The organism is Kitasatospora sp. NPDC001132 (assembly GCF_053598415.1).
Genome location: NZ_JBSFKF010000047.1, coordinates 1 through 50,947, shown reverse-complemented (window position 1 = coordinate 50,947; position 50,947 = coordinate 1). Strand labels below are relative to the sequence as shown.

Sequence of the window (50,947 nt, the reverse complement as noted above, 5' to 3'; positions counted from 1 at the left end):
TGACCGGGAGCCGACGTCGAGACGGAACCCGGCGCCGTGACCGGGGCCCGGCGCCCAACTCATGGCCGGGGCCGCCGAGCACAGACCCAACCGTCTGCTGTGCAGGAAGTCGGCGGGGCCGACTTCCTGCGCTCATGGGCGGGTGGCTTGGGTGCGGCAGTGGGTGAGGGCGTAGGTGATGCGGCGGTCGGAGGGGAGGGTGGTGGCGAGGAGTTCGCCGGCGGTGACGAGGGTGGTCCAGTAGAGGGCGGGGTTGCCGGTGTGGGGGAGGGGGTGGGCGGCGGTGAGGGAGAGGTAGGCGGTGGTGAGGTTGCCGGTGGTGAACCAGCGCTGGAGGCCGTGGCGGTGGCCGGGGCGGATGCCGCCCATGGCGTCCATGGCGACCAGGAAGTGTTCGACGACGGCGAGTTCGGTGTCGGTGAGGGATTTGGGGACGTCGAAGACGCCGAGGGCTTCGAGGAGTTCGCCGGTGTCGCTCGCGGAGTCCGGGTGGTGGTCGGCGAGGAGGGCGTCGTAGCAGTCGGCCAGGCGGCGGCTGGTCTCGGCGCGGGGGATGTCGAGGGCGAGGCAGACGGCGCGGGCGACGGGCAGGGGCCTGTGGCCGAGGCGGGCGAGGAGGGCATACGTCGCGGCGGGGGTGGCGCCACGGGAGAGGGTGTGGCGGGCGAGGGTGGCGAGGTTCACGACGATGGTCCTTCAGACGGCGGGGGCGATGAGGGCCCAGACGAACTTGCCGATGCCACAGGGGCGGGAAGCGCAGCCCCAGCGTTCGGCCAGTTCGCTGACGCGGAACAGCCCGCGCCCGTGCTCGTCGTCGGGGGCGGCGGCACGGAGAGTGGGGTGGTTGGTGCCGGCATCGTGGACTTCGAGCCGCAGGCGGGAGCTGACGAGGGCGAAGCGGATTTCGATGCGCCGGTCGTCGGGCGCGTCGGAGTGCTGAACCGCGTTGGCGAAGAGTTCGCCGAGGAGGAGTTCGGCGGTGTCGCGATAGCGATCCCCGGAGGGCAGCCCGGAGAGATAGGCCCGGAGCAAGTAGCGGGCCAGCGGCGTGGATTCGGTCCGCGAGTCGAGGCGCGCGACGAACATGCGAGGACGGCGAGACGTGAGCATGAGGGAACACCTCGAAAGGGGCGGGAGAGGGAAGCAGTCGCACCACTGCTGGTGATTGAGCGATGACGAACAGTCAACCGACCTGCCCTGTGATCGGCTATGGTCGAGCCGAGCCAGGGCGTTGAAACCCTTGAAATCCGCCTGCAAGGGGAACTTTCGTGCGAACCCACCGTGCGCCGAACCACAAGCTCGCCTCGTTGATGACCGAAGCAGCATGGGGAAACGGCGAGTTGGCACGGGCCGTCAACCGGACCGGCACCGAGACCGGGCAGCGGCTGAAGTACGACGCTTCGGCCGTCTCCCACTGGCTCGGCGGCACCTCGCCTTCGGTGAAGGCCCTGCCGGTGGTGCTGGAGACGCTGGCGCGGAGGCTCCGGCGGCCGATCACCGCCTTCGAGGCCGGATTCCGCGAGATGCCTACGCCCGTTGACCAGTCGCCGGATACGGTGTCAGGACTGATTGACCTGGGGAGCCTCGACATGGACCCATCCCGGCGCGGAGTACTCACGGCCAGCCTCTACTCGGCGGCCCTGACCATTCCGAACTGGCCCGACCTGGTGGGCCGCTTCGAGAGGCTGCGGACCGACCCGCACCTACGGATCGGCATGGCGGAGGTCCAGACCGTCACGGCGATGACCGAGCGCATCAGCGACCTGGACGACCAGTTCGGCGGCCGATTGGCCCGCCCGATGGCCGCCTCGTTCCTGGTGAACACGATCGTCCCGTACCTGCGGGCGGACGCAAGCGAGGACGTCCGCAGGGCGATGCTGTCGGCTGCCGCCGACCACTGCTACCTGACCGGCTACATGGCCATGGATGAACGCCACGACTCCCTGGCCCAGCGCTACTACCTGAAGGCTCTGGAGCTGGCCGGGCACGCGGGCGACCACCTCACGTACTGCACCACCCTGCGGGGCATGAGCGTCCAGGCCGTCGATCTCGGCCACGGCAGTACCGCCCTGCGGTTCGCGGACGCCGCCTCGGCCGCTTCGCCACAGGCCGGCCCCCGCATGAGGGCCTTCCTCGCCGGCCAGCAGGCGCATGCCACCGCCCAGACCGGGGACAAGGCCGGAGCCCTGTACCACCTGCGGATAGCGGAAGTCGCGATGGAGCAGGCCGAGTCCAAGGCAAAGGCATTCGGCTCCTACGATCCGTCCTCCCTCGCGTACCACGAGGCCAAGGTCCGCTGGGAGCTCGGGGACAAGGCCGGTGCGATCACCGCGATGGAGGCATCCGACCGCTTGCGGTACTCCGTGTACGTGCGCAACCGGGTGCGGATGACCGGCATGCTCGCAGAGTGGAAGTTGCAGGCCGGCCGGCTCGAAGAAGCCTGCGCGGACTGGCACCGGGCCCTCGACGACTACCCACACGTCCAGTCCGGCCGAGCCGACGACCGCTTCCGCTCGATGCTCTCCGCGACCAGGCCGCACCGCCGCAACCCCCATGTACGCGGGCTCCTCGAGCGCGCCCGCCCCATGGCGGGCCGCCAAGGGTCAACGCGAACGGTACGGGAGGCCATGGCATGACCAGCGATGAACCGAGCGCGCCCGTGCAGGCCGCACCTGCTCCCACGGGTGAGGACTACTCGGGGGTCTGGATCAGCCACTACGAGTTCTTCAGCAGCAGCCGGGAGAACACGTTCACCGGCCTGCACCACGTCGTCCTGTCCCAGCGCGGGAACCGGATCACCGGCCGGTCCCTCCCCGGCGCGTCGTCCAATCCCGATTCACCGCTGTCGTTCGACCTCACTGTCGACCGGAACGTCGTGACGGGCTCGTGGGTGGAACAGACCGCGCAGGACGGCTACTACCAGGGGGCCAGGTACCACGGCGCCATTCAGCTGCTGGTCGATCCGACCGGGCGCCGAATGGCCGGCAAGTGGGTCGGCTTCGGCAAGGAGTTCGACGTCAACTCCGGGCCCTGGGAGCTGCGCCTGCTGGACAGGTCCACGGCTGACGACGTCCTGGGCCGCTACAGCGTGCCGCCGGAGGCGTAGCACCCCAGGAGGAACCGGCATGGCGATCGAGGCGGAGCTCAAGGCCGTCGTACGCGACCCCGAACTCGTCCTCGCACGATTGGAGAAGTCGTACGGCGCCGGGCGCGCCGAGGTGTACCGCGACACGTACTACGACGCCCTGGACGGCAGCCTGATGGGAGCCGACCGCGAGCTGCGGATCCGCACTGTTCACGGGCCCGACGACACTCGCACCGTGCTCACGTACAAGGGCGCGCGGGTGGACGAGGCGTCCGGGTCGAAGTGGGAGGCCGAGACCCGGGTGGAGGACGCCGAGGCGGCCGACGAGATCATCCGGGGCCTCGGCTTCACCCCACGCATCCGGTTCGAGAAGCGGTGCCGCAACTACGACTTCGAACGCAGCGATCGGCACTTCCTCGCCACGCTCGTCCGCGTGCCGGAACTCGACGCGACATTCATCGAGGTCGAGACCGCTACGTCAGCCCAGGACGGCCTCGAAGCAGCGCTGGACGCCGTGCGGGCCGTGCTGGCGGACCTCGGGATCAGCGAGGACGACCTGACAACGGAGCTTTACACGGACGCGGTGGCCGCCGCTCGTACCTGATCCCGGGGGAGCGCGGGCGGCCAGTGCGTGTCACGCCTGCGGGCTGTCGTACGCCGCCCTACTGGCTGGGGCCGCCATACCCAACGTTCGCACTCCGTGTAGCCGGTATGCTACTTTCCGCATCATCAACAGAACATAGGAGACCCCGGCGGTGATGGAACACCCCGGGGTCGGGCACCAGGAGCTGGAACTCCAGATGCAGATTCATCGTAGCGCGCACGCGCGCGCGTTCACCGTTCTTCCGAACGGCCTGTTGCAGGATCGTCGGCTCAGTTACACCGCTCGTGGCCTGCTCGCCGACCTCCTTTCCCGCCCCGACGGGTGGCGGGAGGACGGGCGGCAGATGGCGGACAGCAGTCCGCAGGGGCGGGGCGCCATCCGGCGGGCGCTCAAAGAACTCAAGGACGCCGGGTACTACCGGGTCGACACGGTCCGGCTGGCCGACGGAACGGTCCGGTCCGAGGCCCACGTCTTCGACACCCCGCACCCCGCACCGGCTGCCACCCGCCCGGCTTCCGGTGGGCGAGGGACCGGCGGCGCTGTCGCCCCTCCCGTAAAGGACCCGGGACAAGAACCCACCCTCCCGGATGAACGGACGCGGGCGGCCGTGGCGACCCTGTTCCGGGTGATCCGGCCCGAACCGCGCCTGCGTCTCGGTGAGGCCGAGGCGCAGGCGCTGGCACCGCTCGTCGCGCAGTGGCTGGAACGAGGCTGCAGCGAGGCCGAGTTGGCGAACGCCCTGATCCCCGGACTGCCGCAGCCGATGCACTCCCCGGCGGCGATCCTCCGCGACCGGCTACAACGCAAGCTGCCACCGGAACGCCCCGAAGCCCCGCCCGCCTCCTACGCCGAGTGCGGCCGCTGCCACGATCCGGTGCCCCGGCCCGGCATCTGCCGCGCCTGCGCGGGCCTCGGCACGAGGGGCATCGCGGTCGGCAGCGGGGCGCGGGCCACCCCCGAGGGCGTCGCCCGTGCCCGCGCGGCCCTGCGCGGGCGGCTTCAGCCGGCCTGAGGCCGTTACGGGCGGGTGCCAAGTGCGTTGACGAGGGCTCGGCGGAGGACGGCCGTCTGGCCGGTGACGTCGCCCTTCTTGGCGGTCGTGCCGTCGGTGAGGGCGACGGTGTGCTCGCCGAGGAAGGTGTAGTCGGCGCGGTCGAAGATCCACTGAACCCGGACCCGTCCGCGCGACCGCGACGCCCGCCGCCACGGCGCCGACACCCCCACCACCGCCCGGCAGGCCTGACCCCGCCCACCCGCCGCCGGACTGTCAGTGCCGACCGCCATGATTCCCCCATGACCGAGACCGCCGCCCCGCTCACCTCGCCGTCCGCGTACGCCGACGCCGTCACCACCGCCGTGCAGGCCGCCGCCGCGTACTACGCCGACGGCTCCACCCCGCTGGGGGACGACGAGTACGACGCCCTGCTGCGCGACATCGCCGCGTACGAGAGCGCCCACCCCGGCGAGGTGCTGCCCGAGTCGCCGACCGGCAAGGTGGCCGGCGGCGCCGCCACCGGCGACGTCCCGCACAGCGTGCCGATGCTCTCCCTGGACAACGTGTTCTCCGCCGAGGAGTTGGAGTCCTGGGCCGCCGGCCTGGAGCGGCGCCTGGGCCGGCCCGTCGCCGCCTGGTGCGTGGAGCCCAAGCTCGACGGCCTCGCCGTCGCCGCCCGCTACCGCGCCGGGCGTCTGCAGCAGGTGATCACCCGCGGCGACGGCCTGGCCGGCGAGGACGTCACCCACGCCGCCGACGCCATCCTCGGCCTGCCCGCCGAACTGACCGAGCCCGCCGACATCGAACTGCGCGGCGAAGTCCTGCTCACCCAGAGCCAGTTCGAGCACGCCAACCGGGTGCGCGCCGACCACGGCGCCACCCCCTTCGCCCACCCCCGCAGCGGCGCCGCCGGCACCCTGCGCGCCAAGGACCGCCCCTACCGGATCGAGCTGACCTTCTTCGCCTACGACGCCGTCGGCCCCGGCGACCTCGCCCACAGTGCCCTGCTGGAGCACCTCGCCGCCCTCGGCGCCCACACCGCCGCCGCCACCGCGGCCGCGCCGCGGCACTGCGCGGACATCGCCGACGTCCAGCGGCGGATCGACGAGATCGCCGCCCTGCGCGCCGAACTGCCCTTCGGGATCGACGGCGTCGTCGTCAAGGCCGACCTGGCCGCCGACCGCGCCGAGGCCGGCTCCGGCTCGCGCGCGCCACGCTGGGCGGTGGCCCGCAAACTGGCCGCCCAGCACAAGGTCACCCGGCTGCTCGAGGTCGAGTGGAACGTCGGCCGCACCGGCATCATCGCCCCGCGCGCCGTCCTCGAACCGGTCGTCATCGACGGCGTCACCGTCACCTTCGCCACCCTGCACAACCCCGCCGACATCGAACGACGCGGGCTGATGATCGGCGACCAGGTCTTCGTCTACCGCGCCGGCGACGTCATCCCCCGGGTCGAGGCCCCCGTCCTCGACGCCCGCACCGGCGACGAGCAGCCCATCGCCTTCCCCGAGGCGTGCCCGCGCTGCGGCGACGCCATCGACACCACCGAACAGCGCTGGCGCTGCATACGCGGCCGCAACTGCCAGGCCGTCGCCTCCGTCCTCTACGCGGCCGGCCGCGACCAGCTCGACATCGAGGGCCTCGGCGGCACCCGCGCCGTCCAACTCGTCGAAGCAGGACTCGTCGCCGACCTCGCCGACCTGTTCACCCTCACCCGCGAGCAGCTGCTCACCCTGGACCGGATGGGGGAGACCAGCGCCGACAACCTGCTCGCCGCGATCGCCACCGCCCGCACCCAGCCGCTCAACCGGGTCTTCTGCGCCCTCGGCATCCGCGGCACCGGACGGACCATGTCCCGCCGGATCGCCGCGCACTTCGGCAGCATGACGGCGATCCGGGCCGCCGACGCCGAGACCCTGGCCGGCGTCGACGGCATCGGCACCGAGAAGGCCCGCGTCGTCGCCGCCGAACTCGCCGACCTCGCCCCGCTGCTGGACCGCCTCGCCGCCCTCGGCGTGGGCACCGCCGTCACCACCCCGACGGCCCCCGCGGCGGCGGGGGAGAGCGGCACCACCGAGGCGGGCCCGCTGGCCGGCGAGGCCGTCGTCATCACCGGCAGCATGACCGGCGCCCTCGCCGACCTCTCCCGCAACCAGATGAACGAACTGATCGAACGCGCCGGCGGCAAGGCCTCCTCCTCCGTCTCCAAGCGCACCACCCTCCTGGTCGCCGGCGAGAAGGCCGGCTCCAAGCGCGCCAAGGCCGAGGAACTCGGCATCCGCATTCTCACCCCCGAGGAGTTCGCCGCCCTGGTGGCCTCCCACCTCCCCGCCTGACGCCCCGGCCGGCGCTTCCCGCCCCACCCGGGGGTCCGGCCCCGCGGGGCCGGACCCCCGGGCTCACTCCGCGGACTCGGCCGACTCGGCGGACTCCACGAGGCGGAACACCCCGACCTCCCAGCCGAACCCGACCACCAGCCGGTCCGCCGCGGCCGTGGCCAGCGCGCCGACCGGCAGCGGCAGCACCAGGTCGGGGCCGACCGGGGCGAGGGTGGCCAGGTCCCAGGTCCGGACGGTGCCGTCGTCGCCGCCGGTGACGAGGACCGGGCGGTCCGCGACCCGGGCGGTGGTCAGCGCGGGGGTGTCGTCCTCGGAGGCGCGCAGGGGCGGGCCGAGCAGGGCGCGGGTGGCCAGGTCCCAGACGTGCACCAGGCCGTCGTCGCAGGCCGCCGCCACGACCGGGCGGCCGTCGACCACCGCCGTGGCCAGCGCCTCGACGACCGATCCGTCGCCCTCGTCCTCGTCCTCGTCGTCGTCCCAGTCCTCCTCGCCGTCCGCCTCATCCGCCTCGTCCGGGGCCGACGCCTCGTCCCAGTCCTCCTCGTCGTCCTCGTCATCCGCCTCGTCCCCGCCGCGCGGCGAGGCGCCCGGGAGGTCGATCGGCTCGCCGAGCGCGGTGCCGGTGGCGAGCTCCCACACCCGCAGCGTCACCTCGTCCGCGGTGACGGCGACCGGCCGGCCGTCCAGCACCGCCGTGGCCACCGCGGTCACCTCGGACTCGTGCCCGGCCAGCGGCCCGTGGAGGACCTCCCCGGCGGTGAGGTCCCAGACCCGGACGAGGCCGTCGGCGCTCCCGGTGACGGCGAGCGGCCGGCCGTCCAGCACCGCCGTCGCCACGGCGCCCACGGTGTCGTCGTGGGCCAGCGGCGAGCCCGCCGACTCTCCGGTGGCCGGATCCCACCGCCGGACCGCCTTGTCGTACGGCTCGACGGTGAGCACCACGGGTCGGCCCCCGACCACCGCCGTCGCCACCGCCTCCACCGGCTCTCCGGACTCGGCGAAGGGCGTGTCCGCCTCGGCGCCGGTGGCCAGGTCCCACAGGCGCACCGAGCCGTCCTGGGCGGTGCTGACCACCAGCGCCCTGCCGTCGACTTCGACCGTCGCCGCGGCGGTCACCTCGTCGCCGTGCCCGGGCCGCGGGTTGCCCACGGAGCCGCTGTCGACGGCCGGGTCCCAGCGGTGCACCCGGCCGTCGTCGGTACCGACGAGCACCACCGGCCGCCCGTCCGGCGTCACGGTCGAGGCCAGCGCCCGGGTCCGGCCGCGGGGACCGGCGAAGGCCTGGGCGAACTGCCGCCCGGCGACCGGGTCCCACAGCCGCACCATGCCGGAGTCGTCGCTGACGGCGACCGCCGCCCCGGCCCCGGTGGCCACCGCCGCGACCTCCTGCGGCCACTCGTGCGCGGCGACGAGGCGCTCGCCCACCGGGCGGGCCGTCGCCAGGTCCCACAGGCTGGTCGTGCCGTCCCAGGCGCCGACGGCCACGGTCGGGCGGCCGTTGACGTCCACCACGGCCAGCGCCTGCACCGCGCCGCCCCCGGTCTTCACCGGCGGCAGGAACTGACGCCCCTTCGCGAGGTCCCACACCCGGACGACCCCCTGGAAGTCGCCGGTCACCGCCACCGGCCGGCGCAGCACCACCGTCGTCACCAGCGCCGTCGGCCGGCCCGTCCGGCGGTCGGCGGGGCCGGAAGGGTCGCGCATCGGCTTGCCGACCGGCTGGCCGGTGGCCAGGTCCCAGACCCGCACGCTCAGGTCGTCGCCGCAGGTGACGGCCACGGGACGGCCACGCACCACCGCCGTGTCCACGGCGGTCACCCAGTCGAAGTGCCCGGCCAGCGGAAAGTACAGCAGCCGGTGCGTCGTCAGGTCCCAGACCCGTACGACCTCGTCGGTCCCGACCGACACCGCCACCGCCCGGCCGTCCAGCTCGGCCGCGGCCACGGCGCGCACCTGCCCGGTGTGGTCGGCCATCGGCCCGCCGACCGCCTCGCCGGTGGCCAGGTCCCACAGACGCACGGTGCCGTCGTCCCCGCCGGTGACCACGACCTCGCGGCCGTCCACCGGCACCGGGACCGCGGCGAGCGCCGACACCCCGTCCCGGTGGCCGACCACGCTCCAGCGGCAGCCGCCCAGTTGGGCGCCGCTGGCCCACTCGGCGCGCCGGCGCGGGAAGCGCTCGTCCGCCACCGGAACGGCCTCGATCCGCGCGGCCAGCTTGCCGTCCCCGTACCGGAGGGCATCGAGTGCCAGCAGCTGGCGGCGCACCGCGGGGCCGGCCTCCCGGTGGCGGTGGGAGGAGGCCTCGTACACCGCGGCGCCCACCCGCCCGAAGCCCCACGCCTCGGGGAGCAGGGCCAGCACGGTCGCGGGATCGGCGTTCACCAGGAACGCGCCGTCGGCGAACGGGATGGAGCCCAGGTAGACCGCGACGGAACGGCGCAGCTCGGGATCCGGGCCCCGGGCGGCGCGCAGCCACAGCTCCACGGCCTCCCCGACGTCGCCGTCCTCGCTCACCATCACCCCGAGCCGTTCCTCGGCGAGTTGGCGGTAGGGCTCGATCTCCGTGGTGACGGCGCCGCGCAGCAGCCGGTGGGCCTCGGCCCGGTCGCCGTCGAAGCGCGCCCGGTCGGCCGCGTCGATCGCCGCCGCGACCTCGACCAGGGCCTCGGCCACCCGCGGGGGCAGGGAGGACAGGTCCACCAGCTCACCGGGGCGCGCCCACGCCCTGGGGTCCTCGTCGACGGGCCGCACGGGCGGCGCGTCCTGCCCCGCGCGCGCACGGCGGCCGCCGAGCAACCGGCCTATCCAGCCGCGATGTTCCCTCGAGTCGGTCATCACTCTCCCCACTCCCGTACCGAATCCGACCTACCCTACCGACCTGCCCACGGGCCCTACTGCGGAGTGCCGTTGGCGGCGAGGCGGGCGCTCATCTCCGCGTGGGCGCGCCGGGAGTGGTCGTTGGCCGGGTCGTGGACGAGGCGCAGGTAGTCGTAGAGGATCCGCACGCACTCGTCCCGGCCGGCGCAGGGCGCGTCGGGGGCCAGGCCGAGGCGCCCGGTGATCTCCATCAGGCTCCCGTCGTCCGTGGCGTACACCGGATGCCAGACGAGCCGCACCGCGGGGTCGAGCGCCATGACCACGCGCAGCTGCGGCACCTCCTGCGCGATCAGGACGCTCTCCGGGTCGTACGCCCGCAGGAAGATGTGGACGGGGCCGCGGGCGCGGCTCACGAAGGCCTTGGACAGGACGTTCCACATCGGCGTCTTGAGCATCCAGTCCGGGGTCAGGGTCAGCCTGTCGACCACCGCGCCGAAGGCGGTGGCCTCCAGCGGGGTGTGGCCCTTGCCGCGGGCGTAGTCGCTGAGTTCCCGGCCGCCCGACCACAGGGCCAGCGTCGGCGTGTCGATCTCCAGGTAGTCGCCGACGACCTTCACCAGCTCCTGGTACCAGCTGTTCGACGCGCGGTGGTCGCGCTGGGCCTGGCGCTCGCTGAACCGCGCCATGGCCTCGTCGTTGAGCTGCCCCTGTTCGGCGATGCCGCCGAGGACGAGCTGCCAGGCGATCTCCGTGACGTCCCGGGAGAAGCCCGCCCGGGCCATGTCCTCGCGGAACGTGCCCCACTCGCCGTGCGAGACGGGGTCGGCGGCGTCGCGCCGCGCCTGCTCCCTGACCCCGGGATCCTCCAGGCGCTGCAGCCGGCGCGTCACGGCCGCGTTGCCCACCGTCCGCTGGAGGGCGGCGAGTTCGGCGGGGTGCGGGGCCCGCCCGGGCGCGGCGGGCGCCGGGTCCTGGCCCCGGGCCGCACGCCTCCTCGGCGCGGCCCCGGGCGTCGGCGCCGCCGAGCCCCTCACGGTCTCTCGCACGCTCCCGGCCTCCTCCGTCACCGCCCGGCACGCCGACCCTACGCCCCCGGCACGGCCCCCGCGAGGGCCGAAAGGGCAGGCCCCGGGCACCGGTCGGCGCCCCACCGGCGGCCCGCCCCGCGGGGCGCAGGACCAACAGCCGATGGCCCCCCGCCCGGCGGGGCGCAGGACCAACAGCCGATGGCCCCCCGCCCGGCGGGGCGTAGGACCAACAGCCGATGGCCACCCGCCCCGCACCCCGGGTGGAATGGCCGGATGAACCACGCACCGCACCCCGAGCAGCCGCCGACCGGCCTCACCGCCACCCAGCGCTCCGCCTACCTCGACCGCATCGCCCTGCCCGACCCCGGAACACCCTCCCCGCAGGCCCTCGCCCGGCTCCAGCTCGCGCACCTGCGCACCGTCCCGTTCGAGAACCTGAGCATCCACCTCGGCGAACGCGTCGACCTCGACCCCGCCGCCCTGCAGGAGAAGGTCGTCGCCCGCCGCCGGGGCGGCTTCTGCTACGAACTCAACGGAGCCTTCGCCCGGTTGCTCACCTCACTCGGCTACCGGGTGAGCCTGCTGGCCGCCCGCGTCTTCGACGGCGAACGGCTCGGCCCGCCCTTCGACCACCTCGCCCTGCGGGTCGACCTCGACGAGCCGTGGCTGGTCGACGTCGGCTTCGGCCGCTTCAGCCGCCACCCGCTGCGCCTGGACGAACGCGGCGAACAGGCCGATCCCGAGGGCGCGTTCACCCTCCTCCCGACCGGCGGGCACGGCGACCTGGACGTCCTGCGGGACGGCGCACCGCAGTACCGCCTGGGCCCGCGCCCGTACGAGCTCGCCGACTTCGCCCCGACCTGCTGGTGGCAGACCACCTCGCCGCACTCCCACTTCACCCGCTCGACGACCTGCTCGCTGCCCACCGCGGACGGCGGCCGGGTGACCATCAGCGGCAGCCGCCTGATCACCACCACCCCGGCCGGCGGGCGCACCGAGCGGGCCCTCACCGACGACGAGGCCCTCAGCGCCTACCGCACCCGCTTCGGGATCACACTGGACCGCCTCCCGGCCCTCCCGGCCTGAGCGCCCACCGGCCGCCGTCTGCCCGTGGCGAATCCGCTGCGGGCAGAGGAACCGCCCCCGGGCGCCCTCCCGGGCCGACAGTGGAGTCGACGGCAACCCCGTTCCGACGAGGAGAGGTCAGATGACTCCACCCACCACGCCCCCGCCCCGCGCGGCGGACGGCGACACCCCGCCCAGCGCCTTCGACGACCACCTCGCGGCGCAGCTGCTCGCCCAGCGGATCGTGCTGCTCGGCACCCAGGTCGACGACGTGTCGGCGAACCGGGTGTGCGCGCAGCTGCTGCTGCTGTCGGCCGAGGACCCGCGCACCGACATCTGCCTGTACATCAACAGCCCCGGCGGGTCGGTCAGCGCGGGGCTGGCCGTCTACGACACCATGCGGCTCGTCCCGAACGACGTCTCGACGCTGGCGATGGGCTTCGCCGCCAGCATGGGCCAGTTCCTGCTCACCGCGGGTGCGCCCGGCAAGCGGTTCGCGCTGCCGAACGCCCGGATCATGATGCACCAGCCCTCGGCGGGCATCGGCGGCACCACCGCGGACATCGAGATCCAGGCGGAGAACCTCCAGTACACCAAGCGGGTCATCGAGCGGATCACCGCCGAGCACACCGGGCAGAGCGAGCAGACCATCGCGCGCGACGGCGACCGGGACCGCTGGTTCACCGCCGAACAGGCCAGGGAGTACGGGCTCGTGGACAAGGTGGTGGAGTCGGTCGCCGACATCCGCCCGGCCGCCGCCCGCCGACGGATCGGACTGTAGACATGGGCTCGTACACGGTTCCCTACGTCATCGAGCGCACCGCGCAGGGCGAGCGCACCTACGACGTCTTCAGCCGGCTGCTGAACGAACGGATCATCTTCCTCGGCACCGAGATCGACGACGGCGTCGCCAACGTGGTCATCGCCCAACTCCTGCACCTGGAGTCGGAGAACCCGGAACGCGAGATCTCGATCTACCTCAACTCGCCCGGCGGATCGTTCACTTCGCTGATGGCGATCTACGACACCATGACCTTCGTGCAGGCGCCGATCTCCACCTTCTGCGTCGGCCAGGCGGCCTCCACGGCGGCGGTCCTGCTGGCCGGCGGGGACCCGGGGCGGCGCTTCGTGCTCCGGCACGCCCGGGTCCTGCTCGGCCAGCCCGCCAGCGGCGGCCGGCAGGGCACGGTCTCCGACCTCAGCCTCGCGGCCAAGGAGATGGTCCGCATCCGCGCGCAGGTGGAGGACGTCCTCGCCCGGCACACCCGCCACGACGCGGCGACGCTGCGCGCGGACATGGACCGGGACAAGGTGCTCACCGCCGAGGAGGCCGTCGCGTACGGCATCGCCGACCAGGTGCTGAACCGGCGGCACGCACCCGCCTGACCCTCGGGCGGCCGCCGGTCCGGCCGGGGCCGGTCAGGCGGCCAGGGCGAGGCCGTCGTAGCGCCCGGTGGGCGAGGTGCGGCCCCGCCTCGCCTGGCCCGCCCGGCCCGCCGGGCCCGGGGCGTACCGGGTCAGTTCGTCCTGGGCGAGCGAGAGCAGGTCCCCGAGGCCCAGCCCCAGCGCCCGGGCCGCGGCCGCGAGGACCTCGGAGGAGGCCTCCTTGCGCCCGCGCTCCAGCTCCGACAGGTACGGCATCGAGATCCGGGCCGCCTCGGCGACATCCTTCAGCGTGCGCTCCTGGGCGAGCCGCTCACGCCGCAGCACGTCGCCGACGACGTCGCGCCACAGCGGATCCCGCCGGGCGCGGGGCCGCTCGCCGGACGCGGGCGGCGAGGCCTGCGGACGCAGGGGGATGACGCGGGCTTCGTTCGACGCATGAGTGCTCACCCCTTCAGCCTAGGCAACCCGGGCCCCGGGGGAAGAGCACGGCGTTCTGCCCTGGGTGAATCCCGCGGCGGCAGGCAGGCTGACGGCACGTCACCGCGGGTCGGCCCGCACCCGCTTCGCGTAGCAGCGCAGGTGGGCGTGGACGTCCTCGACCTCGAAGAAGAATCGAGCACCCTGGTGCCCGCCTTTTCGTGGACGAGCCGGGGGACCGCACTCCCAGTCGTCGCAGCCTGTCACCGCCGGGCCTTCGGGCGGCGGGCGGCGCCCCCGGCCCCGAGGGCGGGGCCGGCGCCCCCGGCCCCGCCCCGCCGCGCCGCCGCCCGACACCTGATGTGGTATCAACCACTGGAGGAAAACCGCAGCTTGGCGCAAAACCGGACCCGCCGGCTTGACGGAATTCGCCAGCCCCGCGCCCCACCCGCACCAGGCATTGACCCGGGCATGACGTCGTGTGAGTGTTCGGGCACCCGAGCGCGGACGGCCCGCACGGCCGTCCCCACACACGGCCCCGCGGCGCGCCACCAGCCCCTGTGCCGTCCGCGGTCGAGGACCCCCACACGCGAGGAGCCTCGATGCAACACAGAGTCACCGCAGGCCGGTTGCTGACCACCGCGACCACCCTGACCGTGCTGGCCGGCATGATCGCCGCCACCGCGGGGCCGGCCACCGCCGCACCCGCCCCCACCCCGGCACCGAGCGCTCCGGCCGCCGCCGTCAACGCCGTCAACGCCGCCGACGCGGCCGCGAGCGCCGGCCTCGACGCCCTGGCCAAGGGCCCCGACGAGACCTACCAGCGCAAGACCGTCACCCCCTGGCTCGGCGGCCTCTACTCCGTGTCCTACGAACGCACCTACCACGGCCTGCCCGTGGTCGGCGGCGACGCGGTCGTCCTCGCCGACGCCCAGGGCAAGGTCCGCGCCCAGCAGTCCGCCACCACCGGCCCCCTCGGCGCCCCGACCACCCCGCAGGTCAGCGCCGAACACGCCGAGAAGACCGCCCGCACCAAGCTCGCCGCCGTGGACACGGTCGACACCCGCCGCCTGGTCGTCCGGGTCAAGGACGGCAGCAGCCGCCTCGCCTGGGAGACCGTCCTCAAGGGCCGCACCGAATCCGCGCCCAGCACACTGCACGTCTTCGTCGACGCCACCACCGGCGAAGTCGTCGACAGCTACGACGACGCCCGCGCCGGCACCGTCAACAGCAAGTGGAACGGCCCCGGCCCGCTGACCATCAGCACCACCAACTCCGGCGGCTCCTACTCGCTGCGCGACCCCAACCGACCCGGCCTCAGCTGCTCCGACTACAGCACCGGCCAGGTCTTCTCCAAGTCCAGCGACTCCTGGGGCAACGGCAGCCCCTCCACCAAGGAGACCGGCTGCGGCGACGCCATGTGGGCGGCCCAGAAGGAATGGGACATGCTCCGCGACTGGCTCGGCCGCAACGGCCACGACGGCAACGGCGGCAGCTGGCCGATCAAGGTCGGCCTCAACGACGTCAACGCCTACTGGGACGGCAGCTCCGTCTCCATCGGCCACAGCCAGAGCGGCGAGTGGATCGCCGCCCAGGACGTCGTCGGCCACGAGTTCGGCCACGGCATCGACCAGTACACCCCCGGCGGCGCCAACAACGAGAACGGCCTCGGCGAGGGCACCGGCGACATCTTCGGCGCGCTCACCAAGGAGTACAACAACGAGCCCGCGCCCTACGACTACCCCGACTACCAGGTCGGCCGCATGATCAACCTGGTCGGCCAGGGCCCGATCCGCAACCTCTACCAGCCGTCCCTGGTCAACAACGACCCGAACTGCTACTCCTCCGCCATCCCCGGCACCGAGGTGCACGCCGCGGCCGGCCCGCTCAACCACTGGTTCTACCTGCTGTCCAACGGCTCCAACCCCGGCGGCGGCAAGCCCACCAGCCCCACCTGCAACAACTCCACCGTCACCGGCATCGGCGTCAAGCAGGCCGGCCAGGTCTTCTACGGCGGCATGCTGCTCAAGACCAGCGGCATGACCTACAAGCGCTACCGCACCACCACCCTGACCGCCGCCAAGAACCTCGACCCCACCTGTACCTTCTTCAACCGGACCAAGGCCGCCTGGGACGCCGTCAGCGTCCCCGCCCAGGCCGGCGACCCGACGTGCAGCAGCAACGGCGGCAACGACTTCTCGCTCACCCTCGGCCCGGCCTCCGGCTCCGTCCAGCCCGGCGCCACCACCACCTCGACCGTCGCCACCGCCGTCACCTCCGGCACCGCCCAGAGCGTCACCCTGACCGCCTCCGGCCTGCCCGCCGGCGTCACCGCGAGCTTCAACCCCTCGTCCGTGCAAGCCGGTTCGTCCTCGACGCTGACCCTCTCCGCCTCCGCGACCGCGGCGAGCGGGACCTACCAGATCACCGTCACCGGCACCGCCGGCACCACCACCCACACCGCCCAGTACACCCTCACCGTCGGCGGCGGGGGCACCCCCGACCCCGGCGGGACCTGGGCCGCCGGCACCACCTACCAGGCCGGCGACGTCGTGACCTACAACGGCGTCGGCTACCGCTGCCTCCAGGGCCACACCGCCCAGGTCGGCTGGGAGCCACCGAACGTCCCGGCCCTGTGGCAGGCCGTGTGACCGGCACCCGCTGACACCCGGTGAAGCCGCTGCGCCGCGGCCCGTCGAGGGGGACGGGCCGCGGCGCAGCCATGCCCGCTGTGCCCACCGGGGCCCGGGACGGGCACAGCGCGCCCGCACCGGCCCCCACCGGCGGTTGTCGGGCCGGCCCGGCGCCCCGCGTCCGGTGCGCGAGGGGCCGGGCCGCCCTTCCCCGGGTCCGTCCCCTACGGTGTCGGCGCCGGGCTCACGGCGGTGGTGGTCGGGGGCCGGCCGGCCGGAGCGGACCGGATGGTGTCGAACACCTGCCGCACCTGCCGCAGCGTCGACTCGGACGGCTGCCGCAGACAGGCCGTCACCTCGACCACGACCGGGGAGCCGGCGCGGTCGACGGCGCGCAGGCCGCCCAGCTCGCGGTTGCCGCCGAGCGCGGCGCACTCCTGCTCGAGGTAGCCCGACTCGTTGAACCCGGACGGGCTCGGGCCGAGCTTCTCGGCCAGCCCCCGACCGTCCTCCCTCAGCCGGAACCCGACGACCGCGCCATCCACGGGCAGCAGCCCGGAGATCGGACAGTAGACGGCGCCCGGGGTGCACGACGGCCCCAGCGGCTGGGTGCCGAGGTAGCCGAACTTGTCCTGCGGCGCGGCGGCCGTCAGGGCCAGGACGTGCCAGTTCACCGGCAGGGCGACGACCATCTCCGGCAACCGCGGGAAGTAGAACGTCGGCTCGGGAAGGACGGACGGAGTCCCCGTCGGCGCCTGGACGGGCGGCACCGCGGGCGCCGGGGCGGACACGGAGCCCGCGGGCCCCAGCCCCACCCCCCGCACCGGGCCCGGCGCGAGCGCGGGCGCCGCGGCCAGGACGGCCGCGGCCAGGCCGACGGTGAGCCCGGCAGCGAGCCCGGCCGCCCGCCGGCGGCGCCTGGACCGCTCGACCCGGGCGAGGACACGCTCCACCCGGTCCTGCGGAGAGGCCAGGGCCGGGACGGCCCGGTGGAGCATGACCCGCAGCTCCTCCTCGTCGTGCCCGCCGTCGCCCGGCCCGAACGGGTCGAGCAGCTCAGTTCCGGTCACGAGGTCCCCCGTCCAGCAGGAGCTCCCGGGCCGGCAGCCGTCCGCGCAGGGCGGCGAGCGCCCGGTGCGTCTGGCTCTTGACGGTGCCCGTGCTGCAGCGCAGCACCTCGGCGGTCTCCTCGACGCTCAGGTCCTCGAAGAAACGGAGCACCACCACGGCCCGCTGGCGCGGCGGCAGCGACCGTACCGCCTCGGCCACCACCTGGCCGAGCACCACCCCCTCGAACGGGTCCTCCTCCGGCTGCGGCTCGGGCATCTCCCCGTGCGGCAGCTCCCCGGTCCAGCGACGCCGCCACCAGGAGACGTGACAGTTCACCAGGACCTTCCGCAGATACGCCTCGGGCCGGTCGGGCGCGATGCGCGCCCACTTGGGCCACACCTTGGCGAGCGCCGTCTGCAGCAAGTCCTCGGCCTGGTGCGGGTCGCCGGTCAGCAACCAGGCCGTCCGCAGCAGCTTCGGCCCGCAGGCGGCGACGAACTCCTCGAAGTCCGGAGGTATCGCGTTCGTCATCCTGCCGTCGTCCCCGCCATGGTGCCCGTGCCGTCCCCGTCTGCCGTGGCGGCCGGTCCGGCCGCAGTGTCGTTCTTCCTCTCACGGCAGCTCGACGCGATGGGAGGCCGTTCGGGTTGCCTGCGGACGCGGACTCGCGAACCGGCCCGGAACCGGCCCGGCCCTCCGCCCCGCAACCGCCCGCTCCCCGCCCGGGCAGGAGCCGCCGGAACGCATGTCCTCCAGGCCCTGTCGACTTCACTGGACACCGGTGCGCAACTCGACCAGTCTTCACCACCATGACGTTCCCCCAGCACTCTCCCGGTGCCGTGCGCACCACGCTGCTCGAGGCGGTCACCGCGGTCGGCGACGAGGCCGTCCCCCTGCTCGCCGGCTGCCGCGGCGACACCCGGATCCCCGGCGCCCAGTGGACGGTCGCCGAGGCGGCCGCCCACCTGGCGATGGCCAACGAACTGATGGCCGCCCTGGCCGCCGGCGAGGAACGGCCGTACGGCGACGGCACCCCGGGCGCGCTGGCCGCGGCGAACGCCGCCTCACTGGCCGAGCGGACCGAACGCGACCCCGCCGTACTCGCGGAGCAGATCGCCCGGCAGGCAGGGGAGTTCGCCGCGGCGGCCGGCCCGCGCACCGGCACCGAACCGATGCTCACCCCACTCGGCCCGATGGACCTGGACACCCTCGGCGCCTACCTGCTGACCCACATGCTGGCCCACCTCTACGACATCGCCGTCGCCCTCGGCCGGCCACACCCGATCGACCGGCGGCGCGTCGCCCTGACGATGCCGTTCCTGCGCACGGCCATGCCCCTGGTGACGGACGCCCGCACCGCCGCCGGCCACAGCGCCTGCTACCGGCTGCGGCTGCGCGGCCAGGGCGGGTTCACGGTGACCTTCACCGACGGCACCGTCGTGGTGGGCCAGGAACCGCCGCGCCGCCCGGACTGCACGATCCTCATCGAACCGGTGGCGTTCTTCCTGCTCGCCCTGGGCCGCTGCTCCACCACCGGCGCCATCGCCCGCGGCAAGGTGCTCGCCTGGGGCCGCCGGCCCTGGCTGGCCCCGTCCTTCCCCGGCCTCTTCACCGCCCCCTGAGCCGCCGCCCCCACGGCGTCCCGGGCTGCTCCCTGCCCCCGCTCTTCCCGTACGTCCCCGGGCCGTCCTCGCGGCACCGCCCGCAGGTGCTCCAGTGGGGCCGGCCGGAAGCGGGGGAGCGGTGGGGCGAGGGCCGTGCCGCGGGTGCGCAGCCCGCACCCGCACACCACCTCACCCGGCCGGTCGGGCGTTCGACCGTGGCCGTTAGCATCGCGCGCATGCTGGCGCTGCTCCACACCTCGTCCGTCCACGTCCCGGTCTTCGACGCGCTGCGCGACCGCGACCACCCCGGGTTGTCTCTGCGGCACGTCGTGTCCGAGGAGCTGCTGGCCGGGGCCCGGGCCGGCGGGCCCGAGTCCGTGGCGGGGGACATCGACCGGGTGCTCGCCTCGGCGGTCGCCGAGGGGGCGGCGGCGGTGTTGTGCACCTGCTCGACGATCGGCGGGGTCGCGGAGGCCCGGGCCGAGGCGCTGGGGGTTCCCGTGCTGCGCGTCGACCGTCCGATGGCGGCGGTGGCCGTCGCCGCCGCGCCCGGCGGGGGCAGGACCACGACGCGCGTCGCGGTGATCGCCGCCCTGGCCGGCACCGTGGGCCCGACGGTGGCCCTCGTCGAGGAGGAGGCCGCCCGGTCCGGCCGGCCGGTCACGGTGACGGCCACGGTGGTCGAGGGCGCCTGGGACCGGTTCGAGAGCGGTGACCACGCCGGCTACCTGTCCGCGATCGCCGCCGCCGCCGACGCCGTCGACGGGGCGGACGTCATCGTCCTCGCCCAGGCGTCCATGGCGGCGGCCGCGCAGCGGACCACGACCGCCACACCGGTCCTGTCGAGCCCGGCCCCGGGCCTGCGCGCCGCTGCCGCTGCCGCCGCGTCACGCCGCCGGCCGGGTCAGCCGGCGGTCCGCTCGGCGGAGGCCGGCAGCGCGGTCGCGACGTCGACGACCGCGTCGGCCGGGGGAGGGGTGAAGGCGAGCGCCTTCCCGTAGTCGCGGTAGGTGAAGTCGAACGGCTCCGCGTTCCGGCCCGAGCGGAGCCGGGTGACGTACGGCTTCCCGGTCCCGCTGACCTCGGCCTGGGCGCCGTCGTGAGCCTCAAGCCCGACGGCGTCATCGGCCCGGACACCTGGCGCCGACTCGTCGGCTGACACCGCACCGGGCGCCGCCGCCCGCCCTTCGCGCCGCCCGGGGCCCGGACCCGGGCCCCGGGCGGCGAACGGCGTGGCGGAGCGCCGCTACGCGCCGCCGGCGATCCGGCCGAGGTCGGCCCAGCCGCCGGCGCCGTCGCCCCCGCGGTAGGCGTAGGCGGTGACGGCGCCGCCGGCGTCCGTCAGGAGGTAGTCGGCGTGGGTGTCGCCGTCGAAGTCGACGAGGGCGACCTGCTCCTGGCGGTCGGTGACGCCGGTGGCGATCCGGCCGGTGGGCAGCCAGCCGCCGTGGCGGTCGCCGCCGTGGTTGAGCCAGACGTTCACGGAGCCGTCGGGGTTGATCAGGAGGTAGTCGGCCTTGCCGTCGCCGTCGAGGTCGGCGAGCCGCACCCGGCTGCGGTCGGTGGTGACGCCGGTGGCGACCTGGCCGATGCCGTACCAGCCGCCCGCGCCGGCCGGGTCGCCGCCGCGGTTCAGCCAGGCCTTGACGGCGCCGCTGTCCTCGATGACCAGGTAGTCGGTGCGGCCGTCGCCGTCGAAGTCGGCGAAGCGGACCTGGTCCTGGCGGTTGGTGACACCGGTGGCGACCCGTCCGAGGGGTTCCCAGGGGGCGACCTGGTCGCCGCCGTGGTTGAGCCAGACGTTCACGGAGCCGTCGGGGTTGACGACGATGTAGTCGGCCTTGCCGTCGCCGTTGAAGTCGGCGAGCCGCACCCGGCTGCGGTCGGTGGTGACGCCGGTGGCGACCTGGCCGATGCCCTGCCAGCCGCCCGCGCCGGCCGGGTCGCCGCCGCGGTTCAGCCAGACCTTGACGGCGCCGCTGTCCTCGACCGTCACGTAGTCGGGCTTGCCGTCGCCGTCGAAGTCCGCCCACCGCACGCGCCCGCTGCCGCCCACCTCGTTGCCGGCCCGGGGGGCCGCGGGGCGGGACGCCCAGCCGTCGGCGACGGCCCGGTCCAGCGCCCGGTGGAAGACCTCGGCCATCTTGCGGTAGCCGCCGTCGTTGGGGTGCAGCCGGTCCGGGAGGTCGGTCGCGGCGTCGAGGTCCGCCGGGTCCACGTACCGGAAGTGCCGGCCGGCGGCCCCGCCGGCCGGGCTCTGGCCCCGGTCCTGGAGCGCGGCGAACTCGCGGTTGAACACGGCGGTCTTCTGCTCCAGACCGGGGGTGGCGGTCAGCAGGCCCTGCACGACGACGGTCACGCCCGGCTTGTCGGCGAAGATGCGGTCGACCAGGTCGGACAGCCGCTGGGCGGCCTGCACCGGGTCGGCGTTCGCGTCCCACTTCAGGTCGTTGATGCCGAGGTGCAGGAGGACGACGTCGGGGTCGGCGGCGGACAGCCAGCGGTCGATGTCCGCGCGGACCTGGGCGATCCGGTAGCCGCTGTGCCCCTCGTGGTCGGGGTCCGCGACGGCGCCGGAGGAGGAGGTGCCGACCAGGTCGACGGTGTACGGGGACTGCTGGGCGGTCAGGTCCCACAGGGGTGCGCGGTAGCCCGCGCCGGTGGTGCTGCCCGCCCCGTCGGTGATCGAGTCACCGAGCGGCATGACCTTGATCGGGGTCGGGGCCGGCGCCGGGGTCGCAGCGGTGGCGGAGGCCACGGCGGCCGGCGCGGCCGGGGTCCCGGCCGAGGCCGCGGCCGCGGTCGGGGTCAGGGCGGCGGTGAGGGCGGCCAGGGCGATCAGGGAGGCACGTTTCACGTGGGTGTCCAGTCTTGGGAAGGCGAGGGGAACACGGGACGGGCCCGAGCGACCGCCGCGCACGGCGGTCGCTCGGGCCCGTCCACGCGGATGGTGGATCCGGTGGCGGAACGGCCGGGGATCCGGGGCCCGGGCCCGGGTTCAGCCCCGGGCTCAGGCGCCGGAGGCGATCCGGCCGAGGAAGTCCCAGCCGCCGTGCCCGTCGCCGCCCTTGTTGGCGTACGCGCTGGTGCTGCCGTCGCCGGCGTTCCAGAGGTAGTCGGCGCGGCCGTCACCGGTGAAGTCCGTCAGGAAGACGGCGTTGTTGTCCGTCGTCAGACCGGCGGCGACGCGGCCGACGGGCTCCCAGGGGGCGACCTGGTCGCCGCCGCGGTTGAGCCAGACGTTCACGGAGCCGTCGGCGCCCACGACGATGTAGTCGGCCTTGCCGTCGCCGTTGAAGTCGGCGAGCCGCACCCGGGAGCGGTCGGTGGTGACGCCGGTGGCGACCTGCCCGATGCCCTGCCAGCCGTTGGGGCCGGTGAGGTCGCCGCCGCGGTTCAGCCAGACCTTGACGGCGCCGCTGTCCTCGATGACCAGGTAGTCGGCGCGGCCGTCGCCGTCGAAGTCGGCGAAGCGGACCTGGTCCTGGCGGTTGGTGACACCGGTGGCGACGCGGCCGACGGGCTCCCAGGCGCGGACCTGGTCGCCGCCGTGGTTGAGCCAGACGTTCACGGAGCCGTCGGGGTTGACGACGATGTAGTCGGCCTTGCCGTCGCCGTTGAAGTCGGCGAGCCGCACCCGGGAGCGGTCGGTGGTGACGCCGGTGGCGACCTGGCCGATGCCCTGCCAGCCGCCCGCGCCGGCCGGGTCGCCGCCGCGGTTCAGCCAGACCTTGACCGAGCCGTTGTCCTCGACCGTCACGTAGTCGGGCTTGCCGTCGCCGTCGAAGTCCGTGAAGCGCAGACGGCCGGTGCCGGCCTCGTTCACGGCGGCGGAACGCCGGTCCCGCAGGGCCGTGATCCACGGTCCGAGGTCGTCCACCCGGGTCTCGTAGGCGCCGGTGCGGGCCTCGGCGGAGGTGAGGCAACCGCCCTGCCAGGAGCGGCTGGTGACGGCGACGACCTCGGCCTTGCCGGCCGACTCGCGGACGGCGGGACCGCCGGCGTCGCCCAGGCAGACGGTGGCGTCGGCGGGGGCCTTGGCCGCCACGTCGATGCCGGTGGCCTCGACGGTGCCGACACTGAACGCCGCCGTGTGGGGAGCGGCGGGGACCCACTCCGTGCGGGTGCGGCCGTAGCCGGTGACCTTCAGCTCCTCGCCCTGGACCGGGGCGGTGGCGGCCACGGCGACCGGGGTGATGCCGTAGGCGGGCAGGTCCAGACGGGCCATCACCAGGTCGCGGTCGGCGCGCGGCACCAGCTCGACGACGTCGGTGGTGTGGCCGCCGGTGCCGTTGAGGTCCCCGCGCCCGACCGTCACGGTGGTCCGCTTCTTCGGGGCGCCCGCCGGGACGGCGAGGGACTGGGCGGGGTCGTCGGCGAAGCAGCTCGCGGCGGTGAGCACCCAGCGCGGGTCGACCAGCGTGCCGGTGCAGCCGCGGCCGCCGATGTCGAGCTTGGCCACGTAAGGGCGGTCCGACAGGCCGGAGTTGGACGAGGCCGGCCCGGTGGCGGTGATGTCCAGCAGGGTGTGGGGGCGGCTCTGCGGGTCGGCGGCCTCGCCGACCGCCGTCCACAGGCTCTTGTCCACCTTGAACGAGGTGGTGGTGCCGTCGACGGACATCGACACGGACACGTCGCGCACGCCGTCGCTCTGGATGCCGTGCACCCGCGGAACCTCGAGGCTGAGGCGCCCGACGGTGCCGGTCATCCGGAAGCAGATGTCGTCCCGGGTCCGCGCCATGATCCGCAGCAGGCCGCCGCCACCGGCCGAGCAGGTGGTGAGCGTGATGTTGCCGTTGCCGGACTTCAGGCGGATGCCCGACTCGGCCAGGATGCGGTCCGCGCCCGGGTAGGAGTAGTCCTCGACGGTGAACGGTGCGGTACCGGTGGTCGACGCGTGGGCGACCGGGACGCCGGCGGTTCCGGCGAGAAGCGTGAGACCGGCCGTCGCGGCGGCGGCCAGGATTCGAGAAGAGGCCCTCATTCGGGCTCCTCACCCCCCATGGATGTGGTCTTTTCCGTCATGAAGTGTCCCGCCGGCGCGAAGACCCGCGGGAACCCGGACGGACGCCGTGCACGGGCACGCGCATTCCAGGACCTGCCATCCCCCCACCGAACTGACGGGGACATTGATATCACCATCGGGGGCGGCCGCCGACCCCGAGATGTCCACGATGCAATGAATTGCGAACCAGGAGCGGAAAGTAATGCCTTGATCTCCCGTCAGCCAAGGAGCGGTATCCAAAGTTTCCGTCCGACGTGCCATCATGTGCGGTCGGACGGGCCGAACCGATCGGTCCTTCTACCGAACTGACGTGTTTTCGAGGGGATATGACACAGCAGATACCTGGGGGGCGCTGGAAGGCCGCATCCCCCCTACGGCCACGCAACGGACTGGCGGCCCGCCTCCTGGCGGCCGCCACCGTGATCGTTCTCACCACCGGATCGCTCTCCGGCACCGCCACCGCGACGGACGGGACACCCGGCGCGAGCCCGCGGGCCCAGGCCGTCGCCGCGTGGAGGACCGGCGGCGACTCCGTACGGGCCGCCGCCGAGATCGCCCTGGCCGGCACCGACGGCGACATCGCCGCCTTCCTGGACACCGGGCGCAGGATCGCCACCGAGCAGGACGAGCGGCTCGCCGTCCTCCAGCTGCTGAACGTCAGCGGGCCCGGCGTGCGCGAGGCCGCGCAGACCGCGCTCGCCGGAACGCCGCAGGACGTGCACGCCTTCCTGGCGACCGGCTGGAACGCGCCGCTGGCCGACGACCGCAAGGTCAGCGTGCTGCGCGCGATGAACACCGGCGGCACCGCGGTGCAGGAGGCCGGGCAGAAGGCCCTCAACGACGGCTCACCCGAGGCCGTCGCCCAGTTCCTCTCCGTCGACCTGCAGAAGGCGCAGGAGGAGGACGACCGGGTCCAGACCCTGCGGCTGATGAACTTCGGCGGCCCGCAGGTGAAGAGCGCGGGCAGCGCCGCCCTGAGCGCCGGCGCCGGCGCCGTACGGGAGTTCCTGCGGGAGGGCCAGTACGCGGCCCGCGCCCAGGACCAGGAGGCCATGACGGTCGGCCAACTCGTCGAGACCGCCCGCCAGGCCGGCCAGGAGGCCGCCAAGGAGACCGCCGCCGCGAAGGAGGCCTCGGGCCGCGCGGTCGACGCCGCGCGCCTGGCCAAGGAGGCGGCCCAGAAGGCGGCCGCCGAGACCGCCGCCGCCCAGGGCTCCGCCCAGAAGGCGACCGCCGCCGCCCACCGCGCCGCCGACGCCGCCGAGAGCGCGGCGAACGCCGCCCGCACCGCGATCAACGCCGCCAACGCGGCCAGCAGCGCGGCCCGCACCGCCTCCGCCGCGGCGTCCGCCGCCGCGTCCGCCGCGGCCGCCGCCGGGCGGGCGGCGGCCCGCGCCTACGAGGCCGCGTCCGCCGCCGCGAAGGACGAGTCCCAGGCCGCCGCCGCCCGGGACGCCGCGAAGGCCGCCCGGGACGCCGCGCAGGGCGCCACCACGGCCGCCGAGTCCGTGTACCGGGCCGTCGGCGCCCTGACCGAGGCCCTCACCTCGGTCGGCCAGGCGGTCGACGCCGGCCTGCACGCCGCCGCCGCCGCCCAGGCCGCCGCCGACGCGGGCGGCAACAGCGCGGTGGCCCAGGCCGAGGCCCAGCGGGCGAACGCGGCCGCCGCCAAGGCCCGCCGCCTGTCCGCCACCGCCAGCGCCGCCGCCGGCACCGCCAAGACGATGGCGACGCAGGCCCTGACGGCGGCCCAGCAGGCGCGCGCCGCCGCCACCGAGTCCGCCGGACACGCCACCGCCGCCGCCCAGGCCGCCGAGGACGCGGCCAACCACGCCGGTCAGGCCGGCAACTGGGCCAACCTCGCCACCGAGCACGCCAACGCCGCCGTCAAGGCCGCGGAGCGGGCCACCAGCGCCGCCAACCAGGCCGACCAGGTGGAGAAGACCGCCCGGGAGGCCGAGAAGGCCGCCCTGGAGAGCAACCGCGACCTCGCCATCGTGGCCGCCGAGGAGCTCAAGCAGCAGTACACCGAGCAGCAGGCCGCCCAGGCGACCGAGCGCGCCGAGGCACAGCGCCAGGACGAGGAGACCAAGCAGCTCCTGGCCGAGGCCGCCGCACCCGGCACCGAGCCCGCGACCGCCCTCGCCAAGGCCCGCAAGGCCGCCGTCCACCTGATGGCGACCGGCTCGCCGTGGACCGAGCGCACCGCCGAGGCCGCCCTGTCCGGCACCGACGCCGACGTCCGGCAGTGGCTCGCCACCGGACGCCAGGAGGCGGCGGCCCAGGACGACTACACGAAGATCGCCAACCTCGCCACGACCGGCACCCCCGCCCTCAAGGCGGCCGCCCTCGCCGCCCTCGACACCCCCGCGGACCAGCGGGCGGCGTTCCTGGAGACCGGCCAGCACACCGTGCTCAAGGACGACTACCGGGTCCAGGTCCTCGCCCTGATGAACGCCGGCGGCAAGGCCGTCAAGGAGGCCGGCTCGGCCGCCCTCGACGCCGGCACCACCGAGGCCCTGCGCGCCTTCGTCGCCACCGGCCAGTACCGGGCGCGCGAGGAGGACGACAAGGTCGAGGCGCTGCGGCTCAGCGTCCAGGGAGGACCGCGGGTCCGCGCCGCGGCCCAGGTCGCGCTCTCCGGTCCCGCCCCGCTGCTGCGCGACTTCGTCGCCGTCACCCAGTACGTGGCGGCCCAGCGCGACCAGACCGACGCCGTCCACGTCGCCAGCGTCCAGCGCCTGGTCGCCGAGGGCAAGGCGATCGCCGCGACCGCCACCCGCAACGCCGCCGAGGCCGCCGCCGCCGCGGCCACCGCGCGCGGCGCCGCCGCCGAGGCCGCGGGCTACGCCCGGCAGGCCGGCGACTCCGCGGCCGCCGCCCAGGCCGCCGCCGGCCAGGCCGCGGCCGCGGCCTCCGCCGCGGACGCCTCGGCCCGCCAGGCCGCCGCCTCGGCCGCCACGGCGAAGAACGCGGCCGCCTCGGCCGGCACCTCGGCCGCCCAGGCGACCCAGTCCGCCCACCGCGCCGCCAACTCCGCCACCGCGGCCGCCGCTTCGGCCCGCGCCGCCTACGAGTCGGCCGACCAGGCGTACAACTCGGCCGTCGCCGCCGGCCGGAGCGCCGCCGAGGCGCTCGCCGCCGCCGGCCAGGCGCTGTCCCACGCCATGGACCTGGCCCGGCAGGAGGCCCAGGCGAACGCCACCGCCCCGGCCGAGCCCGGCGACCCGGGCGGCTCGGACGACGGGTACGAGCCGGAGCACCCGGACGAGGAACTGGTCATGGAGGGCGGCATCTCCGCCGCCGACGCCGCCACCCTCGCGCTGGACATCGCCGGCATCTTCGACCCCACCCCGATCAGCGACGGGGCCTCGGGCGTCCTCAGCCTCTTCCGCGGCGACTGGACCGGCGCGGGCCTGTCCGCCGTCGGCTTCATCCCGTACCTGGGTGACGCCGCGAGCAAGCCCGCGAAGATCGCCAAGCTGCTGGCCAAGAACGAGAAGATCGCCAAGCGGGCGACCGACATGAAGTGGGTGGAATGGGCCGCCCAGAGCCTCAAGCACATGTCGGTGACCAAGCTCGGCGACGGCGTGGCCACGCTCAACTCCCTCGCCCGCGACGCCGAGAAGGCGTACAAGACGAACACCAAGCTGCGGGCCGCGGCGATCAAGCACAACCTGCCGACCGACCTCGAGGGCCCCGTGCCGTTCGTCCCGCCGAAGGGCTGGATGGGCAAGCCGGAACGCGGCGGCGGTTTCAAGGACGCCTACGGCAACCTCTGGAAGAAGGCGACGGACGGCAAGGACGAATGGGACGTCCAGGTGAAGAAGGGAACGAAGTTCTCCATCTTCTCCAGCGGCAAGAACCAGGGGAAGGACTTCGAGCACGCCAACATCGCCCCGGACGGATACGTGACGCACTGAATACGGTGAACCGCCCCGGGCGGTAACGCCTTTCGGCCCGGCCCCGATGGAGAAAACGACCATCGGGGCCGGCGCCGGCCCTAATCCCGCCAAATCCCTCAACAATGCCCCGCCGTCGGTGAATTGACCGGAACAACCGGCCGAATTCCCCGGCACCGCCGACCGCCGCACCCTGGAGACGACCTCGCATGGCCCTGGCCCCCCACCGCCTCGTCTGGATGAACCTCTGGCTGGAGGCCCCCGCCGAGCGGGACGCCGCGCTCACCCGCGAAGTCGCCGCCGCCCTGGCCCCGTTCGGCCGCGTCACGGTCACCTCCCGGGGCCCGTACCCGCGCACCCCCGAACTGCTCGGCTACGACGTCGAGCTGGTGCCCACCTCCGCCACCGCCGACTGCCTGCGCGCCCTGGGCCTGAGCCCCGACGAGGACGGCGACTGGCCCGCCTGGGAACGCACCGGCGCCGAGACCTTCCTGCACCCCGCCGTCCGCGGCGCCCAGGTCGGCGAGGAGGAGGCCGCGACACCACCGCCGTTCGAGAACGGCGACGTGGTGACCGTCCTCGACAGCCCGACCGCCCGCGAGGAGGGCCTGGTGGGCGTCCAGGCCGTCGTCCACAACTCCTTCTACCTCCCCGACGAACCCGACCCGCTGCTGCGCCGCTGGCACCACCAGGTGATGCCCGAGGGCCGGGAGATCCTTGAGCCCTTCGAGAGCACCGACCTGCGCCCCACCGGCCGGCGCACCGCCGTCTCGGACGTCCCCGACCCCGTGCACATCGCCCACGCCGGCCCGCAGGCCTGAACCGGCCCCCGCTCGACCGGCCCGGGCGCGCTGCCTGCACGGGCAGCGCATCGTGCCCGCCCACCCCTTACCCGCGAGCGCCGCACCGGGTATGCAGGGAGGGCACGACGAAACGGCCAGTCCTACGAGCGGAGTCCCATGTACGCGCACGAGCCGGCGAAGCAGGACAGGCAGCCGCAGCCCGCCACCAGGGCCGCGGCCACGAGGGCGGGACGGGCCCCGGACGGGCGGGCACCCGGGGAACTCCTCGGACTGCAGCGCACCGCCGGCAACGCGGCCGTCGTCCGGATGCTCCAGCGCAACCGCCACCGGCAGGGCGACGCCGAGCCGGTGCAACTGTCCGCGGTGCACGACGTGCTGCGCGCGCCGGGCAAGCCGCTGGACGGGACGCTGCGCCGGGAGATGGAGTCCCGCCTCGGCGCCGACTTCTCCGACGTCCGCCTGCACACCGGCTCCGCGGCCCGCGCCTCCGCCGCCGAGATGGGCGCCCGCGCCTACACCTCCGGCAGCCATGTCGTCATCGGCGACGGCGGCGGCGACAAGCACACCCTCGCCCACGAACTGACGCACGTCATCCAGCAGCGCCAGGGCCCGGTGGCCGGTACCGACAACGGGTCGGGACTGAGCATCTCCCACCCCGGGGACCGCTTCGAGCGCGAGGCCGAGGCCAACGCGCACCGGGTGATGAGCCGCAGGCCCGAGCCGGGCGACCGGGACACCCACGGTGACCGGGACACCCAGGGCGCGGCGCGCGGCAACGGCGCGACGGCCGTCCAGCGCTTCTCCGAGGTCGACACCGAGGAACTGGGACCCGTACGGGTCTCGCAGAGCGGCCTCTACCTCATGACCGTCGAAGCCGGCGCGGACACCACCGTCCTCTGGGTCGCGGAGGGCGCCCCGGCGCCCCGGTACTGCAAGTCGACCGGGCAGAGCGGGCAGATCGCGGGGCGCACGTACACGCAGTACGAGCCGTCGACGGCCTTCCTCGCGGACTGCGCCCACACCGCCGAGGAGATCATGCACCAGCAGCGGCTGGCCCTGGGGCAGGACGCCAGCGAATTCGCCCGGGGCGGCCACCAGTTCGGCCTGGGCGACCAGGAGAACGCCCAGGGCGCCACGGCCTACGCGAACGCCCGGCCCGGCGGCCCGAACGCGAACGGCGAGGAACGGCCCAACCCCGGCCAGGCGTTCGCCATCGTGGAGACCGCGTGGCACGGGGACCACGAGCGGCCCGCCAACACCAGCGGCTGGCCCTACCACGTGGCCGCCGTCGTCGCCGTCGACGGCGACGACCACATCACCGTGGAACAGGCCGCCGACGGCAACGACGCCAAGGCCCGCGAGGGGCACGAGGGCATCATCGACATGTACACCGCCGGCACCGACCCGACCACCGGGCAGGCACTGCCGCACAGCTTCCACGGACGCAACACCGGCGGCCCCGTGCAGCACTTCTCGGCCGGCGCGATCACCGTCATCCTCCAGCCGATCAACGTGGGCGGCCTCAGGGGCGAGACCGGCCGCCGCAAGCTCGTCTGACCCGACCCGACCCGCCCCCGTCCGCCCGAACCCCGAAACTCCTTTCCCGCCCCCGTTCCCGCTCTCACCCCGAACGCCCGCCCCCGGCCGGTCCGGTGCCCGGGGCGGCCGTTCCCGGGCCCCCACCGCCCCCGCAAGGGGCCGCCCCGCCGAAGGACTCATGACCCCGCCCGGCGGACCCGAGGGCGCCCTCCCGGACTGCCGCCGCACGCGGTCTGGTGCCGACGGGCCCCATCACTCATTCTGATGTGATGCATCTCACACCGATGCCGGCGTGCCTCCCCGCCGTGTGGGGCGCCGTCGTGCGCTCGCTAGGCTGCGCGTGTGACGAGTGTGATGTGTCGGATGTCTGCAGTGCAGAAGGCGACACGAGAAGGCGGCATGTCCGAGGAGACGGAATTGCCGGGGCGCCATTCCTCCGGCCCTTCCCCGCAAGAGTTGTGAGTGGACGTCAGCCCTGCCGCGAGACCTCTCGCGAGCCCTCCGGAAGAGGGGGGATCTCCCGCCGGGGACCCGGTCGCGGAACTGTTTGCCGCCCTGCCCGCGGACTTCTTCCTGGAGAGGGGCGAGATCGTGGCGGAGCTGTGGGACCGAACGGCCCGGCCGCCCGCCGGGACCGGAGAGCCGGTGCCGCCGTCGAGGGAATACGACATCGTCTCTCGGTGCTCCTGGTTCCTGTCCGAACACGGCACGTTCGGATTCGCGACAGGGGAGGAGGCCGGCGCGGGAGCCGGAGGACAGCATGACGGCGGTTGTCGGGTGTCCGGTGCGCCCTGGAAACTGCCGGAGCGGGCGCTAGGCCGTTCGGGTGAGTTGGATTTTGTCATTGCTTTGACTGCGGCCGGTCGTGGTCGGTCTGGAGTCGGACATTTCCTCCCCGACCGGCGTCGTATCTGCGGCTCTGCTTGCTTTCGGGTGGCACTTGTGTGGATTTTATGTTTCGACTTACGCCAATGACGCCTTTGCCAGGGAGACAGTGCCTATACTGTGAGGGCAGTGGACGCTTCCGAACATCCATCACGCAAAGGGTGACGGCTGTGTGACCTTACGTGTGTTCTACGGGGGATGTCCTGAACTCGCCATTGGTGCGAGTGACGATCGGAAGGCTCAGGATTGCGAGTGTCACATGAAATGGACAATTACTGTTGAGGCTGCCAGCGGCAGTGTCGACGAGGTCCCGGCGACGATCACCGCGGTGATGCAGAGCAGTGTCGATGGGACGCCGCGGATAGTTGAGCTGATTGTCCGCGCCTCGGAGGAGGGCGGTATCCCGCCGAGGGCCGCGCTCGACATCGACTTCGAGATGCTCGCCCAGGCGGTCAGCGGGGTTTCCGGGCGGGCCGCTTCCCCCCGGCCGAGGCGGGGGAGCGAGGAGACGGTGGCCGCTCCGCAGCACGCGGCCGAGGCCCCCGCCGGCCAGGGGCAGGCCGAACGCCCGTACCGCAAGATGCCCGACGCGGACGAGGTGAAGGCGGTCTTCCTCAAGACCGGCAGCGTGGGGAAGGTGGCGCACCACTACGGCGTACCGCGCTACACCGCCCAGTCGTGGGTGGACAGGCTGCGCCGCCTGGGCCACCTGGAGGAGAGCAAGCCCAGCGTTCCCAGGCGGGGACGCCGCTAGCGTCACGACGACGTTTCGGCCCGGGTGCCCGATTTTCGGGCGCCCGGGTTTTTTCGTTCCCAGGCCCGTATCCCGGCCCCGGTTTCCCGTGCCCGGTTCCCGGTCGTCGTCTTCCGCAGTCGACTCCCCACTGTCGACTCCCGGCCCCCGGCTTACGGCTTCCCGGTTCGAACTCGATGCGAATGCCCCTTCCGTGGAAGGTCGTTCGGCACGCTCGGGGGGAAGCGATGGCGTGCCCGCCGGGCGGTTCATATGGTGCAGACCGGCTGCACGGTGCAGACTGGCTGTGTGGTGCTGACTGGCTGTACGGTGAGGTCCGTCCGCAATTGCGCTGTGTGGTCCGGGAGTTCACCCGACGCGTGTGCTCCCACACGACGGAAACGCGCCACCCGCACCGAAATCTCCTGTAGGGAGCCATCAGGCATGACCTCAAGCAACTCACCGACCCGGGCTGAGAGCTCCGAGGGGGGCCCCTCCGAGGCGCCGCCACAGGCCGCCGGACGCCAGCGTTCGGTCCTGTTACGCAACCGCGATTTCGCCGTTGTCTGGACCGGTGAGTCGATCAGCCTGCTGGGCAGTGAGATCAGCGTGGTGGCGCTGCCGTCGCTGGCCGTCATCGGATTCGGCGAGGGCGCGGTCGGTGTCGGTCTGCTGATCGCCCTGCAGTGGCTCCCTTTCCTCCTGCTCGCCCCCGTGATGGGCGTGTTCACCGACCGGCTGAACCGGCGGATGATGATGCAGGTCGCCAACGTGGCCCGGTTCGTCGTCATCGGCTCCCTGCCGCTCGCCTGGGCGATGGACGGCCTGACGATCGGCCACCTGTACGTTGCCGCCGTCGTCAAGGGCTTCTTCGACGTCGTCTTCCAGCTCGCCTACCAGGCGTACCTGCCGCAGCTGCTGCCGCGCGAGGACCTGGTCGACGGCAACGCCAAGACCCAGCTGAGCCGTTCGGTCGCGCTGATCTTCGGGCGCACCGCGGGCGGTGGCCTGGTCGGCCTGATGGGCGCCGCGCGGGCGACCGCCCTGGACGCGGTCTCCTACCTGCTGGCCGGCATCACCCTGATGTTCGTGCGATTCCGCGAGCCCGCGCCGCAGTTGCGTTCGCGCGGTCTGGCCGCCACCCTGGCGGACCTGCGCAGCGGCTTCACGATGACCTTCGGCAACCGGCTGCTGCGCTACCTGACGCTGATGGCGACCTTCGGCAACACCGCCGTGTCCATGGTGCTCGCCATGCTCATCGTGTTCGGCTACGAGGACCTGGGCCTGAGCGCCGGCCAGGTCGGCCTGGTGCTGGGCGCAGGCGGCGTGCCGGTCGTGCTCGGCGCGCTGGTGTCCCGGCAGATCAACGCGCGCCTGGGCATCGGCCGCACTCTGCTGCTGACCCACTCGATGCTGGTGGTCGCGTTCGCCCTGCTGCCGCTGGCGCAGGTCGGCGGCACCGGCATGGCGATCACCGTCATGATCATCTCGCAGGGCATCTCGTCGTTCACCACCCCGGTGGGCAACGTCGGCGTGATGACGCTGATCCAGAAGGTCACCCCGCCGCAGGCGATGGGTCGCGTCGGCGGCGTCTCGCTTCCCCTGGTGTGGGGTGCCAACGCGGCCGGCCCGCTGCTGGGCAGCGCGGTGGCCGTGGCGTTCTCCAACGCCGCCGCCTTCTACCTGGCCGCCGCGATGGCGCTGGGCGCCGTGCTCTGGGTGCTCCTCGGGGGGGTGCCGAAGGTCGTCGACGACGTCCCCGAGCACCTGCGCGTGGTCGCCGACTGACCCCGGCCACCGAAAGGACGCAGCACCGAGCGCGGCCGGTCCTCCCCGGCGAGGACCGGCCGACCGGTGTTCCCGGCCCCGCGCGGCACCCGACGACCACGACGGAACCGACCACGACCTCACGGCCACGACCGCACGACCACTTCTGCCACGACTGCACCACGACGACCTCTGCATGACCTCCGCACGATGACCTCGGCACGGTGACCAGAGAGGACGACATGATCAGCCAGCAGGACGCCCCGGCAGGCCCGCACGCCGCTCCCGACACGACCCTGGTCTCCCGGATCGAGGAGTTCGCCCGCACCACCCCCCGAGCCCCCGCCGTACGCCACGGCGGCCTCGCACTGACCTACGAGGAGCTGGACCGCAGGGCCGGGCGGCTGGCCCGTAGCCTGGCGGAACACGGCGTCGGACGCGGCGACATGGTCGCCATGTACCTGGGCCGCTCGGTCGAATGGGTGGTCGGCATGCTCGGCTGCCTCAAGGCCGGCGGTGTCTGCATGCCGCTGGACCCGGCCGTCCCGGCCGAGCGCTTCCACCGGGCGGTCACGGCCGGGCGCCCCGCGGCCGTGATGACCGCCGCCCCCGGTCGAGCCTCCGGCACCCCGCTGCCCGCCGTCCCAGAGGGCCTGCCCGTGCTCGTCCTGGACGCCGCCGCCGCGGACCAGGACGACGCATCCGGCCCGAACCCGCACCACCCGCGACCGCTGCCGCGCCGCGAAGAACTCGCCTACGCGATGTTTACCTCCGGCTCCTCCGGGGCAGCCAAGATCGTTTTGGCGCAGCACTCCTGGTTGGCCCTCAGCGCCGCCCGCAGCGCCACCATCAACGCCACCACCGCGGCCGACCGCGGCTCCTGGCTGGGCGCCGCCGGCGCCGGGATCGCCCTGCACGAGGTCGGCGGCCTGCTGTGGCAGGGCGCGCAGATCGTCATCGGCGACCACGACGTGATCGCCTCCCCGCCCGCGCTGCGCGACTGGCTGCTCGCCGAGCGGATCACTCAGAGCTTCGTCATCACCCCCGTCGGCGAGGTGCTGCAGAACCTGCCCTGGCCGAGCACCTGCGACCTGCGGCTGCTCACCCTCGGCGGCGACCGCCTGAACGGATGGGGGCCGGCCGGCCTGCCGTTCGAGGTAGCCGTCTCCTACGGCAGCCTGGAGGCGTTCCAGATCGCCAACTCCCTCCACCCCTGGGACCGGCGCTGCACCCCCGCCACGGCCACCGCGGCCGACCGCGCGTCGACCCCGCCGGTGGGCCGCCCGATCGAGGGCGTCACCGTCCACCTGCTGGAGGAGGACGGCCTGACCCCGGCCGGCGAGGGCATCGGCGAGGTGTGGATCGAGTCCGACTGCCTGAGCCTGGGCTACCTCGGAGACCCGGCGCAGACCGCCGACCGCTTCCGCCCCAACCCCTTCGGCGCACCGGGCAGCCGCATCTACCGCTCCGGCGACGCCGGGCGCCTGCGCCCGGACGGCATCCTGGAACACCACGGCCGGATCGACGACATCGTCAAGATCCGCGGCCACCGCGTCGAGCTCGGCGACGTCGAATGGGTGCTCGGCCGCCACCCGGGCGTGCGCCAGGTCGCCGTGGTCGCGGCCATGGACGGCGACCAGCGCCGCCTGGTGGCGTGCTTCGTCGGACACCACGAGGTGACCCCGCTGGAACTGCGCAACCACGCCGCCGAAGTGCTGCCGGACTGGATGGTCCCCGTCGCCTACGTGCAGCTGGACGCGCTCCCGCTGAACACCTCCCACAAGATCGACCGCCGCCGGCTGCCCCCGCCGGACTGGACCCGCGGCCGCCCGTCCCGTGCCTGGCGCGCCCCCGCCCCGGGCACCGAGACCCGGCTGGCCGCCCTGTTCGCCGACCTGCTCGGCACCGACCGGGTCGGCGCGGACGACCACTTCCTCGAACTCGGCGGCGACTCCCTGCTGCTGGCCCGCCTCCAGGGCCGGATCGAGCAGGACCTCGGTGCCCGCGTCGAGATGACCGACCTCGCGGCCGACCCCACCATCAGTGCCCTGGCCCGCCTCGTCACCGATGCCGCCGCCAGCACCGCGCCCGCGCTCGCGCCCATCACCCCGCGCCGCCGCTGACACCACCACCGCACGACCCGGCGTGACCCGACACGACCAGGTACGACCCGACACAAAACCCGACACACCCTGCGACCCGGCACGGCCCGACGACCCTTCAGGACGCACCCGCCCACAGACCCCCGCAGACCGACGCACCGGCATGGAGACTGGCATGACCACCGAGGCCGCGGACGCCACCGACCGGTTGGTGACCGCATTCGACCACCACGACCCCGCCTACACCCCGCTCACCGCCCAGCGCGTCAACAGTGAGATCCGCGAACAGGGGGTGACCTGGTCACCGGCCTACGGAGGGATCTGGATCCTCTCGCGCTACGACGACGTGCGCGCCGCCCTGACCGACTGGCAGACCTTCAGCTCCGCCCGCGGCGTGCACTTCCCCCGGGCCGAGGGCATGCCGATGTTCTCCCCGATCGACTACGACCCCCCGCAGCAGCGCGAGATCCGCGAGCGCATGGCCGACCCCGTCACCCGCGAGGCCGTCGGCACCCTCGAACCCGAACTGCACCGCATCGCCCGCCGCCTGCTCGCCCGCATCGCCCGGCGCGGCCACGGCGACCTGATGGCCGAACTCGCCGAACCCTTCGCCATCGAGGTCCTCGGCGTCGCCTTCGGCCTCTCCGACGGCTGCCGCGCCCGCGTCCGCGAGGCCACCCGCACCATGTGGACGTACATCTCCACCGACCGCGACGCGAGCAAGTTCTGGCCCGCCTTCCACGCCCTGCTCGCCGAGGAGATCGACCGGGTGCGCAGCGCCCCCGACGGCAGCTACCTCGCCCGCCTCGCCGCCATGCAGCGCGACGGACGGCCGCTGGCCGACGAGGAGCTGTACTCGATCATCGTCAGCTTCTGCGTCGCCGGACACGACAACACCATGAACGCCATCACCCGCCTGGTCCACACCCTCGCCCTGGACCCCGGCCTGCAGCTGCGGCTGCGCCGCGAACCGCAGCTGCGCCCGGCCGTCGCCGAGGAGGTGCTGCGCCGCTGGTGCCCCACCGACCGGTTCACCCGCACCACCACCCGCGAAGTGACCGTCGCCGGCACCGTCATCCCGGCCGGCGCCCGCGTGGTGCTGCTGTTCGACGCGGCCAACCGCGACCCCGCCAAGTTCCCCGACCCTGACACGTTCGACCCCGACCGCGGCAACTCCCACCAGCACCTCGGCTTCGGCCACGGCATCCACCACTGCATGGGCGTGCACCTGGCCCGCGCCGAGTTCGCCGCCGTGCTGGACGAACTGGCCGACCTGCCGCTGTTCGACCCGGACGGGCCCAGCGCCCTGCACTTCGAGAACGGCCGTCACATCATGTTCGACCAGGTGCCGGTGCGCTTCCGCACCGGGGAGGAGCACTGCGCATGACCGTCGAGACGACGCCCGGCCCCGGTCCGGCGACACCGCCGCCCGCTCTGCTGATCGACCTGGCCACCGGCCTGTGGCGGGCCCAGACCCTCGTCGCCGCGATCGACACCGGGGTGTTCGCGGCGCTGGACACCGCCCCCGCGGACGCCCCCGGGCTCGCCGCCCGCCTCGGCCTCGGCGAACGCCCCACCGAGGTCCTGCTCACCGCCTGCACCGCGCTCGGCCTCCTCGAACAGCACGACGGCCGCTACCTCAACACCGCCGTCGCCGCCCACTACCTGGTGCCCGGCCGCCCCGACTACTTCGGCGACTACGTGCGCATGGTCACCGCCTACACCGCCCCCGGCTGGCTGCGCGCCACCGAGGCCGTGCGCACCGACGCCCCCAGCAAGCCGGTGCCCGACCCCGGCCGCAACATGTTCGAGGAGGGCAACCGCCCGCAGTCCTTCTGGGACGGCCTCTACGCCTTCTCCACCCTCACCGCCCGGGGGATGGCCGCCGCCCTCGACCTCACCGCCACCCGCCACCTCCTGGACGTCGGCGGGGGATCGGGCGCCACCCTCATCGAACTGTGCCGCCACAACCCGCACCTGGCCGCAACCGTCCTCGACCTGCCGCACGTGTGCGGGCTCGCCCGCGCCCGCATCGCCGCCGCGGGCATGTCCGGGCGCATCACCACCGCCCCGGCCGACTTCTTCACCGAGGCGCTGCCCACCGGGCACGACGCCGTCCTGCTCTCGATGATCCTGCACGACTGGGACGAGGAGCAGAACCGCAAGCTCCTGGGCCGCTGTCTGGACACCCTGCCCTCCGGCGGCACCCTGCTGATCAGCGAACTGCTCGTCGACGACGACAAATCGGGCCCCGTCGACGCCGCCCTCATGAGCATGAACATGCTGGTCGGCACCTGGGGGCGCAACTACACCGCCGCCGAGTACACCGCCTGGCTGTACGACGCCGGCTGCGCCACGGTGCGCACCGTGCGCTTCGACGCCCCCGGGGCCAACGGCGTCGTGATCGGGGTGAAGGCCTGATGGAACCCCACCAGCGGCGCTGGTTCCTGCGCGAGCCGTCCCCCGAGGCCCAGATGCTCCTGCTCTGTATGCCCTACTCCGGCTGCGGCGCCTCCATGTACCGGTCCTGGCCCGCCGTCATCGGCGCGGCCGAGGTCGTCGCCCTGCAGCTGCCGGGGCGCGAGAACCGCATGCGCGAACCCCACTTCGGCACCTACCAGGATCTCGCCAAGGCGATGCTCGACGACGTCGGCGACCTGCTCACCGCCCGCCCCTACGCCCTGTTCGGCCACTGCGGCGGCGCCCTGCCGGCCTTCGAACTGATCCTCCAGATCGCCGAACGCGGCCTGCCCGCTCCCCATCGCTACTTCGTCTCCAGCCAGGTCGCCCCCCAGGACGGCCCCTGGGGCCGTTTCCTCGGCCTCGACGAGCAGGGGCTGCGCGACGAGATCGCCGGACTGCTGGCCGCGATGGGCGCCGCATCCCGCGCCGGCGAACTGGTCGACCTGTTCATCGACGTCATGGAGGCCGACCTGGAGGCCAACCGCCGCTACCACCGCCCCGCCGGCACCGTGCCCTGCCCGATCACCGCCCTGGGCTGGAGCGACGACGTCGAGGTCCCGCACACCCTGATGGGCGGCTGGCAGCTGTGGTCCGCCACCGAGAAGGCGGTCCTGCCAGGCACCCACTACAGCTTCCTCGACGCCCCGCCCGAGCTCCTGGAGGTCCTCGCCCCCCGGCTCCACCCCGCCTGACCCGCACCCGCGCCACGCCGCACCACCTACGGACGACGGGACCCCGGCACCCCCCGGTGCCGGGGTCCCGCCGCACGTCCGCATGCCCGGAACCCGGCGACCACACCCCCGCGCGCCCCGCCCCGGTGCCCGGATCCCGAAGCCCGCGTGGCCCTGTTACAACGTCGACTCTGAAGTATCGTGTTGACTCTGAATCGTCTGTTGAGCAAAGTCTGTAACGAATCTGCACGCCTACTGGGAGGACCGCGGCATGCGTCAACAGAGCGAGTTGCTTCGACGACTGCGCCGACTGCCGGGGGAGCGGCGCGACGAACTGCTGGCCCAGCTGGAGGGCGTCAGCGCAGGCACCCGGTCGGCCCCGCTGTCCTACCGGCAGGAACAGCTGTGGCTGTTCGACCGCTTCACCCCCAGCAGCCTCGCCTACGGCCTCGGCTTCGCCCTGCCCATCGAGGGCCCGCTCGACGAGGACGCGCTGCGCGCCGCCCTCACCGACCTGCTGCGCCGCCACACCGTCCTGCGCTCGGTCTTCCCCGACGAGGACACCCACGGCGCCCAGCACGTACGGCCGGTGCCCGACCTGCGCCCGGAGACCGAGGACGTCCCCGACGGGCGGCTGCGCGAGCGCGCCGACCAAGTGGTGCGTGACGAACTGCGCCGCGGTCTGGACCTCAACACCGGCCCGCTGGTGCGCCTGCGGCTGCTGCGCGCCACCCCCGAACGGCACCTGCTGGTGCTCACCGGCCACTACCTCGTCCTGGACCCGCGCTCGGCCCCGGTGCTCCAGCGTGACCTCGCCCTCGCCTACCGTGCCCGCAGCGCCGGAACCGCCCCGCAGTGGCCCGGCGAGGCCGCCGACTTCGGCGCCTACGCCACCTGGCAGCGCCAGTGGTGCGACCAGGACGGCGCCCGCGAGGCCACCGACCACTGGCGCGCCACGCTGGCCGGCTGGGAGGGCACCGAACTGCCCGCCGACAACCCCCGGCCCCGGCTGCTCGACCTCGGCAGCGACGTCGTCCGCGTCCCGCTGCCGCCGGGTGCGGCCGCCGCCGCCGACGCCCTCGCCGCCGAAGCCGGCACCGGGCGCGAGGACGTCCTGCTAGCCGCCTTCCTGGCCGTGATCGCCCGTCACACCGCCCGCACCGACCTCACCGTCGGCCTGCCGCTCGACGTCACCGGCCCCTTCGACCCCGACCGCCTGGTCGGCGACCTCGGCAACCTGATGCCGCTGCGCGTCGAACTCGACGAGGCCCACACCTTCGCGAGCGTCGTCGCCCGGGTCCGCGACGCCCGCCGCTCCGGCGCCCGGCACGCCACCCTGCCGTTCAAGCTCGTCCTCGACGCCCTCGGCGTGGAACCGGACGCCGGGCGCCTGCCCCTGGTGCAGATCGGCTGCACCACCGCCCCCGAGCCCGCCGAGCCCGCCGACGCCGGAGACGTGCGTATCGGCTGCGAACAGGTCGACGCCGGCGCCGGCACCTTCGAACTCGCCCTGGAGCTCGGCGGCGGCGAACAGCCCACCGTGGCCGTGCGGTTCGCCACCTCGCTCTACCGCAGGACCACGGCCGCCCGCCTCCTGGAGCGCTTCCTACAGACCCTGGACGCCCTGTGCGATCGGCCCGACCGCCCCCTGGGCGACGCCCCACTGGGCACCGACGCCGAACGCGCCGACGTCCTGCGGCACTGGAACGCCCCGATCGGCACCCCGCCCGACACCCCGCTGCACGAGCTGTTCGCCGCCGTCGCCGCCCAGGGCCCCGACCGCACCGCCCTGCGCTGGCAGCACGGCACCCTCGACTACCGCGCCCTGGACGCCTGGTCCCGCCGCATCACCCACCGCCTGCGCGCCGCCGGCGTCGGCCCCGGCGACCTCGTCCCGGTCCTCATGGAACGCGGCCCCGCCCTGATCGCCGCCGTCCTCGGCGTCCTGCGCGCCGGCGCCGCCTACGTCCCCGTCGACACCGCCCAGCCCGACGAGCGCCTCGCCGTGATCCTGGAGGACACCGGCGCCCGCACCGTCCTCGTCACCGCCGCCACGGCCGGCCGCGTACCCCCGCAGCTGCGCCTGACCCTGGACACCGAGGCACCCGCCGACCCGCACGGACAACCGGAAGCCGACCCGGCGCCGGTGGCCGTGCCGCCCGCCGGCGCCGCCTACGTCATCTACACCTCCGGCTCCACCGGCCGCCCCAAGGGCGTGGTCGTCGAGCACCGCAACGTCGCCAACTTCACCCGCACTGTCCAGGAGATGTTCGCCCTCACCCCCGAGGACCGCGTCCTGCACTTCGCCTCGCCCGGCTTCGACGTCTCGGTGTTCGAGATCTTCGGCGCCCTGCTCAGCGGCGCCGCCCTCTACGTCCTGGACGAGGACCAGCGCCGCTCGGCGGAGGCCCTGGACACGGTGCTGCGCGAGGAGCGGATCACCGTCGTCGACCTGCCGCCGGTGATCATGGAACTGCTCGACCCGGACGGCTACCCCGACCTGCGGATCGCCTTCGTCGGCGGCGAGGCCTTCACCGGCGAGCTGACCACCCGCTGGGCCCGCGGCCGCGGCTTCTGGAACGGCTACGGCCCCACCGAGACCACCGTCACCGTGGTCGCCAAACGCTGCGAGGGTCAGTGGGAGACCTCCCCGCCGATCGGTCGGGCCATGGCCAACCACCGCGCCTACGTCGTCGACGCGGCCGGCGCCGGCATCCTGCCGCCCGGCGCCGTCGGCGAACTCGCCATCGCCGGCCTCGGCGTGGCCCGCGGCTACCTGGGCCGCCCCGACCTGACCGCCGAGCGCTTCCGCCCCGACCCCGACGGCCCGCCCGGCTCCCGCCGCTACCTCACCGGTGACCTCGCCGTCTGGGACGATACCGGCGACCTGCACTTCGTCGGCCGCGCGGACCGGCAGGTCAAGGTCCGCGGCGTACGCATCGAACTCGGCGAGGTGGAAGCCGCCCTGCAGGCCGTCGACGGCGTCGCCCAGGCCGTCGCCGAAGTCGCCACCGACCCGCGCGCCGGCACCCTGTTGGTCGCCTACGTCGTGCCCGAGCAGCCCGGTGAACTCCAACTGGACACCGTCCGCTCCGCCGTCGCCGCCCGCCTGCCCGCCGCCATGGTGCCCGCCGTCCTCGTCCCGCTGGAAGCCGTCCCGCTCACCGCCAGCGGCAAGACCGACCGCCGCCGCCTGCCCGCCGTCGAATTCGCCGCCGTCGACGACCTCACCGAGGCTGACGAGAACGACAGCACCGCCACCGAACGCACCATGCGCGAGGAGGTGTTCGCCCCGCTGCTGGGCACCCGCATCGGCAACGACGTCAACTTCTTCGCCGCCGGCGGCACCAGTCTCCAGGCCATCCAGCTCTCCTCCCGCGTCAAGGCCGTCTTCGGCGTCGTCGTCCCGATCGCCGACTTCTTCTCCACCCCCACCGTCTCCGGCCTCGCCGCCCTCGTCGACGCCGCCACCACCGGCCACGACGCCCACCGCGACGCCCTGGCCGCCGCCCTCGCCCTCGTCGAAGGCCGCGACGACGCCGAACTGGCCGAACTCGCCGCCGCCCTGGACGGCGAGGAGGCCCCGTGAACCCCACCACCCGTGCCGCGGACGCCACCGAGATCCGCCCGGCCGGCTATACCACCGACTCGCGCTGGGTCCGCCGCTGGGCCCGCCCCGGCGCCCGCCTGCGCCTGATCTGCCTGCCCTTCGCCGGCGGCGGCGCCTCCGTCTACCAGCGCATGGCCGCCCTGCTGCCCCCCTGGGTGGAGACCCTCGCCATCCAGCTGCCCGGCCGCGAGGACCGCTCCCGCGAGGACCCGCCCACCGACATCACCACCCTCACCACCGCCTGCGCCATCGCCCTGCGCCCCTACACCACCAAGCCCTACGTCCTCTACGGGCACTGCGCCGGCGCCCTGCTCGCCCACGAGATCGCCCACGAGATGGGCCGCCGCTTCGGCACCTGGCCCCAGCGTCTGATCGTCGCCGAACAGGGCGCCCCCCAGAACCCGCCCCCCGCCCACCCCCTGCACCGGCTGCCCGACGACCGGCTGCTCGCCACCGTCGCCGAGCGCGGCGGACTGCCCGAAGCCGTCGCCCGCAACACCCAGCTGCTGGAATTCCTGTTGCCCGTACTGCGCAGCGACTTCGCGCTCTGGGAGAACTACCGCCACACGCCACGGGCCCCGCTGCCCGTCCCGATCACCACTGTCCGCGGCGACAACGGCACCGTCACCGAGGACGACCTGGCCGGCTGGGCCGAGCAGACCAGCGCCGGGCGTACCGCCCTGAGCGTCGAAGGCGGCCACTACTTCATCGTCGGACTCACCCCGGCCGCGGCCCGGCGCATCGGCGAGCACCTGCCCACCAAGGAGGCCCGATGACCACCCCCGCCCCCGCCCCCGCCGGAGCGGACGCCGCCGCCCGCATCGCCGCCGGCACCCCCGGCGTCCGGGACGCCGCCGCCGTGCACGACCGCCGCCTGCGCACCCGCGCCCCCCACCCCGCCGCCGGCCTCGGCACCGGTCACGCCCCCGCCGGCACCCCGCTGCCCGCCGACCGGCCCGCCCTCGTCCACGGCCCCGAACCCGTCCTGCCCCCCGACGCCGTCACCACCCTGCCCGAGGCCCTCGAACGCGCCGCCCGCACCGCAGGCCACCGCGGCACCACCTACCTGCTGCCCGATGGCACCACCGACCGCCAGACCTACGCCCAGCTCTACGACGACGCCCGCCGCATGCTCGCCGGACTGCGCCGCCACGGCCTCGCCCCCGGCGACACCACCCTGCTCCAGTGCGCCGACAGCCGCACCTTCGTCACCGCCTGGTGGGCCTGCGTCCTGGGCGGCATCCGCCCCACCCCCCTCGCCCCGGCCCCCGAATACGCCACCGACAACGCCGCCGTCCGCAAACTCGCCTCCGCCTGGGACCTCCTGGGCCACCCCCCGGTCATCGCCGACCCCGGCCTCGCCGACGCCGTCCGCGCCCTGGGCACCCGCCTGCCCGGCGGCCACGACCTGCGCGTTCTGCCCGCCGACACCCTGACCGACGCCGAACCCGCCACCTGGCAGACCCCCGACCCCGACGCCCTGATCGTCAACCTCCTGACCTCCGGCAGCACCGGCACCCCCAAGTGCGTCCAGCACCCCCACCGCACCCTCGTCGCCCGCAGCTACGCGGCGATCGCCGCCAACGGCTTCACCGAACACGACGTCTCCCTGAACTGGATGCCCCTCGACCACGTCGGCGGCATGATCATGTTCAACCTCCGGGACGTCTTCCTCACCTGCGACCACGTCAACATCCGCACCGAATCGGTGATCCGCCGCCCCCTGCTGTGGCTCGACGCCGCCGACCGCTTCCGCGCCACCTGCACCTGGGCCCCCAACTTCGCCTACTCCCTCGTCGGCGACCACGCCGACGACATCGCCGCCGGCAGCTGGGACCTCAGCCGCCTCACCAACATCTGCAACGCCGGCGAAGCCGTCGTCGCCCGCACCGCCCGCCGCTTCCTCGAACTCCTCGCCCCCCACGGGCTGCCCGCCGACGCCATGGTCCCCTGCTGGGGCATGTCCGAGACCTCCTCCGGCGTCACCTACACCCGCATGCACCGCGACGACCCGGCCACCGCCACCATCGCCCTCGAACCCGCCTCCCTCGACGGCCACCTGCGCGAACTGCCCGCCGGCACCCCCGGCGCCGTCGTCGTCACCGAGGTCGGCGCCCCCGTGCCCGGCGTCACCCTGCGCATCGTCGACGCCGAACACCGCCTCCTGCCCGAAGGACGCGTCGGCCGCCTCCACATCACCGGCCCCACCATCCACCGCGGCTACGCCCGCAACGACCGCGCCAACCGCGAGAGCTTCACCGCCGACGGCTGGTTCGACACCGGCGACCTCGGCTTCCTCCACGACGGCCGCCTCCACCTCACCGGCCGCCACAAGAACATGGTCATCGTCAACGGCGCCAACTTCCCCGCCCACGAGATCGAAGCCGTCGTCGAACAGGTGCCCGGCGTCCGCCCCGCCTGCTCCGCCGTTGCCGCCCTGCCCGACGAGGACACCGGCACCGACGCCCTCATCGTCTTCTTCGTCCCCGACACCGGCGACGTCCCCGCCCTCGTCGATGCCATCCGCACCGCCCTCGCCCGCGACCTCGCGCTGCGCCCCACCCACCTCATCCCCGTCACCGCCCAGGAGTTCCCCCGCCAGAGCGGCGGCAAGGTCCAGCGCGAACGCCTCCTCGACGGCTGGCGCACCGGCCGCTTCGACGACCGCTGCTACGGCGGACAGAGCGACACCGACACCCCGGACGCCACCACGGCCCTCGCCGTCACGTGGGAACCGGCCCCCACCCCGCTGCGCGAGGGCCCCGCCGGACCCGTCATCGCCGTCACCACCGGCCCCGCCGGCTGGCTCCCCGAGCAGCTCGCCCCGGTCCGCATCCCCGCCGGCACCGACCCCGAACCCCTCGCCCGCGCCCTCGAAGAAGCCTTCGCCCGCACCCCCGACGGCGCCACCCCCCGCGTCCTGTTCACCGCCACCGGTGACCCCACCACCCCCCACGACCCCGACACCGGCGCCCTCGCCCGCCTCCTCGCCACCATCGCCGCCCTCGCCCACACCCGCCCCGACGCCCACCTCACCGTCCTCACCCGGCACGCCGTCCACGCCGCCCCCGGCGACCGCGTCCTGCCCGGCCGCCACGGCCTCACCGCCCTCGTGCGCACCGCCCGTTCCGAACGCCCGGTCGCCCGCACCACCCTCCTCGACGCCCCGCCCGACGCCACCCCCGGGCAGCTCGCCGCCCTCGCCACCGCCGAACACGACGACGACGTCATCGCCGTCCGCGACCACACCCCCCTGCGGCAACGGCTGCGCACCCTGCCCCTGCCCGACACCTACGACCTGCCCGCCGGCCTCCTGCCCCGCGCCGGCACCTGCCTGCTCACCGGCGGCCTCGGCGGCCTCGGACGCACCATCGCCGAACACCTCGTCGTCGCCCACGACGCCCGCCTGCTCATCGTCGGCCGCACCCCCGAGGACCGCCTCAACCCCCAGGCCCGCGCCACCCTCGACCTGCTCACCGCCCTCGGCGACGTCCGCTACCGCCAGGCCGACGCCGCCGACCCCGACGCCCTCGCCGACGCCGTCGCCGACGCCGAAACCGCCTGGGGCCGCGGCCTCGACCTTGCCCTCCACCTCGCCGGCGCCCCCGTCGCCGCCCAGTGGAACCGCCTCTCCGCCCACGAACTGCGCGTCGAGACCCGCCACTGGCTCGACCGCATGCTCCACCCCAAGGCCGGCGGCTGCACGGCCCTCGACCACCTGCTCACCACCCGCCCCGACACCGCCGTCGTCCTCTTCTCCTCCGTCAACGGCCTGCTCGGCGGCACCGGCTTCGGCGCCTACGCTGCCGCCAACGCCGTCCTCGACGGCTGGGCCCAGCACTGGGCCGCCACCGGCCGCCGCGCCCGCAGCCTCGCCTGGAGCATGTGGGACGGACCCGGCATGAACCAGGGCAGCCCGCTCATCGCCGCCGCCCGCCACCGCGGCCTCACCCTGCTCGACCCCACCGAGGCCACCCTCGCCCTCCTCGGCGCCCTGCACACCGCCCCCGTCCACCTCCTCATCGGCGCCGACCCCGCCAACGAGCAGATCAAGCCCCTCCTCGCCGCCGACCAACTGCGCGGCGGCACCATCGCCGTCGCCGTCGTCCCCCAGGACGGCCAGGACCCCCAGCGGCTGCGCGCCGACGTCGCCGCCCGCCTCGCCGACCACGGCATCTTCGCCCGCGTCGCCCTCACCCCCCGCATCGAACGCGACCGCAGCGGCGCCCCCGACCCCGCCGCGCTCCTCGCCGCCCTCAACGCGGCCGACACCGGCTACACCGAACCCGAGGGCCCGCTGGAGCAACTCCTCGCCCACGCCACCGCCGACGTCCTCGGCATCACCCGGGTCGGCCGCGACGACTCCTTCTTCAGCCTCGGCTGCGACTCCGTGCGCGCCGTCCAGCTCGCCGAGGCCCTCACCGCCCGGCTCGGCGACCCGATCAGTGTCGGCACCCTCTACGAATCACCCACCGTCCGCACCCTCGCCGCCGCCATCGACCGCTGAACCACCCGCGGGGGCCGGACCGTCGCCCGGCCCCCGCGGCGTGCCGTACGACCGCACCGACCGCACGGCGACCGCCGCAACGACCGTGCGACAACCACCCGGCGACCGCGCAACGCCTACGCAAAGACTGCACGCTGAGTTAACGTATCTTCATGAGAGACTACGAAGACTTCATGCCTCTCGCAGTCATCCAGGAGCACTTCTGGACCGCCGACGCCACCGCGGCCGAACAGGCGCCGCTGACCGAATGCGTCGCTCTGGCCCTCCCCGGACACCTGGACCCGACCGCGCTGCGCACCGCCGTCCGCGCCCTCCTCACCCGGCACGAGATCCTGCGCAGCGCCATCCGCCTGCACGACGGAGCGCCGGCCCAGACCGTCCTGCCCGTGCCCGAGGAACTGCCGCTCACCGAGACCGCCCTCACCGGCGCCGGCGCGGACGCCGAACGCGACCGGGCACTGACCCGCTTCGCCGCCACCGGCATCGACCCCGCCACCGGCAGCGCCATCGCCTTCCTCCACCTGCGCGGCCCCGGACCCGACGGCCACGACACCCTCGCCCTGGCCGTCCACCACATCTACGCCGACGCCACCGCCGTCCGCCTCCTCATTGCCGAACTCGCCGCCGACTACACCGCCGCCCTCACCGGCACCCCCTCACCCGTGGCCGACCCCGACCTCCAGTACGGCGACTTCGTTCACTGGGAACACGACACCCTGCTCCCCGCCACCCAGCACACCGACACCGCCTGGTGGCAACAGACCCTCCAGCACGCCCCCACCAGCCTCGACCTGCGCCCCGACCACCCCCGCCGGCGCCACCGCCGCGGCCGCGGCCGGCGCACCGAAACCCTCCTGCCCGGCATCGACGGCCCCACCCTGCGCCATGCCGCCCGCACCCTGCACTGCTCGCCCTACGCCCTGTGCCTGACCGCTTGGGCCGCCCTCATCACCCGCTCCACCGGCCATGACGACCTGATCCTCGGCGTCCTCGCCGCCAACCGCGGCATCCCCCAACTCGAAACACTGGTCGGACAGTTCGCCAACACCGTCCCGCTGCGCCTGGACCTCTCCGGCGCCCCCGACCTCTCCGGCGCCACCACCCGCTGCTCCGCCGCCGTGGCCGCCGCCCTCGAACACGTCCGGCTCCCGTTCAACCGCATCCTCCAGGCCGCCGCCGCCCCCCGCCCCACCGACCGGCCACCGCTCATCCAGCACATGTTCATGCCCCGCGCGGACGCCGTCGGCCGCCCCACCTTCGGCGGACAGCCCGCCCACGCCCTGGACGTCACCCGCGACCGCGGTCGCTTCGACACCGTCGCCGAAGTCGAACTCGACGGCGAACACGTCCGGTTCTGGCTCGAATACGACAGCGACCTCTACACTCCCGACGGCGCCCGCGCGCTCACCGAGGACTACGCCCGCATCCTGCGCCAGTGGCTGGACCGGCCCGAACTGCGCCTGCCCGACCTCGAACTCGGCACACCCGCCGCCCAGACCCCCGCCACCGGTACACCGGGAGAGGGGCCACGGCTGGACCTGCCCGACGGCACACTCCTCACCCTCACCCTGGACCACACCCGCGGCCCCGAGCACTGGCCCCTGCTCACCGCACTCGCCGGAGCCCGCGCGGAGGACCTCCACCTCGAACCCGGACGCTCCCCGCACCACCCCGCCGCCCTCCTCCTGGCCGGCACCCCCACCGGACTCACCGCCCGCCGGGACACCCGCGGCCGGTTGGAGATCGTCGCCGGCCTGCCCGACGCCGAACCACCCCTGGCCGAGGGCCGGCCCGACCCGGGCCGGCCCTCAACCCCCGGCCCGGCCGGTCCGGACCGCCTGCTCGCACTCGTCCTCGAACTCTGGTCCCAGGCCCTCGGAAACCCCGAACTCACCGCCGAGGACGACTTCTTCGCCAGCGGCGGACACTCCCTCCTCGCCACCGGCCTCACCGCCGACCTGGAGGAGACCCTCGGCATCAGGGTCCGCGTCCGCACCCTCTTCGAGTACCCCACCCCCGCCGAACTCACCGCCCACCTGCGCGCGGCCAACCCCGAACTCGACGCCATCCTCGACCTCGTCGCCGACCTGCCCGACGACACCTCGGGCAACGACACCGACGACGCCTCAGCGAGCGGCACCGTCCACGGCCCGGCATCCCGGCCCGACACCCCCGTCGACGTCCCCCTCCTGTCCGGCCAACGCCAGCTCTGGCTCGCCGAACAAGCCGACCCAGGCGCCCTCACCCACACCATCCCCCTCATCCTCGACCTCACCGGCCCCCTCGACCCCCAGGCCCTCGCCACCGCCCTCAACGACGTCATCGCCCACCAGCCCGGCCTGCGCGGCACCTTCATCGAAACCGACGACGGCCCCGTCCAGCGCATCCACCCCCACACCGACCTCGACATCCCCCTCCTGGACCTCAGCCCCCTCGACGACACCACCCGCGACACCGAACTGCGCCGCCTCGAGGACGACCTCGCCTACACCGGCTTCGACATCACCCGCGCCCCCCTCCTGCGCGCCCGTGTCATCCGCCTCACCCGCCACCACCACCAGGCCCAGCTCCTCTTCCACCACCTCGTCACCGACGAGGTCTCCACGACCCTCCTGCTACGCGACCTCGCCACCGCCTACCAGGCCAGGAGCACCGGCACCACACCACGACTGCCGGCCCACGAAACCGACTTCGCCACCCTCGCCCGCGCCGAACAGGACCTCCTCGACGGCCCCGAAGGCGACCGTCTGCGCCGCTTCTGGACCCGCGAACTCGCCGGCGCCCCCACCCTGCGACTGCCCACCGACCACTCCCGCCCCGACAAGCAGGCCTTCCGCGGCGAATTCCTCGAACGACCCCCCTCCGCCCCCGCCGCCACCACACTGCGCGACCTCGCCACCGCCTGCCGCACCACCCCCTTCACCGTCTACTGCACCGCCGTCGCCACCCTCCTGCACCGCCTCAGCGGCCAGCACGACCTCGTCATCGGAATCCCCACCGCCAACCGCACCCAACGCGGCGCCGAACACCTCATCGGCTGCTTCCTCAACGTCGTCCCCCTGCGCCTCGACCTCTCCGGCAACCCCCGCTTCGACGAACTCGTCCACCGCGTCAGCGCCGCCGTCCTCCGCGCCTACGAACACCAGCAGGCCCCCTTCGCCGACATCGTCCAGACCCTCCAGCCCCGCCGCACCCCCGGCATTCACCCCATCTACCAGGTCACCTGCGAACTCCAGCTCGAATCATGGATCCCCGACCGCTTTGCCGACCTCCACTGCACCTACCGCTTCCTCACCCACGGCACCGCCCGCTACGACATGGCCTTCCACGGCCTGCTGCGCCCCACCGGCCTGTCCGCGATGCTCGAACTCAACACCGACCTCTGGGACCGCCCCACCGGCTACCACCACATCGACCGCCTCCTGCACCTCCTGGCCGCCGCCGCCCGGTCCCCTCACACCCCGGTCGCCGACCTCCCGGTCTGACGTCCGTGCAGCCTCCGCCGGGGTATCGGCACCCGACGGTGCCCAGCGTCCGGGCGCACGTGCCCGTGGGACGGTTCACGCCGGTCTCCTGGTCGTCGCCGCCCGGCCCGGCGCCCCGTTTGCCGGGGTGCCCGACGGTGCCAGGCCCACCGGCCGGTGGCGGCGCATCCCACCAGACCGCCGCCCGGTCTGCTCGCCTGCGCGCAGGGTGTGGGTGTCGTCCGGACGGTGGGGGAGCAGCGGGCGCCTTGGCGGTGCCGCGAGGGTGGGCACGACTGCGTTTCCGGCGCCCCCCTCAGGCCGTGCGATCGACAGGTGAGGCAGCAGTCGGTGGACCCGGAGGCCGGATCAGGGAAAGGCCTCGCCCGCCATGCCGGCGGTGAGGGTGGTGCCGTCGGCCGGGTCGATGAGCAGGAACGATCCGGTGCGGCGGTTGTCGGTGTAGCTGTC

General features: G+C 74.2%; 33 protein-coding genes. 23 read left to right on the top strand and 10 right to left on the bottom strand.

Annotation, left to right across the window (positions count from 1 at the left end; genetic code table 11):
• Positions 1-132: 132 nt before the first annotated feature.
• Together ACWDBE_RS36360 and ACWDBE_RS36355 are read right to left on the bottom strand one after the other, a co-directional pair.
• Positions 133-684: a hypothetical protein gene (locus ACWDBE_RS36360; RefSeq protein WP_449810084.1), complete on the bottom strand. Its 552-nt coding sequence runs from the start codon at positions 682-684 to the stop codon at positions 133-135.
• A 12-nt stretch (positions 685-696) separates the two neighbouring features.
• Positions 697-1,110: an ATP-binding protein gene (locus ACWDBE_RS36355; protein ID WP_449810083.1), complete on the bottom strand. Its 414-nt coding sequence runs from the start codon at positions 1,108-1,110 to the stop codon at positions 697-699.
• Between the two features lie 1,330 nt (positions 1,111-2,440).
• On the opposite strand from ACWDBE_RS36355, the gene ACWDBE_RS36350 reads away from it, so the two are divergent.
• The 3 genes from ACWDBE_RS36350 to ACWDBE_RS36340 all read left to right on the top strand — a co-directional run bounded on the left by ACWDBE_RS36350 (position 2,441) and on the right by ACWDBE_RS36340 (position 4,701).
• A complete protein-coding gene (locus ACWDBE_RS36350) occupies positions 2,441-3,106 on the top strand; it encodes an XRE family transcriptional regulator (RefSeq protein ID WP_449790342.1) in 666 nt (221 codons plus the stop codon).
• Between the two features lie 19 nt (positions 3,107-3,125).
• Positions 3,126-3,689 (top strand): class IV adenylate cyclase, encoded by a 564-nt coding sequence (cyaB, locus tag ACWDBE_RS36345; RefSeq protein ID WP_449810082.1) that lies wholly within the window; start codon positions 3,126-3,128, stop codon positions 3,687-3,689.
• Positions 3,690-3,843: 154 nt separating this feature from the next.
• Positions 3,844-4,701 carry a hypothetical protein gene (locus ACWDBE_RS36340; protein ID WP_449810081.1) on the top strand — a complete coding sequence of 286 codons (858 nt, stop codon included), beginning with the start codon at positions 3,844-3,846 and terminating at the stop codon, positions 4,699-4,701.
• Positions 4,702-4,706: 5 nt separating this feature from the next.
• Here ACWDBE_RS36340 and ACWDBE_RS36335 read toward each other — a convergent pair whose 3' ends face one another.
• The gene (locus tag ACWDBE_RS36335) at positions 4,707-4,973 is read right to left on the bottom strand and encodes a hypothetical protein (protein WP_449810080.1); all 267 of its coding nucleotides are present in this window, start codon (positions 4,971-4,973) and stop codon (positions 4,707-4,709) included.
• Positions 4,974-4,982: 9 nt separating this feature from the next.
• Here ACWDBE_RS36335 and ligA point away from each other — a divergent pair, with 9 nt between their 5' ends.
• The gene (ligA, locus tag ACWDBE_RS36330) at positions 4,983-7,019 is read left to right on the top strand and encodes an NAD-dependent DNA ligase LigA (RefSeq protein ID WP_449810079.1); all 2,037 of its coding nucleotides are present in this window, start codon (positions 4,983-4,985) and stop codon (positions 7,017-7,019) included.
• A 63-nt stretch (positions 7,020-7,082) separates the two neighbouring features.
• On the opposite strand, the gene ACWDBE_RS36325 is transcribed toward ligA, so the two are convergent.
• Positions 7,083-9,860 (bottom strand): WD40 repeat domain-containing protein, encoded by a 2,778-nt coding sequence (locus ACWDBE_RS36325; protein WP_449810078.1) that lies wholly within the window; start codon positions 9,858-9,860, stop codon positions 7,083-7,085.
• 56 nt (positions 9,861-9,916) lie between these two features.
• Positions 9,917-10,888, bottom strand: a complete 972-nt coding sequence (locus ACWDBE_RS36320; RefSeq protein ID WP_449790318.1) for a hypothetical protein — start codon at positions 10,886-10,888, stop codon at positions 9,917-9,919.
• Positions 10,889-11,143: 255 nt separating this feature from the next.
• Between ACWDBE_RS36320 and ACWDBE_RS36315 the strand changes: the two genes are divergently transcribed.
• The 3 genes from ACWDBE_RS36315 to ACWDBE_RS36305 all read left to right on the top strand — a co-directional run bounded on the left by ACWDBE_RS36315 (position 11,144) and on the right by ACWDBE_RS36305 (position 13,321).
• Positions 11,144-11,956 carry an arylamine N-acetyltransferase family protein gene (locus ACWDBE_RS36315; protein WP_449790319.1) on the top strand — a complete coding sequence of 271 codons (813 nt, stop codon included), beginning with the start codon at positions 11,144-11,146 and terminating at the stop codon, positions 11,954-11,956.
• A gap of 121 nt (positions 11,957-12,077) precedes the next feature.
• The gene (locus tag ACWDBE_RS36310; RefSeq protein WP_449790320.1) at positions 12,078-12,716 is read left to right on the top strand and encodes an ATP-dependent Clp protease proteolytic subunit; all 639 of its coding nucleotides are present in this window, start codon (positions 12,078-12,080) and stop codon (positions 12,714-12,716) included.
• Positions 12,717-12,718: 2 nt separating this feature from the next.
• Complete coding sequence (locus tag ACWDBE_RS36305) at positions 12,719-13,321, top strand: ClpP family protease (protein WP_449790321.1); 603 nt, start codon at positions 12,719-12,721, stop codon at positions 13,319-13,321.
• Positions 13,322-13,354: 33 nt separating this feature from the next.
• On the opposite strand, the gene ACWDBE_RS36300 is transcribed toward ACWDBE_RS36305, so the two are convergent.
• Positions 13,355-13,768 carry a helix-turn-helix domain-containing protein gene (locus tag ACWDBE_RS36300; protein WP_449810077.1) on the bottom strand — a complete coding sequence of 138 codons (414 nt, stop codon included), beginning with the start codon at positions 13,766-13,768 and terminating at the stop codon, positions 13,355-13,357.
• Between the two features lie 602 nt (positions 13,769-14,370).
• Between ACWDBE_RS36300 and ACWDBE_RS36295 the strand changes: the two genes are divergently transcribed.
• Complete coding sequence (locus tag ACWDBE_RS36295) at positions 14,371-16,389, top strand: M4 family metallopeptidase (RefSeq protein ID WP_449810085.1); 2,019 nt, start codon at positions 14,371-14,373, stop codon at positions 16,387-16,389.
• Between the two features lie 206 nt (positions 16,390-16,595).
• Here ACWDBE_RS36295 and ACWDBE_RS36290 read toward each other — a convergent pair whose 3' ends face one another.
• A complete protein-coding gene (locus ACWDBE_RS36290; RefSeq protein WP_449810076.1) occupies positions 16,596-17,441 on the bottom strand; it encodes a hypothetical protein in 846 nt (281 codons plus the stop codon).
• A complete protein-coding gene (locus ACWDBE_RS36285; RefSeq protein ID WP_449790324.1) occupies positions 17,428-17,952 on the bottom strand; it encodes a SigE family RNA polymerase sigma factor in 525 nt (174 codons plus the stop codon). Before ACWDBE_RS36285 ends, ACWDBE_RS36290 begins: the two co-directional genes overlap by 14 nt.
• Before the next feature lie 278 nt (positions 17,953-18,230).
• Here ACWDBE_RS36285 and ACWDBE_RS36280 point away from each other — a divergent pair, with 278 nt between their 5' ends.
• Both ACWDBE_RS36280 and ACWDBE_RS36275 read left to right on the top strand, forming a co-directional pair.
• Positions 18,231-19,043, top strand: coding sequence for a maleylpyruvate isomerase family mycothiol-dependent enzyme (locus ACWDBE_RS36280; RefSeq protein ID WP_449790325.1), 813 nt, complete (start codon positions 18,231-18,233; stop codon positions 19,041-19,043).
• 218 nt (positions 19,044-19,261) lie between these two features.
• Entirely contained in the window at positions 19,262-20,026 is a 765-nt protein-coding gene (locus ACWDBE_RS36275) for an aspartate/glutamate racemase family protein (RefSeq protein WP_449810075.1), read from the top strand.
• A 245-nt stretch (positions 20,027-20,271) separates the two neighbouring features.
• Here the strand turns inward: ACWDBE_RS36275 and ACWDBE_RS36270 are convergent, their stop codons facing one another.
• Both ACWDBE_RS36270 and ACWDBE_RS36265 read right to left on the bottom strand, forming a co-directional pair.
• Positions 20,272-21,882 (bottom strand): FG-GAP-like repeat-containing protein, encoded by a 1,611-nt coding sequence (locus ACWDBE_RS36270; protein WP_449790327.1) that lies wholly within the window; start codon positions 21,880-21,882, stop codon positions 20,272-20,274.
• Positions 21,883-22,035: 153 nt separating this feature from the next.
• Positions 22,036-24,009 carry an FG-GAP-like repeat-containing protein gene (locus ACWDBE_RS36265; protein ID WP_449810074.1) on the bottom strand — a complete coding sequence of 658 codons (1,974 nt, stop codon included), beginning with the start codon at positions 24,007-24,009 and terminating at the stop codon, positions 22,036-22,038.
• Positions 24,010-24,449: 440 nt separating this feature from the next.
• On the opposite strand from ACWDBE_RS36265, the gene ACWDBE_RS36260 reads away from it, so the two are divergent.
• From ACWDBE_RS36260 to ACWDBE_RS36200, 13 genes are all read left to right on the top strand, one after another.
• Positions 24,450-27,953, top strand: coding sequence for a hypothetical protein (locus ACWDBE_RS36260; RefSeq protein WP_449790329.1), 3,504 nt, complete (start codon positions 24,450-24,452; stop codon positions 27,951-27,953).
• Between the two features lie 188 nt (positions 27,954-28,141).
• Entirely contained in the window at positions 28,142-28,753 is a 612-nt protein-coding gene (locus ACWDBE_RS36255) for a hypothetical protein (protein WP_449790330.1), read from the top strand.
• 138 nt (positions 28,754-28,891) lie between these two features.
• The gene (locus ACWDBE_RS36250; RefSeq protein WP_449810073.1) at positions 28,892-30,292 is read left to right on the top strand and encodes an eCIS core domain-containing protein; all 1,401 of its coding nucleotides are present in this window, start codon (positions 28,892-28,894) and stop codon (positions 30,290-30,292) included.
• Between the two features lie 1,126 nt (positions 30,293-31,418).
• Entirely contained in the window at positions 31,419-31,913 is a 495-nt protein-coding gene (locus ACWDBE_RS36245) for a hypothetical protein (protein WP_449790332.1), read from the top strand.
• A 423-nt stretch (positions 31,914-32,336) separates the two neighbouring features.
• Positions 32,337-33,680, top strand: coding sequence for an MFS transporter (locus ACWDBE_RS36240; RefSeq protein WP_449790333.1), 1,344 nt, complete (start codon positions 32,337-32,339; stop codon positions 33,678-33,680).
• 203 nt (positions 33,681-33,883) lie between these two features.
• The gene (locus tag ACWDBE_RS36235) at positions 33,884-35,782 is read left to right on the top strand and encodes a non-ribosomal peptide synthetase (RefSeq protein WP_449810072.1); all 1,899 of its coding nucleotides are present in this window, start codon (positions 33,884-33,886) and stop codon (positions 35,780-35,782) included.
• Between the two features lie 154 nt (positions 35,783-35,936).
• A complete protein-coding gene (locus ACWDBE_RS36230) occupies positions 35,937-37,148 on the top strand; it encodes a cytochrome P450 (protein WP_449790335.1) in 1,212 nt (403 codons plus the stop codon).
• Positions 37,145-38,182 (top strand): methyltransferase, encoded by a 1,038-nt coding sequence (locus ACWDBE_RS36225; RefSeq protein WP_449810071.1) that lies wholly within the window; start codon positions 37,145-37,147, stop codon positions 38,180-38,182. The genes ACWDBE_RS36230 and ACWDBE_RS36225 overlap by 4 nt, the downstream gene beginning before the upstream one ends.
• The gene (locus ACWDBE_RS36220; RefSeq protein ID WP_449790337.1) at positions 38,182-38,916 is read left to right on the top strand and encodes a thioesterase II family protein; all 735 of its coding nucleotides are present in this window, start codon (positions 38,182-38,184) and stop codon (positions 38,914-38,916) included. The genes ACWDBE_RS36225 and ACWDBE_RS36220 overlap by 1 nt, the downstream gene beginning before the upstream one ends.
• 250 nt (positions 38,917-39,166) lie before the next feature.
• Positions 39,167-42,484: a non-ribosomal peptide synthetase gene (locus ACWDBE_RS36215; RefSeq protein WP_449810070.1), complete on the top strand. Its 3,318-nt coding sequence runs from the start codon at positions 39,167-39,169 to the stop codon at positions 42,482-42,484.
• Positions 42,481-43,281 (top strand): thioesterase II family protein, encoded by an 801-nt coding sequence (locus tag ACWDBE_RS36210; protein WP_449810069.1) that lies wholly within the window; start codon positions 42,481-42,483, stop codon positions 43,279-43,281. Before ACWDBE_RS36215 ends, ACWDBE_RS36210 begins: the two co-directional genes overlap by 4 nt.
• Entirely contained in the window at positions 43,278-47,012 is a 3,735-nt protein-coding gene (locus ACWDBE_RS36205) for an SDR family NAD(P)-dependent oxidoreductase (protein WP_449810068.1), read from the top strand. Before ACWDBE_RS36210 ends, ACWDBE_RS36205 begins: the two co-directional genes overlap by 4 nt.
• A gap of 152 nt (positions 47,013-47,164) precedes the next feature.
• The gene (locus ACWDBE_RS36200) at positions 47,165-50,497 is read left to right on the top strand and encodes a condensation domain-containing protein (protein ID WP_449790341.1); all 3,333 of its coding nucleotides are present in this window, start codon (positions 47,165-47,167) and stop codon (positions 50,495-50,497) included.
• The last annotated feature ends 450 nt before the right edge of the window (positions 50,498-50,947 follow it).

Bases quoted from the DNA above. Each gene is read 5' to 3' on its own strand.
- ACWDBE_RS36355 (WP_449810083.1), bottom strand. From the start codon at position 1,110: ATGCTCACGTCTCGCCGTCCTCGCATGTTCGTCGCGCGCCTCGACTCG.
- cyaB (WP_449810082.1), top strand. From the start codon at position 3,126: ATGGCGATCGAGGCGGAGCTCAAGGCCGTCGTACGCGACCCCGAACTC.
- ACWDBE_RS36340 (WP_449810081.1), top strand. From the start codon at position 3,844: ATGGAACACCCCGGGGTCGGGCACCAGGAGCTGGAACTCCAGATGCAG.
- ACWDBE_RS36335 (WP_449810080.1), bottom strand. From the start codon at position 4,973: ATGGCGGTCGGCACTGACAGTCCGGCGGCGGGTGGGCGGGGTCAGGCC.
- ligA (WP_449810079.1), top strand. From the start codon at position 4,983: ATGACCGAGACCGCCGCCCCGCTCACCTCGCCGTCCGCGTACGCCGAC.
- ACWDBE_RS36325 (WP_449810078.1), bottom strand. From the start codon at position 9,860: ATGACCGACTCGAGGGAACATCGCGGCTGGATAGGCCGGTTGCTCGGC.
- ACWDBE_RS36315 (WP_449790319.1), top strand. From the start codon at position 11,144: ATGAACCACGCACCGCACCCCGAGCAGCCGCCGACCGGCCTCACCGCC.
- ACWDBE_RS36310 (WP_449790320.1), top strand. From the start codon at position 12,078: ATGACTCCACCCACCACGCCCCCGCCCCGCGCGGCGGACGGCGACACC.
- ACWDBE_RS36305 (WP_449790321.1), top strand. From the start codon at position 12,719: ATGGGCTCGTACACGGTTCCCTACGTCATCGAGCGCACCGCGCAGGGC.
- ACWDBE_RS36285 (WP_449790324.1), bottom strand. From the start codon at position 17,952: ATGACGAACGCGATACCTCCGGACTTCGAGGAGTTCGTCGCCGCCTGC.
- ACWDBE_RS36280 (WP_449790325.1), top strand. From the start codon at position 18,231: ATGACGTTCCCCCAGCACTCTCCCGGTGCCGTGCGCACCACGCTGCTC.
- ACWDBE_RS36275 (WP_449810075.1), top strand. From the start codon at position 19,262: ATGCTGGCGCTGCTCCACACCTCGTCCGTCCACGTCCCGGTCTTCGAC.
- ACWDBE_RS36265 (WP_449810074.1), bottom strand. From the start codon at position 24,009: ATGAGGGCCTCTTCTCGAATCCTGGCCGCCGCCGCGACGGCCGGTCTC.
- ACWDBE_RS36255 (WP_449790330.1), top strand. From the start codon at position 28,142: ATGGCCCTGGCCCCCCACCGCCTCGTCTGGATGAACCTCTGGCTGGAG.
- ACWDBE_RS36250 (WP_449810073.1), top strand. From the start codon at position 28,892: ATGTACGCGCACGAGCCGGCGAAGCAGGACAGGCAGCCGCAGCCCGCC.
- ACWDBE_RS36245 (WP_449790332.1), top strand. From the start codon at position 31,419: ATGAAATGGACAATTACTGTTGAGGCTGCCAGCGGCAGTGTCGACGAG.
- ACWDBE_RS36240 (WP_449790333.1), top strand. From the start codon at position 32,337: ATGACCTCAAGCAACTCACCGACCCGGGCTGAGAGCTCCGAGGGGGGC.
- ACWDBE_RS36230 (WP_449790335.1), top strand. From the start codon at position 35,937: ATGACCACCGAGGCCGCGGACGCCACCGACCGGTTGGTGACCGCATTC.
- ACWDBE_RS36225 (WP_449810071.1), top strand. From the start codon at position 37,145: ATGACCGTCGAGACGACGCCCGGCCCCGGTCCGGCGACACCGCCGCCC.
- ACWDBE_RS36220 (WP_449790337.1), top strand. From the start codon at position 38,182: ATGGAACCCCACCAGCGGCGCTGGTTCCTGCGCGAGCCGTCCCCCGAG.
- ACWDBE_RS36215 (WP_449810070.1), top strand. From the start codon at position 39,167: ATGCGTCAACAGAGCGAGTTGCTTCGACGACTGCGCCGACTGCCGGGG.
- ACWDBE_RS36205 (WP_449810068.1), top strand. From the start codon at position 43,278: ATGACCACCCCCGCCCCCGCCCCCGCCGGAGCGGACGCCGCCGCCCGC.
- ACWDBE_RS36200 (WP_449790341.1), top strand. From the start codon at position 47,165: ATGAGAGACTACGAAGACTTCATGCCTCTCGCAGTCATCCAGGAGCAC.